Origin of the sequence: Mesorhizobium sp. CA15 (genome assembly GCF_020165215.1) — a bacterium.
Taxonomy (GTDB): Bacteria; Pseudomonadota; Alphaproteobacteria; order Rhizobiales; family Rhizobiaceae; genus Mesorhizobium.
This window is the reverse complement of record NZ_JAIUHQ010000001.1, coordinates 563,681-619,280: the sequence shown is the minus strand read 5'-3', so window position 1 is coordinate 619,280 and position 55,600 is coordinate 563,681. Positions and strand designations below refer to the sequence as shown.

General features: G+C 63.5%; 50 protein-coding genes and 1 tRNA gene (1 of these 51 only partly in view). 23 read left to right on the top strand and 28 right to left on the bottom strand.

The genetic code is table 11. The annotated features are described in order from the left end of the window. Nucleotides 1-11 precede the first annotated feature (11 nt). Nucleotides 12-1,385: a PleD family two-component system response regulator gene (locus LB515_RS02965; protein WP_224601587.1), complete on the top strand. Its 1,374-nt coding sequence runs from the start codon at nucleotides 12-14 to the stop codon at nucleotides 1,383-1,385. 489 nt (nucleotides 1,386-1,874) lie between these two features. Here LB515_RS02965 and rpmG read toward each other — a convergent pair whose 3' ends face one another. From rpmG to topA, 7 genes are all read right to left on the bottom strand, one after another. Next, complete coding sequence (gene rpmG / locus LB515_RS02960; RefSeq protein ID WP_006201775.1) at nucleotides 1,875-2,042, bottom strand: 50S ribosomal protein L33; 168 nt, start codon at nucleotides 2,040-2,042, stop codon at nucleotides 1,875-1,877. A 156-nt stretch (nucleotides 2,043-2,198) separates the two neighbouring features. Then, nucleotides 2,199-2,657 (bottom strand): hypothetical protein, encoded by a 459-nt coding sequence (locus LB515_RS02955; RefSeq protein ID WP_224525423.1) that lies wholly within the window; start codon nucleotides 2,655-2,657, stop codon nucleotides 2,199-2,201. A gap of 237 nt (nucleotides 2,658-2,894) precedes the next feature. Then, nucleotides 2,895-4,070, bottom strand: coding sequence for an MFS transporter (locus LB515_RS02950; RefSeq protein WP_095765107.1), 1,176 nt, complete (start codon nucleotides 4,068-4,070; stop codon nucleotides 2,895-2,897). Between the two features lie 20 nt (nucleotides 4,071-4,090). Next, nucleotides 4,091-4,831: an NUDIX hydrolase gene (locus tag LB515_RS02945; RefSeq protein WP_224706695.1), complete on the bottom strand. Its 741-nt coding sequence runs from the start codon at nucleotides 4,829-4,831 to the stop codon at nucleotides 4,091-4,093. Nucleotides 4,832-4,923: 92 nt separating this feature from the next. Beyond that, entirely contained in the window at nucleotides 4,924-5,367 is a 444-nt protein-coding gene (locus LB515_RS02940) for a DUF983 domain-containing protein (RefSeq protein WP_224706694.1), read from the bottom strand. Then, nucleotides 5,367-7,673 (bottom strand): ribonuclease R, encoded by a 2,307-nt coding sequence (gene rnr, locus LB515_RS02935; protein WP_224706693.1) that lies wholly within the window; start codon nucleotides 7,671-7,673, stop codon nucleotides 5,367-5,369. The genes LB515_RS02940 and rnr overlap by 1 nt, the downstream gene beginning before the upstream one ends. A 6-nt stretch (nucleotides 7,674-7,679) precedes the next feature. Continuing rightward, nucleotides 7,680-10,247: a type I DNA topoisomerase gene (gene topA / locus LB515_RS02930; RefSeq protein WP_224706692.1), complete on the bottom strand. Its 2,568-nt coding sequence runs from the start codon at nucleotides 10,245-10,247 to the stop codon at nucleotides 7,680-7,682. 347 nt (nucleotides 10,248-10,594) lie between these two features. Here topA and LB515_RS02925 point away from each other — a divergent pair, with 347 nt between their 5' ends. Beyond that, nucleotides 10,595-11,341 (top strand): cytochrome c biogenesis CcdA family protein, encoded by a 747-nt coding sequence (locus tag LB515_RS02925; RefSeq protein WP_095765112.1) that lies wholly within the window; start codon nucleotides 10,595-10,597, stop codon nucleotides 11,339-11,341. A gap of 176 nt (nucleotides 11,342-11,517) precedes the next feature. Here LB515_RS02925 and LB515_RS02920 read toward each other — a convergent pair whose 3' ends face one another. After that, nucleotides 11,518-13,416 (bottom strand): adenylate/guanylate cyclase domain-containing protein, encoded by a 1,899-nt coding sequence (locus tag LB515_RS02920; RefSeq protein ID WP_224706691.1) that lies wholly within the window; start codon nucleotides 13,414-13,416, stop codon nucleotides 11,518-11,520. Nucleotides 13,417-13,637: 221 nt separating this feature from the next. On the opposite strand from LB515_RS02920, the gene glmU reads away from it, so the two are divergent. Further along, on the top strand, nucleotides 13,638-15,008 hold the full coding sequence (glmU, locus tag LB515_RS02915; RefSeq protein ID WP_224706690.1) for a bifunctional UDP-N-acetylglucosamine diphosphorylase/glucosamine-1-phosphate N-acetyltransferase GlmU: 1,371 nt from the start codon (nucleotides 13,638-13,640) through the stop codon (nucleotides 15,006-15,008). 4 nt (nucleotides 15,009-15,012) lie between these two features. Here the strand turns inward: glmU and LB515_RS02910 are convergent, their stop codons facing one another. Next, on the bottom strand, nucleotides 15,013-15,387 hold the full coding sequence (locus LB515_RS02910; protein WP_224631855.1) for an ADP-ribosylation/crystallin J1: 375 nt from the start codon (nucleotides 15,385-15,387) through the stop codon (nucleotides 15,013-15,015). A 326-nt stretch (nucleotides 15,388-15,713) separates the two neighbouring features. Here LB515_RS02910 and glmS point away from each other — a divergent pair, with 326 nt between their 5' ends. Next, nucleotides 15,714-17,537 (top strand): glutamine--fructose-6-phosphate transaminase (isomerizing), encoded by a 1,824-nt coding sequence (gene glmS / locus LB515_RS02905; RefSeq protein WP_224706689.1) that lies wholly within the window; start codon nucleotides 15,714-15,716, stop codon nucleotides 17,535-17,537. Nucleotides 17,538-17,723: 186 nt separating this feature from the next. On the opposite strand, the gene LB515_RS02900 is transcribed toward glmS, so the two are convergent. Continuing rightward, nucleotides 17,724-18,011 carry a GIY-YIG nuclease family protein gene (locus LB515_RS02900; RefSeq protein ID WP_224706688.1) on the bottom strand — a complete coding sequence of 96 codons (288 nt, stop codon included), beginning with the start codon at nucleotides 18,009-18,011 and terminating at the stop codon, nucleotides 17,724-17,726. 276 nt (nucleotides 18,012-18,287) lie between these two features. Between LB515_RS02900 and LB515_RS02895 the strand changes: the two genes are divergently transcribed. After that, complete coding sequence (locus tag LB515_RS02895; RefSeq protein ID WP_224706687.1) at nucleotides 18,288-19,040, top strand: DUF502 domain-containing protein; 753 nt, start codon at nucleotides 18,288-18,290, stop codon at nucleotides 19,038-19,040. Here LB515_RS02895 and recG read toward each other — a convergent pair. Next, complete coding sequence (recG, locus tag LB515_RS02890; RefSeq protein ID WP_224706686.1) at nucleotides 18,992-21,100, bottom strand: ATP-dependent DNA helicase RecG; 2,109 nt, start codon at nucleotides 21,098-21,100, stop codon at nucleotides 18,992-18,994. The genes LB515_RS02895 and recG overlap by 49 nt on opposite strands. Before the next feature lie 93 nt (nucleotides 21,101-21,193). On the opposite strand from recG, the gene LB515_RS02885 reads away from it, so the two are divergent. From LB515_RS02885 to LB515_RS02875, 3 genes are all read left to right on the top strand, one after another. Next, a complete protein-coding gene (locus LB515_RS02885; protein WP_224706685.1) occupies nucleotides 21,194-21,481 on the top strand; it encodes a succinate dehydrogenase assembly factor 2 in 288 nt (95 codons plus the stop codon). A 13-nt stretch (nucleotides 21,482-21,494) separates the two neighbouring features. Further along, complete coding sequence (gene mfd, locus LB515_RS02880; protein ID WP_224706684.1) at nucleotides 21,495-24,992, top strand: transcription-repair coupling factor; 3,498 nt, start codon at nucleotides 21,495-21,497, stop codon at nucleotides 24,990-24,992. 212 nt (nucleotides 24,993-25,204) lie between these two features. Further along, nucleotides 25,205-26,578, top strand: a complete 1,374-nt coding sequence (locus LB515_RS02875) for a class II 3-deoxy-7-phosphoheptulonate synthase (protein ID WP_095765121.1) — start codon at nucleotides 25,205-25,207, stop codon at nucleotides 26,576-26,578. A gap of 85 nt (nucleotides 26,579-26,663) precedes the next feature. Here the strand turns inward: LB515_RS02875 and LB515_RS02870 are convergent, their stop codons facing one another. Next, on the bottom strand, nucleotides 26,664-28,244 hold the full coding sequence (locus LB515_RS02870) for a glycosyltransferase family 39 protein (RefSeq protein WP_224706683.1): 1,581 nt from the start codon (nucleotides 28,242-28,244) through the stop codon (nucleotides 26,664-26,666). Between the two features lie 192 nt (nucleotides 28,245-28,436). Here LB515_RS02870 and LB515_RS02865 point away from each other — a divergent pair, with 192 nt between their 5' ends. After that, complete coding sequence (locus tag LB515_RS02865) at nucleotides 28,437-29,141, top strand: hypothetical protein (RefSeq protein WP_140840299.1); 705 nt, start codon at nucleotides 28,437-28,439, stop codon at nucleotides 29,139-29,141. A gap of 150 nt (nucleotides 29,142-29,291) precedes the next feature. On the opposite strand, the gene LB515_RS02860 is transcribed toward LB515_RS02865, so the two are convergent. The 3 genes from LB515_RS02860 to LB515_RS02850 all read right to left on the bottom strand — a co-directional run bounded on the left by LB515_RS02860 (nucleotide 29,292) and on the right by LB515_RS02850 (nucleotide 31,530). Next, the gene (locus LB515_RS02860) at nucleotides 29,292-30,059 is read right to left on the bottom strand and encodes an RES family NAD+ phosphorylase (protein WP_224525458.1); all 768 of its coding nucleotides are present in this window, start codon (nucleotides 30,057-30,059) and stop codon (nucleotides 29,292-29,294) included. After that, nucleotides 30,019-30,396 carry an antitoxin Xre/MbcA/ParS toxin-binding domain-containing protein gene (locus tag LB515_RS02855; RefSeq protein ID WP_027166494.1) on the bottom strand — a complete coding sequence of 126 codons (378 nt, stop codon included), beginning with the start codon at nucleotides 30,394-30,396 and terminating at the stop codon, nucleotides 30,019-30,021. Before LB515_RS02855 ends, LB515_RS02860 begins: the two co-directional genes overlap by 41 nt. A 63-nt stretch (nucleotides 30,397-30,459) precedes the next feature. Further along, on the bottom strand, nucleotides 30,460-31,530 hold the full coding sequence (locus LB515_RS02850) for a GGDEF domain-containing protein (protein WP_224628118.1): 1,071 nt from the start codon (nucleotides 31,528-31,530) through the stop codon (nucleotides 30,460-30,462). A gap of 315 nt (nucleotides 31,531-31,845) precedes the next feature. Between LB515_RS02850 and LB515_RS02845 the strand changes: the two genes are divergently transcribed. Continuing rightward, the gene (locus tag LB515_RS02845; protein ID WP_224628116.1) at nucleotides 31,846-32,262 is read left to right on the top strand and encodes a GFA family protein; all 417 of its coding nucleotides are present in this window, start codon (nucleotides 31,846-31,848) and stop codon (nucleotides 32,260-32,262) included. Nucleotides 32,263-32,340: 78 nt separating this feature from the next. Further along, nucleotides 32,341-32,700 carry a diacylglycerol kinase gene (locus LB515_RS02840; RefSeq protein WP_224628114.1) on the top strand — a complete coding sequence of 120 codons (360 nt, stop codon included), beginning with the start codon at nucleotides 32,341-32,343 and terminating at the stop codon, nucleotides 32,698-32,700. A 14-nt stretch (nucleotides 32,701-32,714) separates the two neighbouring features. On the opposite strand, the gene LB515_RS02835 is transcribed toward LB515_RS02840, so the two are convergent. Beyond that, complete coding sequence (locus LB515_RS02835) at nucleotides 32,715-33,314, bottom strand: DedA family protein (protein WP_140840291.1); 600 nt, start codon at nucleotides 33,312-33,314, stop codon at nucleotides 32,715-32,717. Further along, nucleotides 33,311-33,874, bottom strand: coding sequence for a DUF1003 domain-containing protein (locus LB515_RS02830; RefSeq protein ID WP_224543773.1), 564 nt, complete (start codon nucleotides 33,872-33,874; stop codon nucleotides 33,311-33,313). Before LB515_RS02830 ends, LB515_RS02835 begins: the two co-directional genes overlap by 4 nt. 91 nt (nucleotides 33,875-33,965) lie before the next feature. Between LB515_RS02830 and LB515_RS02825 the strand changes: the two genes are divergently transcribed. From LB515_RS02825 to LB515_RS02805, 5 genes are all read left to right on the top strand, one after another. After that, on the top strand, nucleotides 33,966-34,679 hold the full coding sequence (locus LB515_RS02825) for a DNA-3-methyladenine glycosylase I (protein ID WP_224706768.1): 714 nt from the start codon (nucleotides 33,966-33,968) through the stop codon (nucleotides 34,677-34,679). A gap of 283 nt (nucleotides 34,680-34,962) precedes the next feature. Further along, the gene (locus LB515_RS02820) at nucleotides 34,963-36,642 is read left to right on the top strand and encodes an NAD+ synthase (protein WP_224706682.1); all 1,680 of its coding nucleotides are present in this window, start codon (nucleotides 34,963-34,965) and stop codon (nucleotides 36,640-36,642) included. 20 nt (nucleotides 36,643-36,662) lie between these two features. Further along, nucleotides 36,663-37,070: a GNAT family N-acetyltransferase gene (locus tag LB515_RS02815; RefSeq protein WP_224601522.1), complete on the top strand. Its 408-nt coding sequence runs from the start codon at nucleotides 36,663-36,665 to the stop codon at nucleotides 37,068-37,070. A gap of 373 nt (nucleotides 37,071-37,443) precedes the next feature. Continuing rightward, nucleotides 37,444-39,249, top strand: coding sequence for an ABC transporter ATP-binding protein (locus LB515_RS02810; RefSeq protein ID WP_224706681.1), 1,806 nt, complete (start codon nucleotides 37,444-37,446; stop codon nucleotides 39,247-39,249). Between the two features lie 311 nt (nucleotides 39,250-39,560). Next, nucleotides 39,561-40,718: a hypothetical protein gene (locus LB515_RS02805; protein ID WP_224706680.1), complete on the top strand. Its 1,158-nt coding sequence runs from the start codon at nucleotides 39,561-39,563 to the stop codon at nucleotides 40,716-40,718. A gap of 5 nt (nucleotides 40,719-40,723) precedes the next feature. Here the strand turns inward: LB515_RS02805 and LB515_RS02800 are convergent, their stop codons facing one another. From LB515_RS02800 to LB515_RS02785, 4 genes are all read right to left on the bottom strand, one after another. Next, nucleotides 40,724-41,212, bottom strand: coding sequence for an NUDIX hydrolase (locus tag LB515_RS02800; RefSeq protein WP_224706679.1), 489 nt, complete (start codon nucleotides 41,210-41,212; stop codon nucleotides 40,724-40,726). A gap of 198 nt (nucleotides 41,213-41,410) precedes the next feature. After that, complete coding sequence (gene gpt / locus LB515_RS02795; protein WP_095765134.1) at nucleotides 41,411-41,911, bottom strand: xanthine phosphoribosyltransferase; 501 nt, start codon at nucleotides 41,909-41,911, stop codon at nucleotides 41,411-41,413. A gap of 262 nt (nucleotides 41,912-42,173) precedes the next feature. Beyond that, on the bottom strand, nucleotides 42,174-43,007 hold the full coding sequence (locus tag LB515_RS02790; protein ID WP_224525470.1) for a universal stress protein: 834 nt from the start codon (nucleotides 43,005-43,007) through the stop codon (nucleotides 42,174-42,176). A gap of 80 nt (nucleotides 43,008-43,087) precedes the next feature. Next, complete coding sequence (locus tag LB515_RS02785; RefSeq protein ID WP_224628106.1) at nucleotides 43,088-43,828, bottom strand: competence/damage-inducible protein A; 741 nt, start codon at nucleotides 43,826-43,828, stop codon at nucleotides 43,088-43,090. Between the two features lie 78 nt (nucleotides 43,829-43,906). Between LB515_RS02785 and LB515_RS02780 the strand changes: the two genes are divergently transcribed. Beyond that, complete coding sequence (locus tag LB515_RS02780; RefSeq protein ID WP_224706678.1) at nucleotides 43,907-44,926, top strand: alpha/beta fold hydrolase; 1,020 nt, start codon at nucleotides 43,907-43,909, stop codon at nucleotides 44,924-44,926. Nucleotides 44,927-45,103: 177 nt separating this feature from the next. Next, the gene (locus tag LB515_RS02775; RefSeq protein ID WP_224525477.1) at nucleotides 45,104-45,376 is read left to right on the top strand and encodes a hypothetical protein; all 273 of its coding nucleotides are present in this window, start codon (nucleotides 45,104-45,106) and stop codon (nucleotides 45,374-45,376) included. A 70-nt stretch (nucleotides 45,377-45,446) separates the two neighbouring features. Here LB515_RS02775 and LB515_RS02770 read toward each other — a convergent pair whose 3' ends face one another. The 3 genes from LB515_RS02770 to LB515_RS02760 all read right to left on the bottom strand — a co-directional run bounded on the left by LB515_RS02770 (nucleotide 45,447) and on the right by LB515_RS02760 (nucleotide 47,259). Continuing rightward, on the bottom strand, nucleotides 45,447-45,686 hold the full coding sequence (locus LB515_RS02770) for a DUF2188 domain-containing protein (RefSeq protein ID WP_095765137.1): 240 nt from the start codon (nucleotides 45,684-45,686) through the stop codon (nucleotides 45,447-45,449). Between the two features lie 25 nt (nucleotides 45,687-45,711). Next, the gene (locus tag LB515_RS02765; RefSeq protein WP_095765138.1) at nucleotides 45,712-45,990 is read right to left on the bottom strand and encodes a DUF982 domain-containing protein; all 279 of its coding nucleotides are present in this window, start codon (nucleotides 45,988-45,990) and stop codon (nucleotides 45,712-45,714) included. Between the two features lie 165 nt (nucleotides 45,991-46,155). Further along, nucleotides 46,156-47,259, bottom strand: coding sequence for an NADH:flavin oxidoreductase/NADH oxidase (locus tag LB515_RS02760; protein ID WP_224706677.1), 1,104 nt, complete (start codon nucleotides 47,257-47,259; stop codon nucleotides 46,156-46,158). 173 nt (nucleotides 47,260-47,432) lie between these two features. Here LB515_RS02760 and LB515_RS02755 point away from each other — a divergent pair, with 173 nt between their 5' ends. Continuing rightward, nucleotides 47,433-48,011: an NUDIX domain-containing protein gene (locus LB515_RS02755; RefSeq protein WP_224706676.1), complete on the top strand. Its 579-nt coding sequence runs from the start codon at nucleotides 47,433-47,435 to the stop codon at nucleotides 48,009-48,011. Between the two features lie 86 nt (nucleotides 48,012-48,097). Here the strand turns inward: LB515_RS02755 and LB515_RS02750 are convergent. Next, nucleotides 48,098-48,183 (bottom strand) — tRNA-Leu (locus LB515_RS02750). A 189-nt stretch (nucleotides 48,184-48,372) separates the two neighbouring features. Here LB515_RS02750 and LB515_RS02745 point away from each other — a divergent pair. Then, nucleotides 48,373-48,600 carry a hypothetical protein gene (locus LB515_RS02745; RefSeq protein ID WP_140840270.1) on the top strand — a complete coding sequence of 76 codons (228 nt, stop codon included), beginning with the start codon at nucleotides 48,373-48,375 and terminating at the stop codon, nucleotides 48,598-48,600. A 229-nt stretch (nucleotides 48,601-48,829) separates the two neighbouring features. On the opposite strand, the gene LB515_RS02740 is transcribed toward LB515_RS02745, so the two are convergent. Continuing rightward, nucleotides 48,830-49,495, bottom strand: coding sequence for an outer membrane protein (locus LB515_RS02740; RefSeq protein WP_095765581.1), 666 nt, complete (start codon nucleotides 49,493-49,495; stop codon nucleotides 48,830-48,832). 160 nt (nucleotides 49,496-49,655) lie between these two features. Between LB515_RS02740 and ade the strand changes: the two genes are divergently transcribed. Next, nucleotides 49,656-51,473 carry an adenine deaminase gene (gene ade, locus LB515_RS02735; RefSeq protein ID WP_224706675.1) on the top strand — a complete coding sequence of 606 codons (1,818 nt, stop codon included), beginning with the start codon at nucleotides 49,656-49,658 and terminating at the stop codon, nucleotides 51,471-51,473. Nucleotides 51,474-51,478: 5 nt separating this feature from the next. On the opposite strand, the gene LB515_RS02730 is transcribed toward ade, so the two are convergent. Continuing rightward, on the bottom strand, nucleotides 51,479-52,639 hold the full coding sequence (locus LB515_RS02730) for an alpha/beta hydrolase (RefSeq protein WP_224706674.1): 1,161 nt from the start codon (nucleotides 52,637-52,639) through the stop codon (nucleotides 51,479-51,481). Nucleotides 52,640-52,744: 105 nt separating this feature from the next. After that, the gene (locus LB515_RS02725) at nucleotides 52,745-53,821 is read right to left on the bottom strand and encodes an alpha/beta hydrolase (protein WP_224706767.1); all 1,077 of its coding nucleotides are present in this window, start codon (nucleotides 53,819-53,821) and stop codon (nucleotides 52,745-52,747) included. 231 nt (nucleotides 53,822-54,052) lie between these two features. Between LB515_RS02725 and ilvA the strand changes: the two genes are divergently transcribed. Both ilvA and LB515_RS02715 read left to right on the top strand, forming a co-directional pair. Continuing rightward, nucleotides 54,053-55,309 (top strand): threonine ammonia-lyase IlvA, encoded by a 1,257-nt coding sequence (ilvA, locus tag LB515_RS02720; protein WP_224706673.1) that lies wholly within the window; start codon nucleotides 54,053-54,055, stop codon nucleotides 55,307-55,309. Beyond that, nucleotides 55,306-55,600: the 5' portion of a DUF1697 domain-containing protein gene (locus LB515_RS02715; protein WP_095765144.1), read on the top strand. It continues 257 nt past the right edge of the window; 295 of the gene's 552 nt are visible here — the first part of the coding sequence; its start codon is at nucleotides 55,306-55,308; its stop codon lies beyond the right edge, outside the window. Before ilvA ends, LB515_RS02715 begins: the two co-directional genes overlap by 4 nt.

Here is a 55,600-nt window from a genome sequence, read left to right as displayed (position 1 = left end):
GGAGTTTTGAGATGACCGCGCGGATCCTCGTCGTCGACGATATCCCCGCCAATGTGCGGCTGCTGGAGGTTCGGCTGCTTGCCGAGTATTTCGAGGTGCTGACGGCCAATAACGGCCCGGATGCGATCGAGACCTGCGAGAACGGCAAGGTCGACGTCGTGCTGCTCGACGTGATGATGCCGGACATGGACGGGTTCGAGGTCTGCAAGCGCCTGAAGAGCGATCCGGCGACCTCGCATATCCCTGTCGTGATGATCACCGCGCTCGACCAGGTGTCGGACCGGGTACGCGGCCTCGAGGCGGGTGCTGACGATTTCCTGACCAAGCCCGTCAACGACCTGCAGCTGATGACACGCGTCAAGAGCCTGGTCAGGCTGAAGTCGCTGACCGACGAGCTCAGGCTGCGCGCCTCGACCACGCGCAATATCGGCATCGAGGAACTTCTGAGCCGCGATTTTGCGACCGAAGACTCCAAGCCGCGGGTGCTGCTCATCGACGAGCGCAAAACTTCCGTCGAACGCATCCAGAAGATGCTGCGCAACACCGCCGAGCTCGATGTCGCGACCGACCCGAATGCGGGGTTCTTCCAGGCGGCCGAGACGGCGTATGAATGCGTGCTGATCTCGACTGCCTTCTCCGACTTCGATGCGCTGAGACTCTGCTCGCAGCTGCGTTCGCTCGACCGCACCCGCTTCCTGCCGATCATGCTGCTCGCCGACGAGGGCGAGGAGGGCCGCATCCTGCGTGGTCTGGAACTTGGCATCAATGACTACCTGATCCGGCCGATCGACCAGCATGAGCTGACGGCGCGCCTGCGCACACAGGTGCGGCGCAAGCGCTACAACGATCAGTTGCGCGCCAGCGTCGCCCAAACGATCGAGATGGCGGTCATCGACGGGCTGACCGGGCTGCACAACCGCCGCTACCTCGACAGCCATCTGCAGACACTGTTCGATCGCGCCGTGGCGCGGCGGCGGCCCTTGTCGGTGATGATCACCGATCTCGATCGCTTCAAGTCGATCAACGATACCCATGGCCATGACGGCGGAGACGACGTTCTGCGCGAGTTCGCCCGGCGGCTGCGCAAGAATGTGCGCGGCATCGATCTCGCCTGCCGCTTCGGCGGCGAGGAGTTCGTCGTGGTTATGCCGGACACCGACGGCGCGGTCGCCGAGAAGGTGGCCGAACGCATTCGCGCCGAGATCGCACAGGCAGCTTTTGCCATCGGTGCCGACGGCAAGGCGATCGAGGTCACGGTCAGTGTCGGCGTGTCGTCGCTCCTGAAAGGGACCGACAGCGTCGCCGCGCTGATGAAGCGCGCCGACCTGGCGCTCTATGAGGCCAAAAGCGGCGGCCGCAACAGGGTGGTCGCCAAGGCTGCCTAAAACGCGTCGCGATCTTTCAGACTCCGCACGCGCCTGTCTTTATCCTGAAACCGGTTTCCACTTTCGGGAGACATGCTCGGCATAAAGGCGACGATTCTCCAGCGCTGCAACAGGGTTACGAATTTACCTTAACCCAAGCGATTCGTGAGCGGTGGTTAAGAAATGGTTGATTTTTATGAGGTCTTGCGCAAATCTGCGACGCATAGACAGAAGACGAGGCCGGCGCGAGGGTAGAGTAGCCGGCTCGATCCAAAAATACCCCATGATGCTCAGGTCCGCCGCATCTCCTGGGTCCGTGGGGTCGGCCGGCCGGCGCTGGCACATAGTGGCCTCCTCGTACCGCTGCCAACCGCCGACCGGCCCCCTTTTCTCAAAACCGACATCGGAACCGCCGTGCTTGATCGTGGCACGGCTCCTTTGTCGTCCGGTCCTTCCTAAAACAAAAACGCCGCCCAGAGGGCGGCGTTTCGATTTCTCGGGATAGCCAGATTACTTGATCTTGGTTTCCTTGAACTCGACGTGCTTCTTGGCGACCGGATCGTACTTGCGGAACGAGAGCTTGTCCGTCTTGGTACGGCTGTTCTTGCTGGTGACGTAGAAGAACCCGGTGTCGGCGGTCGACAGAAGTTTGATCTTGATGTTTGCGGCTTTGGCCATGATTTTCGTCCGTTAATGTTCGTGGAGTTTTGGCCGCTGAAGCACGGGGAAAACACCCGGACGCGGGAAACTTGGCGCGACACATAAAGAACGCGCCTGGAAAGTCAAGCCCGAGCGCCTTCTTCGCCTCATTTCGGCATGGCCCGTGTCCACGTCTTAAGCGTTATGCTCGACCAATTGCCCCGCCTTTTTCCAGTCGCCCGTGGTGTTCCACCAGCGGTTGGGATTGGCACGGTCGTCAAGACCCTTGGAACGGCTGGCAAGCAGCGGCTGGATGCGGATGACGGGCTCCTGGTAGGAATGGGCCTGGAAAATCGTCTCGACGACACGGGCGGCGAGTGCCTGGTCGTCGGCGATCTCGAACGACACTTCGACGGTGCCGGGTCGCCGGCGCAGTTCGGTCTCAGCGCCGGCCGCGGCGCCTTCGAGCGGCCGGTAGCGCTCGATGCCTTGCGCCGACTGATAGGCGTTGGCGTCATACTTGCCCATGCGCAGCGGCGTGATCGCCACCACGGCCTCCATGATGCGCTCGACATCGGCGGCCGGCGCTTGGAATGTGACGAGCAGAAGCAGTTCCATCCTGAGGGATCTGGTTTCAAAGCCGCTGTCGACCATCGCAATTCTCCTACCTCGCGCTGGAGACAGGTATAGCAGGGGTGCTGCTGACACGGTGATGTCAGGATGGCCGACGCTTCGGCGGCATTTGCCTAGGGTGTGTTGATATTCAGGTGATGCCAGCCTGCAAATGATGGTTTTCTGCGCTTCCGGTGCTCACGGACCCGAATGTCCGCTCCGCTCCGGTTCTCGAAAGCCATCATTTTCGGCTTGGCCTGACCTGAATCTCAACACACCCTAGAGAATCTTGCGCACCAACCTGACCAGGATCAGAGCCATGTAGGCGGCGAAGAAGAAGGCCAGCGACCAGCCGAAGCCGGACGGGCCGAAGGCGTCCATGCCGATGCCGATCGCCTGCGGACCCAGCACCATGCCGACGCCATAGCAAAGCACGAAGGCAGCATTGGCGGATGCCAGTTCATGGCCGGACAGCTGCGAGCCGAGATGGGCAAGGCCGATCGTGTACATGGCGGCGACGACGCCGCCCCAGACGAACAGGAGGGCCGCCATCAGATGCCAGTTCTGTGCGAAGAACGGCATGAAGACCGTGCCGATGAGCCCGACCGTGGCGCAGGCCAGCAGCAGGTAGCGGCGGTCGGAAACGCGGTCGCTGATCATGCCGATCGGGATCTGCAGAAGCACATTGCCGAGCCCGATCATTGTCAGAAGCAGCGCGGCGTCGGCTTCCGAATAGCCGATACGGCTGCCATAGACGGGGAAGAGCGAGAAACCGCCGGTCTCGACGGCGCCGAAAACAAGCACGGCGAAGGTCGCGGTCGGCACCAGCCAGATGTAGCGCAGGAAGTGGCTGGTTTCGCTGTCGGCGACGATGCTCGGGCTCTCGTTGCGAGCGGCCAGCACCGGAATGGCGGCAAGCGTCACCAGCGCTATGGTGACGCCGAACGGCAGGAAACCCGAACTGCCGAGATGGGCGAACAGCCAGGGTCCGGCGGCAAAGCCGAGTGACAAAACGGTGGCATAGATGCCAAGCACAAGGCCGCGCCGGTTCGGCGGGGCCGAGGTGCTGATCCAGAATTCCGAAAGGATGAACAGCACCGTCAGCGAGATGTGCAGGGCGACGCGAAGCGGAAACCACATCCAGAAATCCGGCGCGAAATGGAAACCGACGAAGGCGAGCGCGCCGATGGCAATCATCAACAGCATGGTCCAGGCGACGCCGAGCCGCATGGCGAGCGGCGTGGCCAAAGGCGCGCCGGCGATCGAGGCGAGGCCGGCGACGGCGGTGTTGAGGCCGATCATCGAAGCCGAATGGCCGCGGCTTTCCAGAATGACGCTGAGCAGCGGCATGCCGAGGCCGATGGCGATGCCGACGACGCTGATCGAGGAGATCGCCGCGACCATCGGCAGCCAGTGTACGCGTTCGTCGCCCTGTTGTTGGGTATCGACCGTCATGAGATCAAAATGCTCTGCTTCTAAAGGACTTCGCGGACGAAGCGGTTGCGGACGAGCCGGAAGAACGGCACGGCGCCCCCCGGCCGCAGCAGTGGATCTTCGGCAAGCCGACTTTCCAGTTCTTCCAGGACCATGCCGGTGATGTCGGGGATGTCGGCCTTGCGGGCATCGGCAAGCGGCAGCCAGACGAGTTCTTCGAGTTCGTTCGTCGGACCGCCGCCGGGCAATTCCACGGCAACGTCGTGGCGCCAGGCGCTGAAAAAACGCGTGTCGAAACGGCGCACGCGATTGGGCGGAGTGATGGCGCGGGCGACGAAGCGGAGCGCGTCCAGCGAGGGGATCACGCCGTGTTCGGCGAAACCCTGCCAGTCGCGCTTTGCGGTCGAGAAGGTACCCTTGCGGCCGATCAGCAGGCCCGCTTCCTCATAGGTCTCGCGAATCGCCGACAGGGCGATTGCGCGGGCCCGCGCCGCGCTGGCACGGCCGGGGCCTGCGGCCAGCTTGCCTTCTTCCTCACCACCCAGAGGGGCAGCGACGGGAACGCGGCTGTCGGCGGGATCGGTGCGGCCGCCGGGGAAGACGAATTTTCCGGGCATGAAGGCGTGCCCGGCATGGCGCCGGCCCATCAGCACCAGAACGTCCTTGCTGCGGCGATCGAGCAGAATGAGGGTCGCCGCATCACGCGGACGCAACGCTCGGCCGCTGCGTACGGCCAGGCCCTTATCGAGCTTGTCGACATCCGCCTTGGTCATTCCTTCCATGCGCTCGACCTAGCGGAAACTTCCTTGATGCGAAAGTGGCTTGCGCGTCGCGGCCTTTGCACCAGGGCCGACCGCGGTGCGGCCTGGCTTAATTAATGGCTCTCGAATTCGTCCTTCTCGTCGCCGAAGCCGTGCATATAAAGCGCCCATTGCAGGCCGATGACAGCTCCCTTGACCGGCTGCAGCAGTGCGACGGCCAGAATAATGGTCAGCGGAACCCAGATCAGCGCGTGCTGCCAGGTCGACAGTGTCGACGCGGCCTCGACGGCCATGAAGCCGCCAACGACGATGTGACCGACGATGACGATGACCAGATAGGCGGGCAGGTCGTCCGCGCGATGGTGGTGCAGCTCCTCGCCGCAGACCTCGCACTTGTCCACGGGCTTCACGAAAGCGCGGAACAGCTTTCCCTTGCCGCAATGCGGGCAGCGGCCGAGTATCCCGCGCTTGATCGCCGTCCACAACGGACGCGCGACGCGGCCCGAATGATGCTCGACGCCGAAAACCTGTTCTTGCACTTGGAAGTTACCTGGCATTATCGTCTCCTGCCGCGCGGACCGACGCGCGATTGCGACGCGCGGGCGCGGCCCTTGGCCTTGTGGAACGACCGCCTCGAGCCGGGCAGGGGCTTCGGGTCGGTCAGCATCTCGAAACGCATCGCACCGGCCATTGGCGCGACCTCGACCAGCCGAACTTCGACACGGTCGGCAAGCTGATAGCCCTTGCCGGTACGTTCCCCGAACAGCGACCGGGCGGTTTCGTCGTAGATATAGTAGTCGCCGCCCAGAGTTGACACCGGAATAAAGCCGTCGGCGCCATACTGCGGCAATTGGACAAAGAGTCCCGCCTTGGTGACGCCGGAGATGCGCGCGTCGAACGTGTCGTTGACGCGCTCGGCGAGATAGGCGGCAATCAGCCGGTCGACCGTATCGCGCTCGGCCGCCATGGCGCGACGCTCGGTCGCCGAGATCAGCGCGGCGACCTCTTCCAGCCGGTCCGCCTCCTGCTGCGCCAGGCCGCCGGGCCCGAGACCAAGCGCCGCGATCAGCCCACGATGCACGATCAGATCGGCGTAGCGGCGGATCGGCGAGGTGAAATGCGCGTAGCGCCTGAGGTTGAGGCCGAAATGGCCGATGTTCTTCGGGGAATACTCCGCTTGGCTCTGCGAGCGCAGCACCACTTCGTTGACCAGCGCCTCGTTGTCGGCGCCGCGCACCCGCTCCAGAATGCCGTTGAACTGGCTGGGCCGCATCTGCGCGCCGCGCGCGAGCGACAGGCTGAGCGTTTGCATGAATTCGCGCAGCGATTCCTGCTTGGCGAGCGACGGCGCGTCATGGATGCGGTAGACGAGGGGCTCTTTCTTGCCCTCCAAGGTCTCGGCCGCCGCGACATTGGCCTGGATCATGAACTCCTCGATGAGCTTATGCGCATCGAGGCGCTCCGGCACGATGACGCGGTCGACCGTGCCGTCGGGCTTCAGCAGGATCTTACGCTCGGGCAGGTCGAGTTCCAGCGGCTGGCGGGAGTCGCGGCCGCGCTTCAGTACGGCATAGGCATCCCAGAGCGGCTTCAGGACGCCGTCGAGGATCGGCCGTGTCTTGTCGTCGGGCGCGCCGTCGATCGCGGCCTGCGCCTGCGGGTAGGCGAGCTTGGCGGCCGACTTCATCATGACGCGGTGGAAGGAATGCCTGAGTTTGCGGCCTTCCGAGGAGAAGGTCATGCGCACGGCGATTGCCGGCCTGTCTTCGCCCTCGCGCAGCGAGCAGAGATCGTTGGAGATGCGTTCAGGAAGCATCGGCACGACGCGGTCCGGAAAATAGACCGAATTGCCGCGCTTCAAAGCTTCGCGGTCGAGCGCTGTTCCATAGCTCACATAGGCCGCGACATCGGCGATCGCCACGGTGATCACAACGCCGCCGGGATTCTTCTCGTCCGTGTCGGGCGTGGCGAAGACCGCGTCGTCATGATCCTTGGCGTCGGCCGGATCGATGGTCACCAGCGGCAGGTCGCGCCAATCCTCTCGGTGATCGAGCGTCGCCGGCTTCACCGCTTCGGCCTCGGCAATCACGTCCACCGGAAAGATATGGGGAATGTCGTGGGCGTGGATGGCGATCATCGAGACGGCCTTCTCGCTGCTCAGCGAGCCCAGCACCGCCAGCACCTTTGCCCGAGGCAGTCCGTAACGGGATGCCCGCGCCGGCTCCACCTCCACCAGATCGCCATTTCTGGCGCCGTTCTGGAATTCCTTGTCGACGATCAGTTCCGGCTGGCGCCGTTCGACCGGCTCGATGCGGAACGTTCCATCCTTCAGCACGCGGAAGACGCCGAGCACTGCGTCGCTGCGCTTCTCGAAGATCTTCATCACCCGCCCGGTATAAGCAGGGCCTGACGGATCGTCGGTCTGGAAAGTCTTGGCAAGCACGCGGTCGCCAATGCCGGGGACCGGGCCTCCGGCGGCGCGCGAGATGCGGATGGCAATGACGGGGGGCGAGCCGGCGCCGGTATATTCGCTCGGATTCGCCAGAAGCACGCCGTCATCGTCGCGGCCAAAAATGTCGAGCACCGCGACATGAGGCACGGCGCCCGCGCGGGTGAGGCGCTTGCGCTCCTTGTTGAGGAGGCCTTCATCCTGCAGGTCTCGCAACAGGTCTTTCAGCCAGATGCGGTCCTCGCCGCGCAGCGCGAAGGCCTTGGCGATCTCGCGCTTGCCGGAGCGATCGGGATTTTCGGCGATGTAGCGCAGAACCTCGTCACGTGACGGACGATAGTCGTCCTTGACCTTGGCCCTGGTGTCGGCGTTGCGCGGATCGCCGTGGCTTCTTCCGGAGATCCTGCGCGCCACGTCCTGCTACCCCTTCTTCGCCGCCCGGCGGAAGGGCTTTTTGCCGCCTCCACCCTTGGCTTCCTTCTCGGCAATCAGGGCGAGCGCTTCTTCCATCGTCACCGATTGCGGATCCTTGCCTTTTGGCAGCGTCGCATTGACCTTGCCGTAGTTGACGTACGGACCATATTTGCCCTCGCGAACGACGATCTTGCCGCCGCCGTCGGGATGATCGCCCAATTCCTTGAGCGCCGCCGGCGTGGCGCCGTTGCGGCCACCCTTGCCCTTCTGCTGCTTCTCGGCGATCACCGAAACGGCGCGGTTCAGGCCGATCGAGAACACGTCCTCGATGCTTTCCAGATTGGCATAGGTGCCGTCATGCAGCACGAACGGGCCGTAGCGTCCGAGGCCAGCCGAGATCATCTTGCCGGTTTCGGGATGTTTTCCCACATCGCGCGGCAGACCCAGCAGCGCCAGCGCCTTCTCGTGGTCGATCGAGTCGGGCGTCCAGCCCTTGGGCAGGCTGGAGCGCTTGGCCTCCTTGCCTTCGCCGCGCTGGATATAGGGGCCGAAACGGCCACTGCGCAGGGTAATTTCCTCGGCGGTATAAGGATCTTTGCCGAGCAGCTTGACGCCGTCCTCGCCATTGCCGTTCTCGCCATTGGGATTGGCGGCGTCGCCGAGCTGGCGGGTGTAGGAGCATTCGGGATAGTTCGAGCAGCCGACAAAGGCGCCGAACTTGCCGAGCTTCAGCGACAGGTTGCCGGTGCCGCATTTCGGACAGATGCGCGGATTGGAACCGTCCTCACGCTCCGGGAAGACCAGCGGCGCGAGTTCTTCATTGAGCGCATCGAGCACGTCGGCGACGCGCAGTTCCTTGATGTCGTCGACGGCGCCGGAGAAATCCTTCCAGAAGTCGCGCAGCACGTCCTTCCAGGCGAGCTTGCCGTCGGAAATCTCGTCGAGCTTCTCCTCGAGCGAAGCGGTAAAGTCATATTCGACGTAACGCTCGAAGAAGCTTTCGAGAAAGGCCGAGAGCAGCCTGCCCTTGGCCTGCGGTACGAGCTTGCGACGGTCGATGGTGACGTAGTCGCGGTCCTCGAGCGTCTTCAGGATCGCGGTGTAGGTCGATGGCCGGCCGATGCCGAGCTCTTCCAGCTTCTTGATCAGCGACGCCTCGGAATAGCGCGGCGGCGGCTCGGTGGTGTGCTGGGTCGCGTTGATCGCCTGGCGGGCAAGCTGCTCGCCGGAGCGGATCTCGGGCAGGCGGCGGCTCTCCTCGTCCTCGGCGTCCTCGTCCTTCTGATCGGTGTAGGCGGCAATGAAGCCGTCGAAGCGGACGACCGAGCCGATCGCGCGCAGCTCCGCGGTGCGGGCGCCGTTGACCGCCTCGATCTCGACCGTGGTGCGTTCGATCTCGGCCGGCTGCATCTGGCTGGCGATGGCGCGCTTCCAGATCAGCTCGTAAAGCCGGGCCTGGTCGGCATCGAGATATTGCCGAACGGAAGCCGGCGTGCGCTTGAAATCGGTCGGGCGGATCGCCTCGTGGGCTTCCTGGGCGTTCTTGGCCTTGGTGGTGTAGAAACGCGGCTTCTCCGGCAGGTATTTGGCGCCGAACTCGCTGACTATGGCGCTGCGGGCAGCCTCGATCGCCTCAGGCGCCATCTGCACGCCGTCGGTTCGCATATAGGTGATGAGGCCGGCGGTCTCGCCGCCGATGTCCATGCCCTCATAGAGCTTTTGCGCGACCTGCATGGTGCGCGTGGCCGAGAAACCGAGGCCTGACGAGGCGGCCTGCTGCAGCGTCGAGGTGGTGAAGGGCGGGCCGGGATTGCGTTTTGTCGGCTTGGCTTCGACCGACAAGGCCTTGAAGGTCGCGCCTTCGAGCATCGCCTTGATGTCGTCGGCCTGCGCCTTGTTGGCGATGTCGAGTTTTTGCAGCTTCTTGCCGGCGAAGGCGGTCAGCCGCGCCTCGAAACTGTCGTTGCGCGGGGTGCCGAGGATAGCGGCGATCTGCCAGTATTCCTCGCGGATGAAGCGCTCGATCTCGGATTCGCGGTCGCAGACCAGGCGCAACGCCACCGACTGGACGCGGCCGGCGGAGCGGGCGCCCGGCAGCTTGCGCCACAGCACCGGCGACAGCGTGAAGCCGACGAGATAATCGAGCGCGCGGCGGGCGAGATAGGCGTCGACCAGCGGCGCGTCGATCTGGCGCGGATGGGCCATCGCATCGAGCACCGAGGCCTTGGTGATGGCGTTGAAGACGACGCGGCTGACTGGCTTGTCCTTCAGCGCGCGCTTCTGCTTCAGGACTTCCAGCACATGCCAGGAAATCGCCTCGCCCTCGCGATCCGGGTCGGTGGCGAGGATCAGCCCGTCGGCATCCTTGACCGCCTTGGCAATGTCGGCGAGGCGCTTGCCGGACGCGGTGTCGACCGACCAGGACATGGCGAAGTCCTCGTCGGGCCGCACCGAGCCGTCCTTGGCCGGCAGATCGCGGACATGGCCGAACGAGGCCAGAACCTTATAGTTCTTGCCCAAATATTTGTTGATTGTCTTCGCCTTGGCCGGCGATTCGACGACGACGACGTCCATGAGGTCTCTTAATCAGCTGTGAGGTGGCGGAAGAACTCCGCGACGCACGACGAAATCCCACTCTTTTCGTCGCTCACATGGCCGTGCTTTTGCCATCGGTCAAGGGGAAGCGGCCAATTTGGGAAGCGGCCGCGGACGATACACTCTTAGAGTGTATGGCAAAGATCACATTTTTTGGGGATGGATGTATGCGCGCCTCGAACCGGGCGGGCGGCTATCGCGCGCTTGTTCGGTCAACGCGTTTGCCTGTTTCTTCCTGCGGCGAAGCGGCGACTTGCCACACAATGGTGATTGGCAGGGGCGTGCCCGCATCGCTATATCGTCGCTAGCACAATCGGACTCATTGGATGGCATTGGACATCGGCTATGTCAGCGCGGTCGGGGCAGGGGCGATCTCTTTCCTGTCGCCATGCGTGCTGCCGCTGGTGCCGCCCTATCTCTGCTACATGGCCGGCGTTTCCGTCGACGATTTCCGCGGCAATCAGAGCGTCACGGCGAAGGAGGGCGCGCGCGGCGCGCTGCTTTATGCTTCCGTGGCCTTCGTGCTCGGCTTTTCCACTGTCTTCGTGGCGCTCGGCGCCGGGGCCTCGACCATCGGGCGGTTGCTGCGCGTCTGGCAGGAGCCACTGGCGATGGCGGCGGGCGTGCTGATCATCATCATGGGCCTGAACTTCCTTGGCATCCTGCGCATTCCGCTTTTGTCGCGCGAGGCGCGCTTCCAGTCGCAGGGCAAGCCGGCCAGCATGATCGCGGCCTATGTCATGGGGCTCGCATTCGCCTTCGGCTGGACGCCTTGCATCGGCCCGGTGCTGGGGCCGATCCTGACTTTGGCCGGCGGGCGCGAGACCGTTGGCGAGGGCGCGCTGCTGCTTGCCGCCTATTCGCTGGGCCTCGGCATCCCGTTCCTGATCGCGGCGCTGTTTTCCGGCGCCTTCATGCGCTTCCTCGGCAAATTCCGCGTCCATCTCGGCCGTGTCGAGAAAGCGATCGGCGCGCTGCTGGTCGTCGCCGGCGTGTTTTTCCTCACTGGCGGCGTGCAGAGCGCGTCCTATTGGCTCTTGGAGAATTTCCCGGTGCTGGGAAGGCTGGGGTAGTTTAGTTGCTGGCAGAGAGTCGAGCTGTGAACCCGTTGTGAGATCAGCATCGAAGGGTCCTGTGCCCTCTATCTCGTGCTCCATAATTTGCTATGGAGACCTGGGGCGACCACTATGTTCAGACAACCCATCGAGTCACCTGCTCCGCCGTCTCACCGGAATTTCCGCCGCGACGATCACTCCGGCACGCCGGAGATGCCCAGCGCCTCGACGTAACGCTCGCCGAACACCTTGTCCTGCCATGGGTTGATCTGTCTCTGCAGGGTGAGCGTGTAGGTCGGGAACGCCTCCATCAGCCGCCGCGCCGCCGCCCGCGCCTCCTCCAGCCGGTTGAGTTTGACCAGCGCCATAATCACCACCCGGTGCGAGGAGCCGTAGTTCGGCATCTCCTGCAGCGCGCGTTCTCCCCATGCCAGCGCTTCCTCGTAGCGCTCGAGCATCAGGTAGCTCATCCCGATGCCCGAGAGCGCGATGCCCTTCTCGGGGTCGACCGGGCTCAGCCGCATTGCCCTGTGAAAGTGCTCGATCGCGACGAGCGGGCGGCCGGAATGTGCGTTGACCCAACCGCAGCTCGTATGGCCCTGCGCCGAATTGGGATTGAGCAGCAGGGATCGTTCGATCGTGGCCAGCGCCATCTCGTATTCCTTCGCGCTGTAGGCGATCACCTGCGCGGCGAAGCGCAGGCTCGTGGGGTCGTCGCGCGCTTCCGCCAGTACCTCGCGCGCCATGCGCGTGGCGACCCGGGTATCCTCGGGCTCGTGCCAGCACTGGCTCACGGATATGCTGCGGATATAGGCGCCGAGTGCCTTCGCCAAGTTGAAGCCGGGGTCGATGCTAAGCGCCTCGTTGGTGAGCCGACGCACGTCGGCAAAGCCTTCGCGCGTCATGCTGTAGAAGCGCGGCAGCGCGCGAAGGTAGAGGTCGTAGGCGCTCATGTAGTCGGTCGGCTTCATGCGCGCCTGCTTGATTTCCTCCAGCCGGATGCTCGGCTCGACAGCGCCGACGACGCTCTCGGTCACCTTGTCCTGCAGGTCGAAGATGTCGCACATATCGCCCTCGAAGCGGTCGGCCCAGACATGGTGTCCGCTGATCGCGTCCACCAACTGCCCACTGATACGCACCCGCGATCCTGCCCTGCGGATGCTGCCTTCCAGCACGTAGCGGACGCCCAGCTCGCGCCCGACCTGGCGCAGGTCCACCGCCCGGCCCTTGTAGGTGAAGGACGAGTTGCGGGCGATCACGAAGAAGGAGTTCACTCGGCTCAATCCCGTGATGATGTCCTCCACCAGCCCGTCGGCGAAGTATTCCTGATCGGGGTCGCCGCTCATGTTGGTGAAAGGCAGAACCGCGATCGAGGGTTTCTCGGGCAGGGGAGGCGGGGCAGCGCTGGCGTCGGACTCGACGCGGTAGGCGCGCACGGGCCGCTCGATGTTCTTGAGGCGCAGCTCGCCGAGCGGCGTGAAGCCGCAGTCGAGCTTGCCCTGAAGGTGGTCGTAGGCGGTGCCCGAGACGACAACGGTGCCGGGATCGGCGACGCTTTCGAGGCGGGCGGCGATGTTGACCCCGTCGCCGTAGAGGTCGCCGTCCTCCTCGCAAACCACGTCGCCGAGATTGACGCCGATGCGGAAGCGAATCCTCTCTTCCTCGGGGGTCTCCGCCTCGCGTTCTGCCAGGGTCCGCTGGATCGCCATCGCCGAGGTCACCGCGTTGACGACGCTCGCGAATTCGCACAGCATGCCGTCGCCGGTGAGCTTGACGATCCGACCCTGATGCTCGGAGACCAGCGGTTCGAGGAGGTCCTTGCGGTAGATCTTCAGCCGCTCGAGCGTGCAGCGCTCGTCGCGCTCCATCAGGCGCGAATAACCGACCACGTCGCAAGCCAGGATCGCAGCGAGGTGGCGCCGCACGGTCATCGCACCGCTCGGCCAAGCGCCTGCACGCGTGCCGCTCCGCGTCCATGTCCCGCCAACTTCCAGACGCGCCACGCGCATGGTATCCATCTCTCCCAGTCTCCGCCCGTCGCCGATGTGGAACGGAAAACGCCGCTCGACCTTGCCTTCACGAGATTTCGCCATCCCGCTTGCGACGCAGCACCCCCAGCAGGCCGGGGATATTTCCTGACCTGTGTAACCGGCTGACGCCACCGTGGCGGTGCTTTTGTATCGGTCATCACACCCGACGTTCGCACTTGGAGACTTGGCTTTGCCGTCTCACCGGAATTTAACCGCATTGGTGCAGCATGGCCTACGCTGTTAATATGCGTTGATTCAAACCTTTTTCATACGGTTGCCCATCCATGAGCCAGAGATCCTGCCTGTCTGTCATCCTTGCCGCCGGCGAAGGCACCCGCATGAAAAGCGCGATGCCCAAGGTGCTGCATGCCATTGCCGGCCTGCCGATGGTGGCTCACGTCGTGAAAGCTGCTGAGGCTGCCGGTGCGACCGGCGTGGCGCTGGTGATCGGCCACGGCGCAGACGAGATGCGCAAGGCGGTGCAGAAATTCGCGCCGAAGGCGGAGACCTTCGTGCAGGAGAAGCGGCTCGGCACCGGGCATGCGGTCCTCGCCGCGCGCGAGGCGATATCAAAGGGCTATGACGATATTCTCGTGATGTTCGGCGACACGCCGCTAATCGATGCGCAGGCGTTGGCCGCAGCGCGGCAGAAGCTGGCGGAGGGTGCGGCCGTCGCGGTGATCGGCTTCCGTCCGCCAAGCCCGACTGGCTACGGCCGGTTGATCGAAAAGGACGGTCATCTCATCGCCATCCGCGAGGAGAAGGACTGCTCGGAGGAAGAGAAAAAGATCGGCTTCTGCAATGCCGGCATGATGGCGGTGGCGGCCAAGCATGCGCTGCGGCTGCTCGACAAGGTCGGTAACAAGAACGCCAAGGGCGAATTTTACCTCACCGACATCGTCGAGATCGCCGGCGCGGAAGGGCTCGACGTGGTGGCGACGGAAGCGAGTTTCGAAAGCGCGCTCGGCATCAATAACCGGACCGAGCTCGCCGAGGCGGAAGCCATATGGCAGACGCGCCGGCGGCGCGAGGCGATGCTGTCCGGGGTCACGCTGATAGCGCCCGAAACCGTCTATTTCTCGCACGACACCGAGATCGGCACCGATACGATCGTCGAGCCGAATGTCTGGTTCGGGCCGGGCGTCAAGATCGCATCGGGCGCCAAGATCCATGCTTTCAGCCATATCGAGGGCGCAACGATCGCCTCAAATTGCGATGTCGGGCCGTTCGCCCGGCTGCGGCCCGGCGCGGATCTTCGAAACAAGGCAAAGGTCGGCAATTTCTGCGAGGTCAAGCAGGCGACGATCGAGGAGGGCGCCAAGGTCAACCACCTGACCTATATCGGCGATGCGCGCGTGGGTGCGGCAGCCAATATCGGCGCCGGCACCATCACCTGCAATTATGATGGCTACTCGAAATTCTTTACCGACATCGGCGAGGGGGCCTTTGTCGGTTCGAATTCCTCGCTGGTGGCGCCGGTCTCGATCGGCAAGGGCGGCTATATCGCCTCCGGCAGCGTGATCACCGAAAGCGTGCCCGACGACGCGCTGGCCTTCGGCCGCGCCCGCCAGAAGACGATTCCCGGCAAGGGCAAGGAGTTGCGCGAGCGCTTTGCTTCCGCCGCCGCGGCGAAGAAGAAGGCTGCGGCGGAATAGCGTTTCAGGTGGTGCTTTCGGTGATTTTGCCGAAAGCAGCCGTTACCACGATCTCGCCGACGATTGCCTTGTTGAATTGAGGCAGGTCTTCGGCGGGTATCCAATATTCGAGATGCGCCCTGCTGCCGGCGTGCTCGACGCGGTAGCCGTCGAGAAAGCTTTTCAGGACCTCAAACCGCGTGACGAAGCCGGAACCGCTCGCCTGCACGTTCCAGTCGCGGGCGATCTGGACAGCATAGGCTTCAGTGAGCACCGGATAGAAAATCGGCTGATCGGGCAGGCGCGGCGGAAATTCGCGCATGCCCAAAGCCTTGATCAGCGTCAACTCCTGCGGTCCAACCGGCCGCCACAGCGTTACGGTATGCGTCGCTTTGCTCATTGGTCGAATAAACTGCCCAATTCGAGCCGAGGCAAGGCCCCAAGGAGCGTTCGCCATACGGGCCTTTGCCAACTGTGGCGTGGCGTTCGTCGTTCGAACGATGACATGCTCCGGCCTCAAATGTTTACATGGTGATGAACACCGCCAAACCGTCTAAGCGACAAGACAAGCGTTTGCGGTAACCGGATTGCAAGGGCGTTCTGAGAATGTCCAATGGTACAAAACCGTTCCCGGTGACATGGAACGAAACGCAAAGTGACTTTTACGGCAGGCCGGCAATCCATAGATAGCGCTGGGTTTTCTGCTGGGAATCGGGGGCAATCGCCATGTGCGGTATCGTTGGAATCGTTGGCCGAAGCCAAGTCGCGCCGCTCATCGTCGATGCGCTGAAGCGGCTTGAATATCGCGGCTACGACTCGGCCGGCGTCGCCACCATCGAAAGGGGCGAGCTCGGCCGCCGCCGCGCTGAGGGCAAGCTGGTCAATCTCGAACGCCGGCTGAAGGACGAGCCGCTGGACGGCACGATCGGCATCGGCCACACACGCTGGGCGACACATGGCGTGCCCAACGAGACCAATGCGCATCCGCATTTTTCCGAAGGCGTCGCCATTGTCCACAACGGCATTATCGAGAATTTCGCCGAGTTGCGCGACGAACTCACCCGCGACGGCTACTCTTTCTCTTCGCAGACCGACACCGAGGTCGTCGCGCATCTGGTGGCGCGCGAGCTCGCCAAGGGGCGGAAGCCGGTGGAAGCCGCGCATGCGGCGCTGAAGCGGCTTTCCGGCGCCTTTGCCCTGGCAATCATGTTCAAGGGCGACGAGGACCTGATCGTCGGCGCCCGCAACGGACCGCCTTTGGCCGTCGGCCATGGCGAGGGCGAGATGTTTTTGGGCTCCGACGCCATTGCGCTGGCGCCTTTCACCAATGCGGTCACCTATCTCGAAGACGGCGACTGGGCGGTCGTGCGTCGCGAAAGCGTGACCATCTACGACATCGACGGCAGACAGGTCGACCGCAAGCGCCAGCAGTCGCTGTCGACCAGCTTCATGGTCGACAAGGGAAACCGCCGCCATTTCATGGAAAAGGAAATCCATGAGCAGCCGGAGGTGATCTCGCACACGCTGGCGCATTACTTGGATTTCGCATCGGGGGTGTCGAAGCCGCTCGACCTGCCCTTCGACTTCGCCAAGATCGGCCGCCTGGCACTTTCGGCCTGCGGCACCGCCTACCTCGCCGGGCTGATCAGCAAATACTGGTTCGAGCGCTATGCACGGCTGCCGATCGACATCGACGTCGCCTCCGAGTTCCGCTACCGCGAGATGCCGCTTTCGGCCAATGACGCGGCGTTCTTCATCTCGCAGTCGGGCGAGACCGCCGACACGCTTGCTTCGCTGCGCTATTGCCGCAAGGCCGGCTTGAAAATCGGCGCTGTCGTCAATGTGCGGGAATCGACCATGGCGCGCGAATCCGACGTCGTGCTGCCGACGCTGGCCGGGCCGGAGATCGGCGTCGCCTCGACCAAGGCTTTTACCTGCCAGCTATCCGTCTTGGCTGCGCTCGCGGTCCGCGCGGGCGTGGCGCGCGGCACGATCTCGCGCGATGAGGAAAAGCAGCTGGTGCGCGAGCTTTCCGAGGCGCCGCGCTACGCCACCCGGGTGCTGAAGCTTGACGAGCAGATCGAGCGCATCTCGCGCGAGCTGTCGCGCTACAAGGACGTGCTCTATCTCGGCCGCGACACCAATTTTCCGCTGGCCATGGAAGGCGCGCTGAAGCTCAAGGAAATCTCCTACATCCACGCCGAAGGCTATGCCGGCGGCGAGCTGAAGCACGGGCCGATCGCGCTGATCGACGAGAACATGCCGGTGATCGTCATTGCGCCGCATGACCGCATCTTCGAAAAGACCGTCTCGAACATGCAGGAAGTGGCGGCGCGTGGCGGCAAGATCATCCTGATCACCGACAAGAAGGGCGCGGCGCAGGCCGGCATCAAGACGATGGAGACGATCATCCTGCCCGAAGTGCCGGAGATCATCTCGCCAATCATCTACGCGCTGCCGATCCAGATGCTGGCCTATTTCACCGCCGTCTTCATGGGCACCGACGTCGACCAGCCGCGCAATCTGGCGAAGTCGGTGACAGTGGAGTAGCACCGTCACTACCGCCGGATTGTGGATTGCGTCATGGGTTCCTCGGTTAGTGACAGTACTTCGAAGTGCGACGGCCAACAGCCTTCTTTCGTCATCCACGGGCGGAGCAGGAGCGAAGCTCCTGCGCAGACCCGAGGATCCATTCCGTGACGTTTGCGGCGGATCAAAGCGGTGCAGAATTAGGCACTACCACCCGATACCGCGGAACAGCTCGAACCACTCGGGATTGGCCTTTTCGATCAGTTCGATCTTCCACTGGCGAGGCCAGCGTTTCAGCGACTTTTCACGCTGGATCGCATCGCGGATGTCGAAATACTCCTCGTACCAGACCAGGCGTTGTACGCCGTAGCGCCCGGTAAAGCGCGAGCCTTCGCCGGACCTGTGCTCCGGCATCCGCCGGCCAAGATCGTTCGTCACAGCAGTGTAGATGGTGCCGCGCTTCTTGCTTGCTGTCATATAGACATAGCCGGTCATGCGTGAACGATAACGAATTGATGGTTAGGGACTATTCTGACGGGTGGCATTTTTTGGCCGGCGTCACGGAATGGATCCTCGGGTCTGCGCGTCCGCTTCGCTCCCGCTCCGCCCGTGGATGACGAGGGAGGGGTGTTGCGGCCAATCGCGAACGGAGCAGCTTCCATTTGGAATGCTGAAAGCCGGTTGATGGAGGGCACCCTTAAAAACTTCGCAGTTCCAAACCGGCTCGCGGTTCACTAATCTCAGCGTTGCAACCTGCGCCGCGGTGAATCCATGTCCGACGCCCTGAAGACCTCTGGCATGACCCGGCTGAGGAATTATTTCCTGACGGGCTTCATCGTCTGCGCGCCGCTGGCGATCACGGTCTATATCGCCTGGTCGCTTATCGGCTGGGTCGATTCCTGGGTAAAACCCTATATTCCAGTCCGCTACAATCCCGATACCTATCTGCCGTTCCCGGTCCCGGGCTTCGGGCTGATCGTGGCGCTGGTGCTGATCACGCTGATCGGTTTCCTGACGGCGAACATCGTCGGCCGCGCCATCGTCAATTTCGGCGAGCGGCTGCTTGGCCGCATGCCGCTGGTGCGTGGCATCTATGGCTCGCTGAAGCAGATTTTCGAGACGGTGCTGTCGAATAAGGGCGACATGTTCCGCCAGGTCGGGTTGGTCGAATATCCGAGAAAGGGCGTCTGGTCGCTGGTCTTCGTCGCCAGCGACAAGGAAACCGAGATCAACCAGAAGCTCGATCAGGAAGGCGATCCGCTGATTGCGGTGTTCATGCCCTGCACGCCCAATCCGACCACCGGTTTCCTGATGTATGTCCACAAATCCGAGATCGTGCCGCTCGACATGTCGATCGAGGACGGCGCCAAGCTGATCGTCTCGGCCGGCATGGTAGCGCCGGAGGTCAAGGCCAAGCTGGTGACGCTGAATGGCGAACCGGTCGAAGGACCGCTCGCCAATCCGCCGCTCGGCGCTCAGCCGGCGCGCAGCAGCCGCACCGCCTCGTCGCGGCCGAACAGGTAAAGCAGCAGCCGCAGCGCCCCGCCGCGTTCGGACTGCAATTCCGGGTCGCGCGACAGGATCAGGCGTGCGTCGTCGCGCGCGGCTTCGAGCAGATCGGCATGGAGTTCGAGGCGCGCCACCTGGAAGCCTGGTGTGCCGGACTGGCGGGTGCCCAGCAACTCACCTTCGCCGCGCAGTTTCAGGTCCTCCTCGGCGATCTTGAAGCCGTCCTCTGTCTCGCGCATCACCGAGAGCCGGCGTTTGGCCGTCTCGCCGAGCGGCTCCTTGTAGAGCAGGACGCAGGATGACGGCTTGTCGCCGCGCCCGACCCGGCCGCGCAACTGGTGCAACTGGGCAAGGCCGAAGCGTTCGGCATGCTCGATCACCATGATCGTGGCGTCGGGCACGTCGACGCCGACCTCGATCACGGTGGTGGCGATGAGGATGCGCGTTTCTCCCTGCTTAAAGGCGCGCATCGCCTCGTCCTTTTCCGCACCCTTCATGCGGCCGTGCACGAGACCGATCCGGTCGCCGAAGAGCGGTTTCAGCGAAGCAAAGCGGTCCTCCGCCGACATCAGCTTGATCTCTTCGGATTCCTCGACCAGCGGGCAGATCCAGTAGATTTTCTGGCCATCGGCGACGGCATCGAGCATGCGTCCGACCAGTTCATCCAGCCGCTCCATCGGCAAGGTGACGGTGCGGATCGGCTGCCGGCCGGCCGGTTTTTCGGTGAGCTTCGAGACGTCCATGTCGCCGAAGGCGGTCAGCACCAGCGTGCGCGGGATGGGCGTTGCCGTCATCACCAGCATATCGGGCGCATCGCCCTTGGCGGTGATGGCGAGGCGCTGATGAACGCCGAAGCGGTGCTGCTCGTCGACGACGGCAAGCACCAAGTCGTGGAACGTCACGCTTTCCTGGAACAGCGCATGCGTGCCGACGACGATGTCGATCGCGCCGCCGGCAAGACCTGCAAGCGTCTCCGTGCGTTCGCGGCCCTTCTCGCGCCCGGTCAGGATAGCGAGGCGCAGGCCGACCTTTTCCGCCAGCGGTGCGATCGTCGCCAGATGCTGGCGCGCCAGGATCTCGGTCGGCGCCATCAGGGCCGCCTGGCCGCCGGCCTCGACCGCGCGCGCCATGGCGAGCAGCGCCACCACCGTCTTGCCGGAGCCGACATCGCCCTGCAGCAGGCGCAGCATGCGTTCGGGATCGGCAAGGTCTGCGTTGATTTCGCCGAGCGCGAATTCCTGGCTGGTGGTGAGCTTGTAGGGAAGGGCAGCTCGTAGCTTCTCGACGATGCGGCCGTCGCCGGTAAGCGGCCGGCCCGAAAGACGGCGAATTCTCGCCCGCACCAGCGCCAACGAAACCTGCCCGGCGAGCAATTCGTCGTAAGCAAGACGGCGCCAGGCCGAGCCTTCGACGGCAACGTCGATCGGGTCCTTCGGATAGTGGATGCGGGCGAGCGCGTCGCCGAAGGACGGGAATGTATGGCGGCGCATGAAGGCGTCGTCCTGCCACTCCGGCAGTTCCGGCAGGCGGCCAAGCGCCTGTCCGATGGCGCGGCGCAGCACCTTTGCCGAGAGGCCGGCGGTGAGCGGATAGACCGGCTCGACCAACGGTAGGCCCTCGGCCTCGTCGATCGGCGCGATGTGGTCGGGATGGACCATCGTCGGGCGGCCGTTGAACCACTCCATGCGGCCCGAGATCACCACACGCTCGCCCTCGGGAAGCATTTTCTGCAAATAGGCGGCATGGGCATGGAAGAAGGTCAGTGCGACCTCGCCGGTGTCGTCATGGGCGTAAACCCTGTACGGCACCGACCTGTTGCCGCGCGGCGGCGGCTGGTGGCGGTCGACGCGCACCTCGAGCGTGACGATCTGGCCCTCGGCCGACAGCGCGATGCCAGGCCGGTTGCGGCGGTCGATGACGGTGTTGGGCAGCACGAACAGAAGGTCGGCCGCGCGCGCAGCGCGATCGCCGAGGTCGGCCGGCACGACACGCTCGATCAGCAATCCGACCTTCGGGCCGACGCCAGCAAGCGAAGTGATCGGAACGAACAAGGGATCGAGGACGGTGGGACGCATCGTGTCAGCTTATGTCGCGACGAGGGCAGCGCAAAGGCTGACACCGCTCTCTATCCACGCTATATGCGCCGCTTTGGACAGGGATGCGGCGCCATGACCGGAACACAGCGATCAAGCGAGGGGTTGGACGCGCGCCGCCGCAAGCTCCTGTTCCGCTCCTGGCATCGCGGCATGCGCGAGATGGACCTGATCCTCGGTTCCTTCGCCGACGCCGAGATCGGCGCCTTGACCGGCGATGAAATCGACCAATATGAGAGACTTCTCGAAATTCCCGACACCGAATTTTTCCCGATGGTCACCGGCGAGCGCCCAGTTTCGCCCGATATCGACTGCGCGGTTCTGCGGAAGATCCTGGCGTCGCGCCGGACCACGACATTTTGAAAAACGCATATCCATGACCCTCATTCCTTCCATTGGCCTGCCCACGGGCCGCGCCGGCCAGTTCGTTGTCGACGGCGTCGCCGACGGCTACGAAGCCTTCGCCCTGGTGCAGACGGCGCAGGAGATCGCGCCCGACAAGCCGGTGCTGTTCGTCGCGCGCGACGGCCAGCGGCTGCCGGCGATCATCGAGGCGCTCGCCTTTGCCGCGCCCGGCCTGCCGGTGCTGGAGCTGCCGGCCTGGGACTGCCTGCCTTACGACCGCGTCTCGCCCGGCGCAGATGCCGCGGCGCGGCGGCTCGACGCGCTTTCGGCCATGATCGCGCTGGCCAAGAAACCGCATCGCGCGGTGATCCTCACCACCGCCAATGCGCTGTTGCAGCGCATCCCGCCGGCCGAGCTGATCGAAGCTCAGACTTTCCACGCCAAGCCGGGAAACCAGATCGACATGAACGCGCTGATCGCGCGGCTGGAGACGTCCGGCTTCGAGCGCGTGCCGACCGTTCGCGGGCTTGGTGAATTCGCGGTGCGCGGCGGCATCCTCGACCTTTTCGCGCCCGGCTGGAGCGAGGCGCTCAGGCTCGACTTCTTCGGCGACACGCTGGAATCGATCCGCGTCTTCGACGTCGCGACGCAGCGCACCACCGGGCAGCGCAAGTCGATGTCGCTGCAAGCGATGAGCGAGGTGGCGCTGACACCGGAAACGATCAGCCGCTTTCGCCGCTCCTATATCGAGGCCTTCGGCGCGCCGTCGCGCGATGACGCGCTCTACGCTGCGGTCAGCGAAGGCCGCCGCTTCGCCGGCATGGAGCACTGGCTGCCGTTCTTCTACGAGCGGCTGGCGACCGTGTTCGACTATCTGCCGGATGCGCCCGTCGTGTTCGACCATCTGGCACATGAGGCCATGGCCGAGCGCCACACGCTGATCCTCGACCACTATGAGGCACGCCGGAAGCAGGCCGACAGCGCGCTCAAGGATGCCGTCCCTTACAAGCCGGTGGCGCCGGATCTGCTGTATCTCTCGCCCGAAAACCTCAAGGCGTCGCTCGGACCGCGCGAGGACATAGACTTCACCGTCTTCGACGCCCCGGACGTCGGTGGCAAAAAAGTCTTCCATGGCGGCTCGCGGCAAGGCCGCAGCTTTGCCGAGGAGCGCGCCGATCCCAACATCAACGTCTTCGACGTCGTCGTGAAGCACATTGCCGACGAGCGCGCGGCGCGTCGCCGCGTCGTCGTCGCCGGCTGGACCGAAGGCTCGCTCGACCGGCTCGGGCAAATTCTCGCGGAGCACCATCTCAGGAATCTGAAACCTGTCGCGACGCTGGCCGAGGTCGAAAAGCTAGAGCCGGGGCAGGCGGGCCTTGCCGTGCTGCCGCTCGAATCCGGCTTTGAGACCGACGATCTGGTCGTCGTCGCCGAGCAGGACATCCTCGGCGACAGGCTCATTCGGCGTTCCAAGCGCAAGAAGAAGGCCTCCGATTTCATAGCCGAAGCCTCGTCGCTGTCGGCAGGCGACATCGTCGTCCATGCCGACCATGGCATAGGCCGCTTCATCGGCTTGCGGACCATCGAAGCGCTCGGCGCGCCGCATGACTGTCTCGAAATTCATTATGCCGGCGACGATCGCCTGTTCCTGCCGGTGGAAAACATCGAGCTTCTGTCGCGCTATGGCTCGGATTCGGCCGAAGCGACGCTCGACAAGCTGGGCGGCGGCGCCTGGCAGGCGCGCAAGGCACGGCTGAAGCGGCGCCTGCTCGACATGGCCGGGCAATTGATCCGCATCGCCGCCGAGCGGCAGATGCGCGCCGCGCCCTCCATGATCCCGGCGGAAGGGCTTTATGGCGAGTTCGCCGCGCGTTTCCCCTATGAGGAGACCGACGACCAGCAGACGGCGATCGATTCCGTCCTGGATGATCTCGGCGCCGGCAAACCGATGGACCGGCTGATCTGCGGCGACGTCGGCTTCGGCAAGACGGAAGTTGCGTTGCGCGCCGCCTTCATCGCGGCCATGGAAGGGTTCCAGGTCGCGGTCGTGGTGCCGACGACGTTGTTGTCGCGGCAGCACTTCAAAACCTTCTCGCAGCGCTTTTCGGGCCTGCCGATCCGCATTGCGCAGGCGTCGCGCCTGGTTGGTTCAAAAGAATTGGCGGAGACCAAGAAGGGCATCGCCGAAGGCACGGTTGACATCGTCGTCGGCACGCACGCGCTGCTCGGCAGCTCGATCTCGTTCAAGCGCCTCGGCCTGCTGATCATCGACGAGGAGCAGCATTTCGGCGTCAAGCACAAGGAGCGGCTGAAGGATCTCAAGTCCGACGTGCATGTGCTGACGCTGTCGGCGACGCCGATCCCGCGCACGCTGCAACTGGCGCTGACCGGCGTTCGCGAGCTCTCGCTGATCGCCACGCCGCCGGTCGACCGCATGGCGGTGCGCACCTTCATCTCGCCCTTCGATCCGCTGGTCATCCGCGAGACACTGCTGCGCGAACGCTATCGCGGCGGGCATTCCTTCTATGTCGTGCCGCGTATTAGCGACCTGGCCGAAATCCATGATTTCCTGAGGGAATCCGTGCCGGAGCTGAAAGTGGCGGTGGCGCATGGCCAGATGCCGCCGGGCGAGCTCGACGACATCATGAACGCTTTCTACGACGGTCAGTACGACGTGCTCCTGTCGACCACCATCGTCGAATCCGGGCTCGATATCCCGACCGCAAACACGCTGATCATCCACCGCGCCGACATGTTCGGTCTGGCGCAGCTCTACCAGTTGCGCGGCCGCGTCGGCCGTTCGAAGGTGCGCGCCTATGCGCTGTTCACGCTGCCGGCGAACCGCAAGCTCACCGATACGGCCGAGCGCAGGCTGAAGGTGCTGCAGTCGCTCGACACACTCGGCGCAGGGTTCCAGCTCGCCAGCCACGACCTCGACATCCGTGGCGCCGGCAATCTTCTGGGCGAAGAGCAGTCCGGCCATATCAAGGAGGTCGGCTTCGAGCTCTACCAGCAGATGCTGGAAGAGGCGGTGGCCGAGGTGAAGGATACCGGCGAGGCGCAGGACGGCGGCTGGTCGCCGCAGATCGCCGTCGGCACCGCGGTGATGATCCCGGAAAGCTATGTGCCCGACCTGCAGCTCCGCATGGCGCTCTACCGACGCCTTGGCGACCTCGAAACCACCGAGGAGATCGACGGTTTCGGCGCCGAGCTGATCGACCGCTTCGGGCCGCTGCCGGAAGAGGTGACGCATCTGTTGAAGATCGTCTTCATCAAGGCGCTCTGCCGCAAGACCAATGTCGAGAAGCTCGATGCAGGCCCGAAGGGCGTCGTCATTCATTTCCGCAAGCGCGAGTTCCCCAATCCGGTCGGGCTGGTCAAGTTCATCGGCGAGCAGGGATCGCTGGCCAAGATCAGGGCCGACCATAGCGTCGTTTTCATCCGCGACTGGCCGAACGCGGAGAAGCGGCTCGCCGGCTCGGCCGTGGTGATGACGCAACTGGCGCGGCTCGTCGACAAGGCCGCGTAACGGCGTCTACATTGGAAGCCGAGCAGCTCAACGCATTCGCCACCACTGAAAAACCCGGCTAGAATAGGCAGTCGGCTTCGTGTAAGGAGCCGCGACCTCGTATCGAGGCTGGAATGGCGGGCAACCACGCTCGCCGGTTTGTTTGACGCAATTCCGGACGGAAAGCCGTTACACTTTCCTGGAGTTGCTCTGGAAGGGCGTTGGGTGCAGCGATGACGAAATGGTCGCCGAATTCGTGGAGAGCAAAGCCGATCAAGCAGGTGCCGGCCTATCCGGACCTTGGGGCTTTGCAGGCCACGGAAGCGCGGCTTGCGACCTATCCGCCGCTGGTCTTTGCCGGCGAGGCGCGCAAGCTGAAGAAGCAGCTGGCGGCCGTGGCAGCCGGCGAAGCCTTCCTGCTCCAGGGCGGTGACTGCGCCGAGAGCTTTGCCGAACATGGCGCCGACAACATCCGCGACTTCTTCCGCGTCTTCCTGCAGATGTCGGTGGTGCTTACCTTCGCCGGCGCGCAGCCGGTGGTGAAGGTCGGCCGCGTCGCCGGCCAGTTCGCCAAGCCACGCTCGTCCGACAACGAGACGAAGGCCGGCGTGACGCTGCCGAGCTACCGCGGCGACATCATCAACGGCATTGAATTCGACGCCTCCTCGCGCATTCCGGATCCGGCGCGCCAGGAGATGGCGTATCGCCAGTCCGCCGCGACGCTCAATCTTCTGCGCGCCTTCGCGCAGGGCGGCTATGCCAGCCTGGAAAACGTGCATCGCTGGATGCTGGGCTTCGTCGCCGACAGCCCGCAGGGAGAAAAATACGAATCGCTCGCCAACCGCATCACCGAGACGATGGATTTCATGCGCGCGGTGGGCATCACGTCCGAAACCAATTTCGCGCTGCGCGAAACGGATTTCTACACCAGCCACGAGGCGCTGCTGCTCGGCTATGAGGAAGCGCTGACGCGAGTCGATTCGACCTCCGGCGACTGGTACGCGACCTCGGGCCACATGATCTGGATCGGCGATCGCACCCGCCAGCCAGATCACGCGCATATCGAATATTGCCGCGGCATCAAGAATCCGCTCGGCCTGAAATGCGGGCCGTCGCTGACACCGGACGGCCTGATGGAATTGATCGACCTGCTCAATCCCGAAAACGAGCCGGGCCGTCTGACGCTGATCGCGCGCTTCGGCTCCGACAAGGTCGCCGAGCATCTGCCGAAGCTGGTGCGGGCAGTTAAGAAGGAAGGCCGCAACGTTGTCTGGTCGTCGGATCCGATGCATGGCAACACGATCGAGGCGGCCGGCTACAAGACGCGGCCGTTCGACCGCATCCTCAAGGAAGTGCAGACCTTCTTCGAAGTTCATCGCGCGGAAGGCACGCATCCGGGCGGCATCCATATAGAGATGACCGGCAAGAACGTCACCGAATGCACCGGCGGCGCCCGCGCCATCACGGCGGAAGACCTGCAGGACCGCTATCACACCCATTGCGACCCGCGCCTCAACGCCGATCAGGCGATCGAGCTCGCCTTCCTGGTCTCGGACCTGCTCAAGAAGAGCCATCCGGTCCAGCACAAGCAGGCCGCTAACGCGTGAACAGAGGCTTGACGCCTATCGTCGGAGGCGCTGGCGGCGATGCCGTCGCCTTTTGACGTCGGGCTGATAAACTTCAAGTCGCGGGTCATTCCGGATCGGGCGGTCCGGGCGGATCGCCCGGGAAACTGGTCCTGCCGGGCGGAATGACGGCAAAGCTGATCTCCAGCGGCGTTGCCTTGAGCGACCAGTCGAACGGCACGGTCTTGACCGGCAGGCCGGCGATCCACGCCTGCTGTTGCGGGGAGAGCCTCCAACCGGTCGGCCACACCAGCAGCAGGCCCTGATCGCGCAGGCGCTGGTCCGTGATCCAGGGGGCAAGGCGCCTGTCGAGCGTCGTGAAAATCGATGGCTGGTCCGCCGCTTCCAACCCGGCAAGCTGAGCCACGCCGTCCTCGCCGCCGACGATGCCCAGTGGTCCTGGTACCGTCTCATGCCAGATCGCTTCGGCCGTCTGCGAGATCGATCGTGCCGGCCAGCACATCGGCTGCAGGCGACCGAGGACGTTGCAACCGGTCCAGCGTGTAATCGCATAGGCGCTCGATACGCCGACCACGCATAGCAGTGCCAGCAGCGTCAGCCGGCGCAACTCGGCCGCGCCCAGGCGCTGTCCCAAGAGTGCAACCGCGAGGGTGCCGACCAAATTGTACATCGTCGCGCCCCAGGACTCGCCGGTGCCGGTAAACAGCGAGGCGGCCATGATCAGGAGCGCCGGCCCCAGGCCCATCCATGCCAGGTAGACAATCGCGCGCCGCTCGGGGGCAGGGCGGACCGGTAAGGGGTCTCGTGCCGGGTCGGGCCGCCGTCGCAGCAGGCCGGAAATAGCAAGAACGGCGGGAAGAGCGGCAAGCCCTGCAAGCTGAACGCCGATATAGTAGAGCCGTGCGCGGTTAGCGAGCACCCAGGCGTTGCGATGCTCCGCATAGGTCAGCGGCAGGAAATCGAGGCGGAAAAGCGCAATTGCCAGCGGCGCCGCGAGGCCCAGAAAAACCGCAAGACCGAGCCATGGCCATGGGGTGGCAAGCCGGCTTCGAGCGCGGGCGTCGTACAAAATCCAGATACCACCGAACACCAGTAGCAGAGCCGTCGAGAACTTTGCGTAGAGCCCGATGCCCGAGACGAGGCCGAGGGCGAGCCACCAGCCTGGACGGCCGTCGCGCGCCGAGCGCCACAGCAACCATGAGATTGCGGCCCAGAACGGCATTTGCGCGTAATCATGGTTGAATTGCGGGGTCGGCCAGCCGAAGAAATAGATCGACGGCATCAAGAGCACGGCGGCGATCGCCCGGGTCGGGCCCATGATGTCGCGCGCGAGAAGGTAGACCAGGACGAAAGTCGTCGAGATCATCAACTGCGACAGCATATATTGCGGCCAGCGGAACGAGCCGGTGAGCAGGTGGCTGATCTCGAGCAGCCAGCAGGGGAGTTGCGGGTGCTTGTAGGTCAGCAGCACCCATTCGCGTCCCCACATGAAACCCTCGACGACGTCGCGCGGCGGCCCAACGTTGACGAGCGCGGGCATGACGGTCCAGCAGGCGATCTGGATCAGGCACAAAAGCGCCAGTAACCGCCATGGATGCCGGACCAGACCGTTCCAGATGGAAGACAGATCGTCTTCCGCCGCAGCCGCGGCGGGCCAGACATGCACGGATTCACTGGTTCTCGACATACGGGCCTAAAATCATACCGATGGATTGCTGAACAGTCCGATAGCAAAAGCTTACGAAAAAGTATTCTTCCGCAACATTGTAAAACCAAGATTGCGATGGAACCCGTCGCCGGCGCTTCGGGCAGGACCGGCCGGCCGATCATTGCCGGAGCCCGTCCGTAGCGCCGCGGTTTTAGCAATACAGGTTCCTCCATGCGCCATCAGCATGCCGTCATCCATCATCGTGGGCTCGATTTCTGGTCGGCGCGCGCCGCGGTTCTCGTCGTCATCTGCCTGCAGCTTCTGGTCATCAACAACCTGTCCTTCGGTCCGCGCTGGCTGGCCCCTACAGTGGAGGCGGCGCTGCTGGCGCCCCTGTCGATCGCGACGGCCTGGACGCAAATGGCGACGCGCAACGCCGTCGACCATGAGCATTGGTACGCGATCGGCCGATTGCGCCTCTATATCCGCCGCGCAGCATTGGTGATGACCGGCGTCATCAGCATCATGAATTGCGGGTCGCTGGTCTTCCTGGTGCGGGCGTTGCTGGAAGGGCATGCCGGGGCCGGCACGACGCTGCTCGTCGACGCGCTCAACATCTGGGTCACCAATGTGATTGTCTTTGCGCTGTGGTTCTGGAGCACCGACCGGGGAGGCCCGCCGACCTGCGGGCTGGTCAAGCGCGCGCAGGCAGACTTCCTGTTTCCGCAAATGACGCTACCCGATCGCGAGATACAGGGCTGGCTGCCGGGCTTCGTCGACTATGTCTTCCTGGCTTTCACCAATGCCACGGCGTTCTCGCCGACCGACACCTTGCCGCTCACGCAGCGCGCGAAGCTCCTGATGATGGCCGAAGCAATGATCTCGCTCCTGACCATCGCGCTGGTGGCGGCGCGTGCGGTGAACATCCTGGCCTAAACCTGTATCGATATTCAGGTGAGGTCGGCCTGCGAATGGCGGCCTCCTGCGCTTCCGGTGCTCACGTACTTGAAGTACGCTCCGCTCGGGTTCTCGGAGGCCACCATTCTCGGCTCTTCCTGACCTGAATCTCGATACAGTTTTCGGAGTTCAGTAGCCGCGCTCCCAGCGCATTCCGGCAAGCCTTGGGTCCGCAAAAGCAGCGCGTGAGAATTCCAGCCTCTTCTCCGGGAATTCGCAGATCGCCTGCAGGCCGAAAGAGCCGATCCGGATGCGCCAGGTCTGCGGCTCCAGCGGCCTGGCCTTGGCAAAGCCCTTGCAGGTCAACAGCGCGATGTTGGCGCCCCTGGGATCGCGCACCGAGCGATAGCGGATCGCCTGCAGCTCGGCTTCGCGCGCGACATCGGCGATCGCCTGGCAGGCGGTGTAGTCGGTGGGCTGCGTCCAGGCCTGTTCGTCGCGATCCAGGGGCGGCCGTGTCAGGTCGATCGCGCGGCCGCATTTTATCGCAGCGGCGAAGGCAGTGTATTCCGCGGCGTCGTTCGGCCATGGCGTCGCCGGCGACTCCGCAAAGAACAGCAAGCGGTAGAAAGCCATTTCCGCCACCGCCGTCAGCACCGTCTCGGCGGCATAATAGACGCCTTTGGTCTTACCGGCGCGGCGAAAACGCGAGCCGTATGGATAAACGGAGCCATAGCGAAAAGGCGTCGACAACAGGTAATGGAGGTGGCGGCACTCCAGCGGGATATGCGGCTTGGTGTCCTCGATGAGATCTTCCAGCAGCGCCTGCTCGTCGAGCGTGTCGATGAGCTTAAGGGTCGAGACGCGGTGCTGCGCCTCGACCATTCGCCAGTACTTGCCTTCGAGCCGGACGGCCTCAGACGAGAGCGCGCCGGGAGTCCAGGTAGGCAATGACATCGACAAGTCCGGCAATCGTCAGGATTTTTTCGAGCGGCGTGCCGTCGAGCGTGGTGTTGGGATTCTTCAGCCACGCCCGGGCGACGGTCTCGTCGCCGCCGACGATGGCGTCGAGCGAGCGGAACAGGCGCACGAACAGCACCGCCAATTCGAACGGCTTGGTGCCGCGTTCAAGCAGGAATTCCTGCCGGCGCATGCGCGAGACCGTTGCTTCCGACACGCCGATGACCAAGGCAAGCGTCCTGGCGGTGATATCGAGCAGGTCGGCCGCGCGCAGCGTGGCCTTGGTAATGACGGCATTTTCGGCCGCCGTCGCGGCCGCGACTGGACGTTGCATAAGCGCACCCTTTCATTTCTGTGGAAAATATAATCCACAAAAATTCGCCTGGAAAGGGGTGTGTCAGTCTTTCTTGTAAAGCAGCCAGCTTTTGCCAGCCCGGCTGACCGTGGCCGAGTGCTTTGTCACACGGTTGCGGCCGCCGACCTTGGAGCGGTAAAGCGCCTGGTCGGCCTTGGTGTAGAGATCCTCGGGGTTTTCCGCCTCCGAGGCCATGCAGATGCCCATCGATACGGTAACGGTGCCGTAGTTCATGCCGGTCTGGCTGCCGGTGAACGGTGTCTGCTCGATTAGCGCGCGGATGCGCTCGGCGATCTCGTATGTGGCTTCCTCGCTGGCGCCTTCGACGATAAGCGCGAACTCCTCGCCGCCGGTTCGCGCGACAAATATGTCGGCACGCACGCTGGACTGGAAGATCTCGGCGATGATCTGCAGGATCCTGTCGCCGACCGGGTGGCCATAGCGATCGTTTATGTCCTTGAAATGATCGATATCGGCAAGGATCAAGGCGTTGAACAATATGCCGCGGTTGCTGTTGTAGATCCGGGTGATCTCCTTGTCGAAGGCGCGGCGGTTCCACAGCTGCGTAAGCGGGTCGGTGTCGGCGAGCCGCTTGTATTCCTCGAGCTTCGACTTGACGCTTTCAAGCTCGGCTGTCTTTTCGCTGAGCGTGCTGGCGATCTGACGGCCATGGTCGATCGTCGAGCTGGTGGCGGCCGACATCGCGCCTGCGATCTTCTGCAGGAGTTCTTGCGAAAGCAGGCTGCGATTGCTCAGGCCGCTCGAGGTCTCGTCGAGGATGCGGCCATACTTCTCGATATGCGAGCGCTCGCTGCGCAACAGCGCGGCGATGTCCTCGAGCTCCTTGGCCATCACCTCACGGGCGTGCTCGACAATGGCGGGGCCGTGGTGCTGCGGGAAGAAGCTCCGTCCGATGCGGTCGAGGTCTTCCTGGGTCGGGCGGTTGCTCAACGAGACGACGGCAAGGCTGAGTTCGCGATTGCTGCTGCTGAGCGCCTCGTAGAAGATTTCATAGTTACGCGGCAGGCCAAGCACGCCGAGCTGTCGCATCGTCGTCACGACGGTGCTGGCGATGTCGGTATTCCTGTCGGTCGGAATGGCTGCCGGCTTCATGTCTGTTCACTGCCCCTTCAGTGCGACCGGAGACCTGCCACCGCCGGCGTTCGCTCACGCGGGGATTTGAATCAGAATTGCGACGGCGCGTCCCCAACACGACCATCGCTTGTGGGAACGATAAATGCAGTCCTGCTAAAGTTTCCTTAATAGCCTGCATTTCCTCATTGTCCTTGCTACCACAGGGTGCAAAGCGGTGCAGGGGTAGCTTCTGAAACGCGTCGCTTCGGTGTCGCATTTGCCGGTGCCCGGTCATCTCAAAACTGGAATTCTATCCGGCAATGAACGGTGCAGACGACGTCGAAGGAGGCCGGAATGGACAATCATAGCGGATCGTGCCTGTGCGGGGCGGTGCGTTTCAGAACGAAGGGCCCGCTACGCGGCGTGATTTATTGCCATTGTTCACAATGCCGCAAGCAGAGCGGCCATTTCTACGCCGCAACCAATGTAGCGGACGCCGACATCGTTATCGAAGGCATGGAAAATCTCACCTGGTATGAGGCATCCGACTTCGCCAAGCGTGGCTTTTGCAAGACATGCGGCTCGGTGCTGTTCTGGAAGCCGAAAGGCGATGCATATGTTTCGGTTATGGCTGGTTCATTCGAGGAACCGAGCGGGCTTCGGGGCGAATGCCACATCTTCGTCGGCGACAAGGGCGATTATTATTCGATCGAGGACGGGTTGCCGCAGTTCGAGAAATCGGCGCCGTCGATAAAGGTCGCGGGCGGATGAATTTTGCAGCGGCTGCCTTATTCCCTTGATCCCACCATTGCGATATCCCCTGCCGGTGACTCGCAAAGGGGCAGAGGAATGCAGCGGCTGATCGATGCTTTCATCAATTCAGTGCGGGCCTTCCGCAAGTTGGCCGCCCACGAAAAGGCGTTCCAGCAGGAATTGCTGTTGCTGGCGCTCGCCTTGCCGGCCGGCTGGTTCATCTCGGTTTCCTGGCGCGGCTATGCCCTGCTGATCGGTGCTGTGCTGCTCCTGATCATGGTCGAAGTGCTCAACACCGGCATCGAGGCGGCCTGCGACGCAATCTCGCGCGAATTCCACATCGACATCCAACTTGCCAAGGACTGCGGTTCGCTGGCCGTGCTGATTTCGATCGTGATCGCCGGCGGCGTCTGGGGCATCGCCATCATCGAACGCCTTGTCGGCGCGCCGATCTGATCCTCGCGGATTGATCAAGATCCTGCCTGGTCTTCCCTGGCGCGTTCGCGCTTCGCGAAGTGATGGCCTACCAACCAGGCGACCACGGCGATAACGATGCCGACGCCGAGGGCGATGAGCAGGCGCTGATGGCGAGCAAACGCCTGGCCCACGATTTCCTCCGCGCCCAGGCCGAAGACATAGCCGATGCCGCTGAACAGGGCCGACCAGACCGCGGACGAGATGGCATTCAGGATGACGAAACGCGGCATGGACACGGTCGACAGGCCGGCGGCGACGCCGCCGACCAGGCGCATGCCGTAGATATAGCGGTTGGTCAGCACGAAAATGTTGGGATGGGTGTTGAGCAGGCGATAGGCTCGGCTGAAGCCCGGACGCCTGCGCAACAGTCTCACATAGCGATGTTCAGCGAAGCTGCGCCCCAGGGTGAAGAAGAACGTGTCGCCGGCGAAGGCGCCGAGGAAGGCGGCAAAGAAAGTCTGCCACAGCACGAAAACATGCTGATGGGCGAAGAAGCCGCCCAGGATCGCCGCGCTTTCGCCTTCGGCCACGCAACCCAGGAAAACCGCGATCAACCCGTATTGCTCGATGAGGCGGTGGATGGTCTCGCTCATTCCGTTGCGGGCCGCGCGGACAGTTTTTCGTCAATGCGCCTGATCTGCTCGGCCATGCGCAGGATTTCGTCACGCATGCCGATGATCTCGCTATGGCGAAGCTCGTCGAGTTTTTCATGCAGGGCCATGATCTCGATCTCGGCCTTCAGATTGACCTCGTAGTCATGGGCGGCGTCGATGCGGTCGCGCTCGGTCTGGCGGTTCTGCGACATCATGATCACCGGCGCCTGGATAGCCGCCAGCATCGACAGAACAAGGTTGAGGAAGATGAAAGGGTAGGGGTCGAAGGCGTCGCGGGTGAGCAGCCAGGCGTTGCCGGCAGTCCAGACAACAAGAAAGGCCAGGAAGCTCAGGATGAAGGACCAGGAGCCGCCGATCCTGGCGATGGTGTCGGCAATACGGTCGCCATAGGTCTCGTGGAAGGCCACGGCCTTGTTGGTGTCGCGGGTGATGGTGGTGCGCTCGAGCGTCGACTGGAGCACGCGGCTCTCGATCGGACCGAAACCGTCCGGCTTTCGCTTGAGCAGACGGTTCGCCATATCTTCGACGATCTTGTTCATTTGTCCTCTCCTTCGGCCGGGCGTCGATAGAGGTAGAGGCTGCCGGGCCGGACGTGAAGTGATAGATTGCGGCGAACAAGCGGGGACAATGATGCTCGATTTCCAGAAAATCCATGCACGGGCGGCAAAGCGCAAGGGCGGAGAGGCCGTGCTGGCGCCGTTGCTTGGCCCCGCGCCCGATAATATGGCGGTGGCAAAGATCCCCGACGACCGCATCCTCTCCACCATGGCCGAGCGCATTTTCGCAGCCGGCTTCGTGTGGCGGGTGATCGAGCAGAAATGGCCAGGTTTCGAGGAAGCGTTCCTCGGCTTCGAGCCGAAGCGGCTTCTGTTCCAGCCGGACGACTTCTGGCACGAGCTTGCATCCGACAGCCGCATCGTGCGCAATCCGCAGAAGATCAAGTCGGTGCGCGACAATGCCGCCTTCGTCGATCGCGTCTCGAAGGAACATGGCAGCTTCGGCAAATTCATCGCCTCCTGGCCCGCGGACGATCAGGTCGGCCTGACCGCGTATCTCGCCAAGCATGGCAGCCGGCTCGGCGGCAACACCGGCCAGTATTTCCTGCGCTGGCTCGAATGGGACACGTTTGTGGTCTCTACCGACATGGCGGCGGCATTGCGCGATGCCGGCCTCGACATCGCCGAAAACCCGACCTCGAAGCGGGACCTCGACAAGATCCAGGCGCAGATCAACCAATGGTCGGCCGAGACCGGCCTGCCGCGCCGCCACATCTCGCGCATCCTAGCGATGTCGATCGGCGAGAACCGCTCGGCAGAGGCGCTGCGCGAATATATGGGCGACTAGGTGGTTGGGATCGATCGACGTCCGTCGATCGATCAGGGAGATAGTCGGCTCTGCCGGCGCCGCCTATTAGTCAGGATACGGTCCTCAATCGATCAAAGACATAATCGGCGCCGCCTAGTAGTCAGGATACGGTCCTCAATCGATCAGGGACATAATCGGCTCCGCCGATTAGTCAGGATACGATCTTCGATCGATCAGGGACATAATCGGCTCCGCCGATTAGTCCTAAGTGGCACAACCAAACGCCATTGCGGGGCGATTTCAGCCACGCTAAATCCGTACCATGACCAAGACCGCTCCCGATATCCTGCGCATTGCCGTCGCCCAGCTCAACCCGACCGTCGGCGACGTCGCCGGCAATCTGGCAAAAGCGCGCGAGGCGAGGGCGGACGCGGCGCGCCAGGGCGCCGATCTGGTGCTCTACACCGAGCTCTTCCTCGCCGGCTATCCGCCGGAAGACCTGGTGCTGAAGCCTTCCTTCCTGAAGGCTTGCGAGAAGGCGGCGCAGGATCTCGCCGAGGACACGGCCGATGGCGGGCCGGGCGTCATCGTCGGCACGCCGCTGAAGCGCCGGACCGGCACGCATAACTCGATCGTCTTCGCCGACGGCGGCAAGATCATCGCCGAGCGCTACAAGCTCGACCTCCCGAATTATGGCGAATTCGACGAGAAGCGCGTCTTCCAGGCCGGGCCGGAACTGCAGGGTCCGGTCAACTTCCGCGGCGTGCGCATCGGCATTCCGATCTGCGAGGACATCTGGGGCGACATCGCCGTGTGCGAGACGCTTGCCGAAAGCGGCGCGGAGATCCTTTTGGTGCCGAACGGCTCGCCCTATTACCGCGCCAAGATCGACGTTCGCCACCAGGTCGTCATCCGGCAGGTCATCGAAACCGGCTTGCCGATGATCTACGCCAACCAGCTCGGCGGCCAGGACGAGCTGATCTTCGACGGTGCCTCATTCGCCATCGGCGCCGACAAGACACTTGGCTTCCAGATGAGTCAGTTCGAGGAGGCGGTCGACGTCACCACCTGGAAAAGGAAGGGAGACAGCTGGGTCTGCTCGGAAGGCCCGATGTCGAAGATCCCCGATCGAGAAGAGGCCGACTATCGCGCCTGCATGCTGGGCCTGCGCGACTACGTCAACAAGAACGGTTTCAAGAACGTCGTGCTCGGCCTCTCCGGCGGCATCGACTCGGCGATCTGCGCGGCTTTGGCCGTCGATGCGCTGGGCGAAGAGCGGTTGCGCACCGTCATGATGCCCTACCGCTATACGTCGAAGGATTCGCTGAAGGACGCCGAGGACTGCGCACGCGCGCTTGGCTGCCGCTATGACATCGTGCCGATCTCCGAGCCGGTCGAAGGCTTCAGGCACGCGCTGACCCAGCTCTTCGAGGGTACCCAGGAAGGTATCACCGAGGAGAACCTGCAGAGCCGCGCCCGCGGCACGATCCTGATGGCAATCTCCAACAAGTTCGGCTCGATGGTGGTCACCACGGGCAACAAGAGCGAGATGTCGGTCGGCTACGCCACGCTCTACGGCGACATGAATGGCGGCTTCAACCCGATCAAGGATCTCTACAAGATGCAGGTCTACGCGCTGTCGCGCTGGCGCAACAACCATGTGCCGCCAGGTGCGCTCGGACCGTCGGGCGAGGTAATCCCGAACAACATCATCGACAAGGCGCCGTCGGCGGAGCTGCGCGAGAACCAGACCGACCAGGATTCGCTGCCGCCCTATCCGGTGCTGGACGACATCCTGGAATGCCTGGTGGAGAACGAGATGAGCGTCGACGACATCGTCGCGCGTGGCCACGACCGGGCGACGGTGACGCGTGTCGAGCATCTGCTCTACATCGCCGAATACAAGCGCCGGCAGGCGGCGCCTGGCGTGAAGATTACCAAGAAGAATTTCGGCCGCGACCGCCGCTACCCGATCACCAACCGGTTCCGGGATCGCGGCTAGTCCGCGAGATTGCGCCGCGCATGCAGGATGTTGAAATCAGTTTCGACCTGTCGCGGATCGATTTCCGGGCAACCTCCGATCTGCTCATGCAAAGCTATTGGGGTGCGTCGCGAACCGACGAGGCCAACCGCCGCGCCTTCGACAACTCGCTCTGCATCGGCGCCTATCTCGATGGCAAGCAGGTCGGATTCGCCCGCGCGATCACCGACTACACGGTCTTTGCCTATCTTGCCGACGTCATCGTCTGGCCGGAGCGTCGTGGGCATGGCATCGGCAAACGGCTTGTGCAGGCACTCTTAGATCATCCCGATATGAAGACGGTTTCTCATTGGAGCCTCACGACCAGCGACGCTCACAGCCTCTACCAGAAGTTCGGGTTCCGGGCGGAAGGGCGCTACATGCGACTGGATCGCTCACCCGCTGCCTGAGGCCTGGCCACAACCCGCCGTTGTTGCAAATTCGTCGCAGTGCTTGGACCAGATGTCGTTTTGGCGACGGGCCGACTTGGCGATCGGCTGATGCCTGCCTATAACAACCTTTCCGCGATTCCCTTCCGGGAGGACCGTATGGCAGGATTTGACATCGTTATGCGAGGCCGCGAGGCCTAGGTCGGCGCTGGCGCTCCGAGGGTTTCTCGGAGAGCCAGACGCGGACCAGGCATCTGCCGCTGCCGGTCGCCGCCTCAGGGCAGGCGGCCTACCATACTGAACCTCCCGCTTTCAGGGTCGCCGCAACGCGCGGACGCGGGTTTTCCAATTCGATTTTTACCGGGACCGGGCTTGTTTGCGCCCGGATGACATCATGGCTCGTTTCAAGATCGACCTGCGCGCAAGCGCCTTTCGCAGCGTGCTTGGCTTTACGTTCAGCCATTGGCGCCACCAGCCATGGCGGCTTTCGCTCATCATGGGCGCCTTCCTGCTCTCGACGCTCGCCGACGTGCTGACACCCTTCTATTCCGGCCGCCTGGTCGATGCCGTCGCCAGCGGCGCCGGAACCGACGCAGTCGCCTGGAATGCGGCGATGACGGCGTTCTCGACCCTGATGGCGCTGGCGCTGGCCGGTGTCGTGCTGCGCAATGTCGCGTTCCTGTGCATCGTCCAGTTGACGCTGAAGATGATGTCGGACATTGCGGCCGATGCCTTCCATCGGGTGCAGCGCTTTTCGACGGACTGGCACGCCAACAGCTTTGCCGGATCGACGGTGCGTAAGATAACGCGCGGCATGTGGGCGCTGGACCTGCTCAACGACACGATCCTGATCGCGCTGCTGCCGTCGGTCGTCATGCTCGTCGGCTCCACGCTGCTGCTCGGCTGGTTCTGGCCGTTGATGGGGGCCGTGGTGGCCGCCGGTTCGGTGCTGTTCATCGCTGTCACGGCGATGCTGTCGCTCGGCTATGTCGCGCCTGCCGCAAGGCTCGCCAACAGCTGGGATACGCGGCTGGGCGGCTCGCTGGCAGACGCGGTGAGCTGCAATGCCGTCGTCAAGGGCTTCGGCGCGGAGGCTCGCGAGGAAGCGCGGCTGGCGCGCGTCGTCGCCAAATGGCGCCTACGCACCGGCCGCACCTGGATGCGCGGCACCGCCAACGGCACCACACAAGGGGTGCTGCTGCTGGCGATGCGGACGGCGGTGATCGGTCTTGCCCTCATGTTGTGGACCTGGGGCCAGGCGAGCGCCGGCGACGTTGCTTTCGTGCTGACCTCGTTTTTCGTGCTGCAGGGATATCTGCGCGACATCGGCACGCATATCCGCAACCTGCAGCGCTCGATCAACGACATGGAGGAACTGGTTGACTTCCAGTCCGAGCCGCTCGGCATCGAGGATCGGCCCGGCGCTCGCCCGATCCGGATCGGCGACGGGCACATCGCCTTCGACAAGGTGACGTTCCACTACGGCACCCACCTTCTGCCGCTCTACCGCGATTTCTCGGTCGATATCGCGGCCGGCGAGCGCATCGGACTGGTCGGGCATTCGGGCTCGGGCAAGACGACCTTCGTCAAGCTGATCCAGCGGCTTTATGATGTGAGTGCCGGGCGGATACTGATCGACGGGCAGGACATCTCGCAGGTCGAGCAGGCTTCGTTGCGCAGCCAGATCGCCATCGTTCAGCAGGAGCCGATCCTGTTCCACCGGTCGCTCGCCGAAAACATCGCCTATGCCAGGCCCGGCGCCAGCCAGGCCGAGATCGAGCATGCGGCCAAACTCGCGAGCGCGCATGATTTCATCACCAGCCTGCCCAAGGGCTATGGAACCCTGGTCGGCGAGCGTGGCGTGAAGTTGTCGGGCGGCGAGCGTCAACGTGTGGCGATCGCCCGCGCCTTCCTGGCCGACGCGCGCATCCTGATCCTGGACGAGGCGACATCGAGCCTTGATTCGGAATCGGAAGTGCTGATTCAGAAGGCGATGGAGCGATTGATGGTCGGGCGCACGACCCTGGTGATCGCGCACCGGCTCTCGACGGTGCGCGCGCTCGACCGGCTGCTGGTCTTCGATCGCGGGCATATTGCCGAGGAAGGTTCGCACGACGAGCTGATCCGGCTGAACGGCGGCATCTACCGGCGGCTGTTCGAGCGTCAGGCGCTCGAGCTGACCAAGGGCCTCGTTGCCTGACGAAAGGATGGCGCCCGGCCTCCGCCGGGCGCCATCAGCCGCAACACGGTTGCAACCGCTCTCCCGTCATGCGGTTAAAGGGGTTCAATATGTTTTTCAAATTACTTTATATATATTGAAATGTTTAGGAAATTCTATTTTAGTTTTTAGGTATTAACGTACATTCAAACAATGATTTTAATGTATTTACAGAAAAGAAAATGAGACATGGCAGAAGAAGGCCTATAGGATTTTTTTGCAGGAAGCCGACCAGGCGGAGATTTCCTTTGAGAAGCACGACCGCCTTTAGCGCTTTCGTATAGGCAATCACGATGAATCTTGTTTCCGCGAGTCCGGGACAGGTGGTTGCGCCACTGGAATCCCAGCATGGCTCGGTTCGGCCTTTAACCGCCGAGGATCTCGAGCAGGTCGCCGCGCTGTTCCTGATGAAGTTTCGCCATCGTCGCCGCCAGCGCGATCGAGCGATCGCGCAGACGGCGGACTATATGAGGGGGCTTTACCTGGACGGGGATGAGAGCAAGGCTCTTGTCCAGATCAACCCGCAGGGCCGCTTGGGTGGCTTCATGGGCGTTCTGAAAGCCCGCTATGAGCTCAATGGAAGAGCACTGAGCGCGGCCATCATCGGTCCCTTCATGACCGACTCCCGCACCGATCACGGTTGGGCCGGCCCGCAATTGCTGCGTGCTCTGCATCAAGGCGAATTCGATCTGTACCTGACCGATTCCGCCAACCGGACATCCTTGGCGTTCGCGCGCCCGATGAAGTATCAGCTGCTGCCGGTGCATTGCCTGGAGTGGACCTGCATTTTCCGGCCGGGCGCCATGGCCGCTGCCGTGCTGCGCCGTAAATGGCCCGGGCTGCCTCGCCTGGCGCTCGATCCTTGCGCGAGAGCGTTCGACGCTCTTGCAGGAAGAAGGTTCGAGCCATCGGCCCAGCATTCGTTATCCCAACGGGTCCACCGGGAGCCGATCGATGCTGCCCAATTTGCGGAGCAACTGCCTGCCCTCATGACCGATTACTCCCTTCGGCCGAGTTGGAAGGGCGAGGAGTTGCCGCGGCTGCTCGCGCTGGCGGCCGAGAAGCGGGCCGACGGGCCACTTCATTTCGGCGGGACTTACGACGAAACGGGCAGGATGCTGGGCTGCTACGCCTTCTACGGCCAGGCCGGCGGCATCGCGAACCTATTGCAAATCCAGGCGTCCGGATCCCACTGGGGAGCGACACTGGACGGCCTCATCGCGGCTGCGCGGGAGACGGGCTGCGTCGGCATCGCCGGGCAGACGCAGAACCGGTTCATGCCGCAACTCTTCGGCCACAAGGACGTCTTCTTCCGCTATGCCGGGGGCACGATGGTCCGCTCGCGCATCGCCGAGGTCATCGAAGCGGTCCGCTCCGGCGACATTTTCATCGGCGGGTTGATGGGCGATCGGTGGACCCGGCTCAGTTCCGACGATTTTGGCCGTGCCTGAGCGGGTCAGGCGAACTTGCGCGGCGCGGCGCAGAAGCCGGCAATGATCTGGCAAAGGTCGGGTTCGTTGACCATCCGGATGGCTTCGTTCGGGCCAACCCATTTGCGCGTCCGCGCGCGCTTCTCTTTCCAGCGATCCGCGACGCGGTCGACATGCAGCGGAAAGACCAGTACCTCGCAAGGCATTTCCTCGCCGGAGGCGAGGACTTTGGCGTAGAAATAGCGGCCGGCTTCAACATGCGATATGGAGCCGCGCAGTCCGGCTTCCTCGCCTGCTTCGCGGGCGGCGGCTTCGCAAAGCGGTTCCCTGGCTTCGGGCCAACCCTTGGGCAGCACCCAGCGACCGGTGTCGCGGCTGGTGATCAGCATGATCTCGACGCCGTTCTCACTCTCGCGCCAAGGCAAGGCGGCAACCTGCAGGCGACAAGGCGCAACGCCGAAGAGCCGCCGGACTCTTTCGGCCATCTGGTTGTGCGTCCTCGGTCTCGTCAACATGGTAAGAAGCTGCCCCAGCCTCCAGAATCGTTTGCCACCTTACGAATCTTACGGCGAATTATGAGCTTTAAAAGTAAAAAACTTCACCACGTCGGAAAATCTCACCAGAAAAAATCAATCCTGCAAAGTAGTCGTGCTCCTTGGCACGACTACACGACCCAAGTTTGAGGCAGATTCTCTGGAAAATAAGATGGCCGTTCAGCCGGCGTGATCGTCCGCGATCGGCTTCTGGTAAGTGAAGCCCATGTCCCACGGGAAGTAGATCCAGGTGTCCTGACTGACCTCAGTGACGAACGTGTCGACCAGCGGACGGCCCTTCGGCTTGGCATAGACCGTCGCGAAATGCGCCTTCGGCATCATCGCGCGCACTATGCCGGCCGTCTTGCCGGTGTCGGTCAGGTCGTCGATGATCAGCACGCCGGCTCCGTCATCGGCGAGCAGCGGAGGCGAAATCTCCTTCAGGACCTGCAGCTGACCCTGGCTGGTGTAGTCATGATAGGAGGCGACGCACACAGTCTCGATGACGCGGATGCCGAGCTCGCGCGCGATGATGGCGGCGGGGACCAGGCCGCCACGCGTGATGCAGACGATCGCCTTCCATTGTCCCTTGTTGGCGCCGGACAGCCGCCAGGAAAGCGCGCGGGCGTCGCGGTGGAACTGGTCCCAGGAGACGGGAAAGGCTTTTTCGGGAAGGGACATGTTCGCGCACTCCGCAAGCGCGCGCCATCAGCGCGCAGAAACAATGGAATGCGGGCGGAATTAGCTGGAAAGCCTTGCTCTTGGCAAGGGACAGCGGATGGACGCCCCCGGATGATGTTTGACCACGGCGGGGAGACGACCCTCGACCTGAATTTCCGACGATCTTCCGCGTGAGACCGGTGGACCTCCGTTTGGAGAGCGTGACTGAGATATCATCGCGGACGGAAAACCGTGTCGCGCTTTTCCCGGAATTGCTCCGGCGTCACCGCGACAGGAAAGCGGCTACATTCGTGCTGCGCAGTACCGTGCGGGTAACGCCGCCGAACAGGAGCTGGCGCAGCCAGGAGTGGCTGTAGGCGCCGAGCACGAGCAGGTCGGTGCCGGATTCGGCCATCCTCGACTGGATGATATCGTCGATTGCCGAGCCATCCGACTTCTGCACCGAGACGCTGACATTGGCGCCGTGGCGCGACAGGGCGGCCGCGATCTCGGCGCCGGCCGCCTCGGGGGATTCGTCCAGGCTCTCGGGCGGATCGATGACGAGAATGTCGGTCTTGTCGGCCTCGGCAATGAAGGGCAGGGCGTCGAAGGCCGCGCGGGCCGCTTCCTTGCTGCCGTTCCAGGCCAGCAACACACGCCTGAAGGTTGTCACCAGCGGGCCGTCATGCGGCACGACCAGCACCGGCCGGCCGGCATCGTAGACCAGCGTGTCGACATCGGCGCTCGGATCGCCGCCGGTGTCACGCTGCGCGGCGATGATCAGATCGGCGGCGCGCACGCTCGATATGCCGGTCAGCGCGCTGTCGCCGGAAAAGCTCTCCAGGCTTCGCCATTCGAAGGAGAGGCCGGATTCCTCGATCCGCTTGAGGAAATAGGCCTGCAATTTGTCGGCGCGCTCCTTGTTCATCTCGGCCGAGACCTGCAGGAATTCGGTGTCGGGAAAGCCCGTGGCCGATGTGTAGGGCACGGGAAGCGCCTCGGCATGGATGCCGACGAGATGGCTCTCGAATCTTTCGGCAAGCGGAAGGGCGCAATCGAGCACGCGCTCGGCGTCCTGTTCGTTCTGCAAAATGGCCACGATCGTCTTGAAGCGCATGGCTGGTCCCTCAATTGTTTACCCCGCGCATCCGCGCGGCAAGGGAACGCCTCAGCGCATTGACTGGTTCCAGCCGCGGATCAGCCTGCCTCGGCCAAGCCCGCCACCATCGCCTCGACGTCCTTGCGCGCGGCCTCGAGCGCTTCCTCGCTGCGGGCGCGGACGACGAGCTCGGTCCAGAACTTGCCGTCGCCATATTTGGGATAGGAGCCGATGATGGTGCCTGGATGCGCCTTCTGGATCTCGGCCAGCGGCCCGCCGATCAGGCCCTCGCCGAAGGGGCAGTGCACCGTGGCCGACAACATTTTGGTGCCTGCCTTGAGCGTCGGCACCACATTGTCGAGCATGGCCTGGAAGATCGACGGCACGCCGGCCATGACATGGACGTTGCCGATGCGGAAGCCCGGCGCGACCGAGACGGGATTGTCGATATGGTCGGCGCCACGCGGCATGCGCGCCATGCGCTTGCGCGCTTCGGTGAACTCGATGCCGCGCCCGGCGTAGCTTGCTTCGAGCAGCGCATAGGCCTTGGCGTCGTATTCGCAAGGCACGCCAAAGGCCTTGGCGATGGAGTCGGCGGTGATGTCGTCATGCGTGGGGCCGATGCCGCCGGTGGTAAAGACGTAGGTATAGCGGGCACGCAGGGCATTCACCGCCGCAACGATCTCGTCCTCCTCATCGGGGACGATGCGCACTTCTTTCAGGTCGATGCCGATCGCCGTCATGATATCGGCGAGATGGCCGATGTTCTTGTCCTTGGTGCGGCCGGAGAGGATTTCGTCGCCGATGACGAGCATGGCGGCGGTGACGATTTCAGGCATGGCGGGCTCCGGCAGCAAAGGTCGCCTGAGATAACGCGGCCCGCGGCCGGCCGCAATGCGAAAGCCGGATCAGTGCTTGTGGCGGCGGCCGTTGCGGATATGGTGCGGTCGGTCGGCTGGGGTGAAAACATGCTGATGTCGTTTGTCCTGTGGTTGCTCGTCGGCTTACTCATCGCGGCGGCGCTTGCCGTGCTGGCCGTGACAGTTGCGACCTGGCGGATTGCGGCAAAGGCCGAAAGACTGGTGCCGGCTTGCGGCAAATTCGTCGAGATCGACGGCAACCGCATCCACTATGTGGAAGAGGGCGACGGCAGGCCGATCGTCTTTGTGCACGGGCTGGGCGCTCAACTCCACCACTTCCGCCAGACGCTGTTCGGCCGCTTCGGTCCTGGCTACCGGCTGATCGCCCTCGACCGGCCGGGGTCGGGCTATTCAGTTCGGGCAACCGGGGCCACCGGCCGGCTGCCCGAGCAGGCTGACATCGTGCGGCGCTTCATCGAGGAATTGCGCCTGGAGCGGCCTTTGGTCGTCGGCCATTCGCTCGGCGGGGCCATCGCGCTTGCGCTGGCGACCGGCCATCCGACAGCGATTTCCGGCATCGCGCTGCTCTCGCCGCTGACGCATCAGGAAGCGAGGGGGCGTCAGGGATTTGACCTGCTCTATGTTCCGTCACGGCTGCTGCGCCGTGTCCTGGCCTATACGGTGGCGATACCGCTCAGCCTCCGTTACGCGCAGCCGACGCTGCAGTTCATTTTCGCGCCGCAAGCGGTTCCGGCAGACTACATGATCGGCGGCGGCGGATGGCTGGGGCTGCGTCCGTCCCACTATTTCGCCACGTCCACCGATGTCGTGGCCGTGGAACGGGATCTTGGCGAAATCGAACGGTCTTACCGCGAAATTGCGATGCCGGCAGGCATTCTGTTCGGCACCGGCGACCAGGTAATCGGCGAGGCGGTCCATGGCCAACCGATGCTGGACAAGATCGACGCCCTCGACTTTGAGCGGATCGAAGGCCTGGGCCACATGCCGCAATTTACGGACCCCGAACGGGTCGTGGCCTTCGTCCAGCGTATCGCCGCGCGCGCTTTCGCGCATTGACCGCAATTGACCTTGGCGGGGGGCTCGCGGCTCTTCACGCGGCGTCACGCAAATGTGTCGGACATTCTGTCCTACCCGGAATTTCCAGGGGAACCTTCGCACCCAACCCAGGGTTTCGTTGGTGTCGCCAGGGCCTTGGCGCCCGTTTTTTTGGCGATCAAGAGAATGGAGAATCCAATGATTACAAGACTCATTGCAGCTTCGGCGCTGGTGCTGGCCATGGGTGGCGCAGCCATGGCGCAGTCATCCGATGACTGGTGGTGGTGGCACCGCGATCATCGTCCCGACACGAGGCAGCAGGTAGATCCCTATACCACTGGCAGCATCAATGGCGGCTCCGGGCTGACCACCTACGGGAATACCGGTGGCATGGGGCCGTGCGCCCACAACACACCCGGTCCGGATGCCAACTCGCAACAGAACGTCAACGATAACTACTGCGGTAAGTAGTGCCGCATAGCCACCAGCGGCCGGTGCGAGGCCTTCCGGCTTCGCCGGTCGCGGGGCGGTTCCAACTCGCTTAGTCGGAGACTTCGGTTTGCGGGCGGTCGCGGCCGTCGGCGAGTTCGTCGTGCCACGTGCCTTCGGCGTCCTCATATTGGATGCCGTCGGTGGTGCCGGCAACCTGCTGTTCGGACGAGGCGATCTCGGCGGCGCGCAGCGCCTCCTGGTGCGTGCGGAAAGTCTCGGAAAATGTCGAGCCGACCTTGTAGGCCCAGCCGCCATCATGCTCGACGATCTTGTAAGTCAGCTTCGCCATGGAATCCTCCGGTTAAGAAGCGTGCTCAGTGCAGCTTTCCGTCGGGCAGCCTGTCTTCGGGAACCAGAACTTCCGATTCCCTGGCTGCCTCGACAAGGGCGCGACGCGCGTCCGCTGTCGAACGATAACCTTCCAGCGCTTTGAGGCAAGTGTCGAGAGCATAACGATGGCGATCGCCGCGATTGAGCGGCCAAACGGTCATCAGGCACTCGGCGGCCTCGCGGGTGCTGCTTATCTGGCGGTATTTGCCGACATGGCCGAGCTCGACCACCACCGGCTTTTCAAAGGGTTTGTTGTCCATCATGGCCGCCAACGTAAAGCGGCCAAATTGGTTACAGTTGTGGCGAGGATCCTGCGCCCAAACGTCTCAGGACCCGGCCGATTTCCGGTTTTGTTTTGACGCAATTCGGACGGAAAGCCACGGCGAAGCCGCCGAGGCTGACCGTGTCACACTTTCCCTGGAATTGCTCTAGCCGGCGGCCTTCATCCAATGCCGCATCGTCGTCACCGAACGTGCCAGCTGCGGCGCGGGATGGATTTCCTCACCGAAGGCGGCGGCAGCGCGCCAGCCCCAGCGCGGGTCGGCGAGGAATGCGCGCGCCAACGCCACCATGTCGGCACGACCGTCGGCGACGATCGCCTCGGCTTGGCTGGGATCGTCGATCAGCCCCACGGCGCGCGTCGGAATGCCGGCGCCGTTGCGCACGGCCTCCGCCAGATGCACCTGGTAGCCGGGACCGGGCGGCACCTGCTGCAGGGGCGAATTGCCGCCGCTGGAGCAGCAGATATAGGCGATGCCCTCGGCCTTCAGCGCTTTGGCCACCTCGATTGCGTCCTCGATGTCGAAACCGCCTTCGACCCATTCCTTAACCGAAAGGCGCGCCCCCAGCATCATGGACGGGACGGCCTTTCTCACCGCCCTGGCGATTTCGAGAGCGAAGCGCATGCGGTTTTCCAGCGACCCGCCCCAACGGTCGGTACGCTGGTTGGAGAGCGGCGAGAGGAACTGGAAGATCAGATAGCCATGCGCGGCGTGCAGTTCGGCAAAGTCGAAGCCGGCCCGTTCGGCGCGCACGGCCGACTGCGCAAAACGTGCAATGAGCTCCAGGATCTCGTCCTCCTCCAACGCATGCGGCACGTTCCAGCCCGTGTCGTAGGCGAGGGCCGACGCAGAAACCGTCTGCCAGGGATCTTCGCCCGGCTGCAGCGGACCGCCGCCTTCCCAGGGTTTGCGGTTGGAGGCCTTGCGGCCGGCATGGGCAAGCTGGACACCGAATTTCGTGGCGGGCGCGGCGACGCGCCTGGCGGCGTCGAGCGTACGCTTCGCGGCCGCCTCGTTGTCGTCCGAATAGAGGCCGAGGCAGCCATGCGAGATGCGCCCGCGCCGCTCGACATCGGTCATCTCGACGGTCACCATGCCGGCGCCCGACATTGCCAAGTTCATCCAGTGATGGAGATGCCAATCGCTGGCCGAGCCGTCCTCGGCCGAATACTGGCACATGGGGGCAACCGCGATGCGGTTGGGGAAGGTGAGGCCGCCGAGGGTGATCGGCTGGAAAAGCGATGACGTCATGTGAAACGGGCTCCTGGAGAGATACCGCTATCTAGGCAGTCGCGACGCGACGCGCCAGACACGAGCCGGTGAGACTCCCCCGCTGGACCAATCGGTTTCGAGGCCAGTCGGTTTCCTGGATTGCCTGCGACACCTTTCACCGCTACGCCTTTGCGACCAATACGGAGGTCGTCATGGAAGATCGCATTCGCATCCGTTCGCAGGAGGTCCTTTCGGACGACTGGGCGGTGCTGAAGAAGACAGTGCTCGACTATCGCCGCCGCGACGGGCGATGGGAGACGCAGACCCGCCAGACCTACGACCGCGGCGACGGCGCGGTGATCCTGCCCTTCGATCCGCAGCGCTCGACCGTCCTCCTGGTGCGTCAATTCCGCTTCCCGGCTTACGCCGTAGGCCACCACGAGCCGCTGATCGAGGCTTGCGCCGGCTTGCTCGACGAGAACGATCCCGAAACCGCCATCCGCAAGGAAGCGGAAGAGGAACTGGGTTATCACCTGAACGATGTCCAGCGGCTGTTTTCGCCGTTCATGAGCCCGGGCAGCGTGACGGAGCGGCTCTGGTTCTTCACCGCGCGCTATTCGCCGGCCGACCGCATTTCCGACGGCGGCGGCGCGCCGGAGGAGGGCGAGGACATCGAGGTTCTGGAAATGCCCTTGGACGAGGCGCTGGCCGGCATCGCCGACGGCCGCATCGTCGACGCCAAGACGATCATCCTGATCCAGCATCTGAAGCTCAATCCGATGAGGGGTTGAGTGCCGTCCTCACCGACGAAGAGTGGCCTGCCACCCGAAGCTCCTCCTTCGCCAAGGCTTCGGAGGACTCTTCGAAGAGCGAAGGGTGGTGCGGACGACGGGAATCGAACCCGTACGATCAGAGATCGAGGGATTTTAAGTCCCTTGCGTCTACCAATTCCGCCACGTCCGCAGGCGTGCCCTTTTCAGATGCCAGATATCAGCCGTCAAGCCATGTTTCGGATCGGCTGCGCTTTATGCCGCCGTCCGGCCCGTTCTCAAGTGCAGATTTAATATTAGCGATATTTAAAATGCCAACTTCTCCGAACTGATCCCATTAGCCTTTATGTGCGAGTCTACGGCCGGCTTTGATGGTGGAACCATGCGTGGGCCAGGCTGGATCAGGGGACTGCGGGAGGAGGAGGCGCAGCAGCTGCGCAGGGAGATCGGTCGGCTCGAACGAGGGCTGATCGAGGCCGCCAATTCGAAGGCCAAATGGAACCTGCACGAGGTCGCCCACACGTTGCGCTGGCAAAAGGCCCGGCTGCGGCGGCTGGAGGAGTGTCTCGAGGCCATGCCTGAAGGAAAGATGGCTTCGGACCGATCCTGACCGTTCAGCCAAGCACGTCCGCTAGGCGGGGCAGGGCGGTGGGAAAGTGGCGCGATCACGCTATTACGGCCTGCCCTGGGAGAGCTAATGTTTGCGCCGTGGCGGATCGATCCGCCGAGGCCGGCGTCTATCAGGCCCCTACCCATTCCCCCGCCCCCTGCGGGCGCCGGCCACCTGAATTTTCAAGACATGCGAGAGGGGGGTGCGCATCGTCGCGGTGCCGCAAACCCTAGAATTTATAGCTGAAATTCACGCCCAGCGTCTGCAGCTTCACGTCCTGGTCGCGATCGGCGAAGGTGTCCGGCGCATCGAAATGCTCCTTGCCGAAATCGTAGTAGCGGTATTGCGCGCCGACGACGACATTGTTGGTGAAGGCATAGTCGACGCCGGCGCCGAGCGTCCAGCCGGTGCTGGTGTGGGTTTGGGCAAAGGCCGTGCCTGCTGCCTGCGAGGTCTCGATGCCAGCGAAAGCGACGCCGCCGATGCCGTAGATCAGCACGCGATCCGTGGCGTAGCCGGCCTTGGCATCGATCGATCCGAACCATTTGATGTCGGTGCCGAATGTGTTTGCCGGGCCGGCCTCGGCGGTGCCGTCGATCGAGGCGTAGTTAAGATCGGCCTCGGCGCCGATCACAGCCTGGTCGAACTGCCAGAGCCCCGCGACATGGCCGCCGACGAAACCGCCGTCGATGTCGGGCTTGACCGAAAACGGACCGCCATCGTTGCCGCTGATGTCGGAGCGGCCCCAGCCATAGCCGGCCTGCAGGCCGGCGTAATAGCCGGTCCAGTCGAAGCCGGCTGCGGTCATCGGCAGATCAGCCCCCAGATCCGCCGCCCAAGCGGAGCCGGACAGCAGGACAAGAAAACCGGCACTGGCAAGCGTCAGTCGACGCATCGATCGCTCCGAAATGGCGGTTTCGAACGACTCCTCGAAGCAGACTAGCCCCATTCGCCGCGAAACGGAATTGCATCTCTGCAACAGTGGTTTACGACCTGACGCTCTGGCTCCGGACGCCGACATTTGCCAAAGTGACCTACGCAGAGGACTCAAGCCCATGACGAACGCCAAGCCGACCAGCGCCGCAAAGCCAAAGCCGTGGACGGAAGTGGCGACACATCTGGTCGACGTCGCGATGGGCCGAAAGCCGGCCGATCTGGTCATCCGCAACGGTCGCTGGGTGAACGTCCATTCGGGCGAGATCATCCCCGGCACCGATATCGCGATCGCAGCCGGCCGCTTCGCCTATTGCGGGCCGAACGCCAGCCATGCCATCGGGCAGGGGACGAAGGTCGTCGAAGCCGGCGGGCGCTATCTGGTGCCCGGCCTTTGCGACGCGCATATGCATGTCGAAAGCGGCATGGTGACGGTGACGGAGTTCTGCCGCGCAGTCATCCCGCACGGCACGACCTCGATGTTCATCGATCCGCACGAGATCGCTAATGTGCTTGGACTGCCGGGCGTGCGCCTGATGCATGACGAGGCGGTCGCGATGCCGATCAACGTGCATGTGCAGATGCCGTCCTGCGTGCCGTCGGCGCCGGGGCTGGAGCATGCCGGCGCCGAATTGACGGTCGCCGACGTCGCCGAGGCCATGACCTGGGAAAATATCATCGGGCTTGGCGAGGTGATGAATTTCCCCGGCGTTGCCGCCAACGATCCGGTGATGTTGGGCGAGATCGCCGAGACGGTCAGGGCCGGCAAGACGGTGGGCGGGCATTATGCATCGCCCGATCTCGGCCTGCCGTTCCACGGCTATGTCGCCGGCGGGGCGGAGGATGACCATGAAGGCACGCGTGCCGAGGATGCGATCGCGCGCGTGCGCCAGGGCATGAAGGCGATGTTGAGGCTGGGCTCGGCCTGGTACGACGTGGCGGCGCAGATCAAGGCGGTGACCGAAGGCGGCATCGACCCGCGCAACTTCATCCTGTGCACCGATGACAGCCATTCCGGCACGCTTGTGCATGAAGGCCATATGGATCGCGTGGTGCGGCATGCCATCAGCCAGGGGCTGAAGCCGGTGACGGCGATCCAGATGGCGACGCTCAACACGGCGCAGCATTTCAGGCTGGAGCGCGAGATCGGCTCCATCGCGCCCGGGCGGCTGGCCGACCTCCTGATCGTTTCGGACCTTGCCCAGATGACCATAGACGAGGTCTATGCCCGCGGCGTCCGGCTGGCCAAGGCCGGCAAGCTCGAGATCGACATCCCCGCCTATGACTATCCGCAATCCGCAAAGAACACGGTCAAGCTCGGCAAGAAGCTCGCGGCGAAGGATTTTGACATTTCCGCGCCGGCGGGCGCCAACGAGGTGCGGGCGCGGGTGATCGGCGTGATCGAGAACCAGGCGCCGACGCGGGCTCTGGAAGCCGATCTGGCGGTCGAGGACGGGTTGGTCGCCATGGATCGCCGCAACGACATCTGCCAGATCGCCCTGGTCGAGCGGCATCGCGGCACGGGCGGCATCACCAACGCCTTCGTCTCCGGCTTCGGCTATGTGAAAGACTGCGCGATGGCGTCCAGCGTGGCGCATGACGCGCACCACATCATCGTCGTCGGCACCAACAAGGGGGATATGGCCTTGGCCGTCAACCGGCTGGGCGAGGTGGGCGGCGGCGTCGTGCTTTATTCCGAGGGCAAGGAACTGGCGCTGGTCGAGATGCCGATCGCCGGCCTGATGTCGGACGAACGCGCCGAGATCGTCGCGGCCAAGGCCGATCAACTGACCGAGGCGATGCGCAAGGTCGGCTGCTCGCTCAACAACGCCTATATGCAGCACTCGCTGCTGGCGCTCGTGGTCATTCCGGAGCTCAGGATCTCGGACGTCGGCCTGGTCGACGTGACGACGTTCCAGAAGGTCGATCTTTTTATCTGAGTCAGCTATCCGCCGGTAGCGATGGTCAAGACCCTGAACGGCGTGGTGATGACGACCTCGGCGACCGAGCCGACCGCCTTGCCGAGGCCTTGGCCGATATCGTTGAGCTGCGTCGGGTCGGGCTCGTCCGACGCAAGCCCGGCCGGTGTGCGCAGCCGGTTGCCCAGCAATTGCACCAGGATCGGGTTATCGGCGAATTTGGCGTGGTTCAGGCCGTCGCCGCCCTTGGCGTGGGTCAGGTCGACGACCGTCACGCCGTAATCGGCAAGATCGGCGGCGTTGCCGTAGTCGCCGACGCGCGGCTTGTCGCCGGAAATGAAGCTCGACAGCTTCAGCGCCCGGTCGTCGCCCGAAAGCAGGATGGCGAAGGGTTTGTCCGGCTTGCCGTAGCGGATCATTTGCTTCTTGAAGACATCGACGTCGATGTCGGGCGAGGCGAGAATGACGTAGCCGAGCTTGCCGCCGAGATCGCGATCGCCGGTGATGGCGAGCTGGCGCAGCGCCTCCATCGTCAGCCAGGTGCCCATCGAATGGGCGATGATGTCGATGCTCTTGACGCGTGTCTTGGCAAGCATCCGCAGCGTCGCCTCGAGATCGTCGCGCGCGGCGGTCGAACTGTCCTTGTCATAGATGTAGCCGGTCGCCTTGGCACTCGATGCCCATGAGAACAGCACCGGCGTTCCGGGATATTTGGTGTCATGCGCTATCTGCGTGACGCGGTAGATGCCGTCGTCAAAACCGTTGTTGAAGCCGTGCACGAACACCAGGGCACGGTCGCCGCGCATGGAAATGTCGGCGCCGACCGCCTTGGCGAATTGCCGCGCGTCGCCGTAGTGGACGACATCGGTGGCGATGAACTGCTTGGCCGGATTGGAGTCTGCCGAGCCCTTGGCGCGCTCGATCGCGCCGACCTGGTGGATCTTCGGCACGGTGACGTCGACGCGGGCGTAGCTGGTGGTCAGCGAACGGTCGCCGTCGAAGACCTGGCGCGGATCCTTGGTCGCCTGCTGGCGGGTGGTGGCGACGAAGATCTCATGCGTGGCGGCGATGTCGGAGGCAGGCGCTGTAACTGTTTTGCGGTTGAGAAGATCATGCGTGGGACCGGCGCAGCCGGCGAGGGCGAGCGTGAAGGCAAGGCCGACAACGATCTTCACATGCGCAGTCACCCGGGGTCCCCCAAGGGCGGCAACATCTCTTGCTACTGCGATAAAGCCAGAGAGCGGCCGGGTCCAGTTCAAAGTCCCTGCGGCGCGGAACCCGCACCGATACGGTTACTGCGCAGCCAGCTGACGGATGCGGTCCGTCACCTCACGATCGCTGGCAAAGCCATCGTCCTCACGCAGCCGCTGTCCGATCATCTGCACCATCATCGGATTGTCGGCGAATTTGGTGTGGTTGAAACTGTCGACGCCCTTGATCTTGGAGAGGTCGACCACCGTGACGCCATAGGAGGCGAGATCTGCGGCATCCCGATAGTCGCCGACGCGCGGTCGCGCGCCGGCGATCAGGCCGGAGAGCCTCAGCGCCCGGTCGTCGTCCGACAGGAGCAGGATGAAGGGCTTGTCCGGCTTGCCGTAGCGGCGCATCTGGCTCTTGAAGACGTCGACATCGATGTCGGGCGAGGCGAGCACAACGTCGCCAAGCTTGCCGCCGAGATCGCGGTCGCCGGTGATGGCAAGCTGGCGCAGCGTCTCCATCGTCACCCAGGTTCCCATCGAATGGGCGACAATGTCGATGCGCCGGGCGCCGGTCTGCGCCAGCATCCGCAACGTCACCTCCAGCTGGTCGCGGGCGGCGGCGGCGCTTTCCTTGTCATAGACATAGTCGGTGGTCTTGGCGCCGGAGGCCCAGGAAAACAGCACCGGCGTGCCCGGATAGCCGGAATCGTGGACGATCTGGGTCAGCCGGTAGACGGCGTCGTCGAAGCCGGTGTTGTAGCCGTGGACGAAAACCATGACGCGGCCGCCGCGGGCGTCGATGTCGGTGTTGAGGGCGCTGGCGAATTTCGGCTGCGTGTCGTAGCCGACGACTTCGGAGGCCATGAAATATTTCGTCGGGTCGTTCGACTTGCCGCGCGAACGGCGCTCGATCTGGCCGGTCTGGTGAATGGGGGGAACGGTGACGTTGACACGCGCATAGTTGAGGGTCGCCGAGCGTTCGCCGTCAAAAACCTTGTTCGGGTCGTCGGAGCGCTTGCGGGTCGTGGCGATGAAGATCGAGTGGTTGCCGGCGATCTCGGTCGCCGTCGTCGGCACGACGACGCTGCCCAGGATTTCCTGCGTCTGCTGGCCCGCGCAGCCTGCTATCAGCAGGGCAAAGGCGATGATCAGAATTGTCTTCAACCGCACGTCGACACTTTCACTGGCATTCCACTCCGGCCACGATTGGCCGTCCACCTCCGCGGAAATCTCCCGGACAGCCGAAGTGCGGCTAAAGTAAGTCGTGTCCAGCGGAAATTGGCTCAGTGTCGGGCGACGGCCATCGCACTGTTGCGCGAAAGCCAAAACGGCGGCAGGAAGATTGCAGGCGCGGGATATGGCTGTCCTGGCGTACCGCCGAGACCAAATGAGGGACTTCTGTTGAACAGCTTCTCTTCTCGCGTCGCCGCTGCCGCCGAGGCGATCCGCGAAATCTTTCCGGAAACGCCGCTGCAGGAGAACGATTACCTGTCCAAGAAGACAGGCGCGCGCATCCTTTTGAAGCGTGAGGATCTGACGCCGGTGCGCTCCTACAAGATCAGGGGCGCGTTCAACTTCTTCCGCAAGGCGCTCGCCGCCGGCAACAATGCCGAGCTGTTCGTTTGCGCCTCGGCAGGCAATCACGCTCAGGGCTTTGCCTTCGTCTGCCGCCATTTCGGCAAGAAGGGCGTCGTGTTCATGCCGGTGACGACGCCGCAGCAGAAGATCGACAAGACGCGGCTGTTCGGCGGCGATTTCGTCGAGATCAGGCTGGTCGGCGACTTCTTCGACGATTGCTACCGCGCCGCCTTCGAATTCACCGAAACCGCCGGCGCGCATATGGTGCCGCCCTTCGACCACAAGGACATTATCGAGGGCCAGGCGACGGTTGCCTACGAGATCGCGGCCCAGATGCCGGGCGAGCGCGTGCCCGACATCGTCATGCTGCCGGTGGGCGGCGGCGGCCTCGCCGCCGGTGTGACCCACTATTTCGCCGACCAGCATCGCGATCCGCGTTTCGTGTTCTGCGAGCCGGCGGGCGCGCCGAGCCTGCGCGAGAGCCTTGCCGGCGGCAAGCGGGTCAAGCTCGCCAAGGTCGACAATTTTGTCGACGGTGCCGCGGTGGCCGAGATCGGACGCGAGCCGTTGCGCCATCTCAAGGACTTCACCGCCGATGCCGTGCGGCTGGTTCCGGAGAACCGGCTCTGCGCCACCATGATCGAGATGCTCAATGTCGAGGGCGTCGTGCTGGAGCCGGCCGGCGCGCTGGCGATCGACGCGCTCAAGGATTTTTCGCGCAAGGAGATCAGGGGCAAGACCATCGTCGCGGTCGTCTCCGGCGGCAATTTCGACTTCGAGCGGCTGCCGGACGTGAAGGAGAGGGCGCTGCGCTTCGAGGGGTTGAAGAAGTATTTCATCATCCGCTTCCCGCAACGGCCGGGCGCGCTGCGCGATTTCCTCGAAATGCTCGGTCCCGACGACGACATCGCCCGCTTCGAGTATTTGAAAAAGTCGGCGCGCAATTTCGGCTCGGTGCTGATCGGCATCGAGACCAAGGACCGGCGCAATTTCGACCTGCTGAAAGCCAATTTCGACGCCGAAGGCGTGCAATATCAGGATATCACCGACAACGAGACGCTGGCGGGGTTCATCATATGAAGGGCCCTGTTTTCGTTGCGCTATTTTCCGGCATCAATGTCGGCGGCAACCGCATCGTCAAAATGGCGGAGCTCAAAGCCTTCTTCGAAAGTCTCGGCTTCAGCGATGTCGCGACTTATGTGCAGAGCGGCAATGTCGTGTTCCGGGCGAAGAAGGGGGACGCGGCGGCGCTGACCAAGGAGATCGAGGCTGCCTTCGAGAAGACGTGGGGTTTTCATTCGCGCATCATGGTGCGCGATGCCGGCTGGTTCGAGCGGCTGGTGAAGGACAATCCCTATCCCGAGGTCGCCG

What these genes read in the sequence shown, in the direction of transcription:
- LB515_RS02965 (WP_224601587.1), top strand. Translation starts at nt 12, where the DNA reads ATGACCGCGCGGATCCTCGTCGTCGACGATATCCCCGCCAATGTGCGG.
- rpmG (WP_006201775.1), bottom strand. Translation starts at nt 2,042, where the DNA reads ATGGCCAAAGCCGCAAACATCAAGATCAAACTTCTGTCGACCGCCGAC.
- LB515_RS02955 (WP_224525423.1), bottom strand. Translation starts at nt 2,657, where the DNA reads ATGGTCGACAGCGGCTTTGAAACCAGATCCCTCAGGATGGAACTGCTT.
- LB515_RS02950 (WP_095765107.1), bottom strand. Translation starts at nt 4,070, where the DNA reads ATGACGGTCGATACCCAACAACAGGGCGACGAACGCGTACACTGGCTG.
- LB515_RS02945 (WP_224706695.1), bottom strand. Translation starts at nt 4,831, where the DNA reads ATGGAAGGAATGACCAAGGCGGATGTCGACAAGCTCGATAAGGGCCTG.
- LB515_RS02940 (WP_224706694.1), bottom strand. Translation starts at nt 5,367, where the DNA reads ATGCCAGGTAACTTCCAAGTGCAAGAACAGGTTTTCGGCGTCGAGCAT.
- topA (WP_224706692.1), bottom strand. Translation starts at nt 10,247, where the DNA reads ATGGACGTCGTCGTCGTCGAATCGCCGGCCAAGGCGAAGACAATCAAC.
- LB515_RS02925 (WP_095765112.1), top strand. Translation starts at nt 10,595, where the DNA reads ATGGCATTGGACATCGGCTATGTCAGCGCGGTCGGGGCAGGGGCGATC.
- LB515_RS02920 (WP_224706691.1), bottom strand. Translation starts at nt 13,416, where the DNA reads ATGGCGAAATCTCGTGAAGGCAAGGTCGAGCGGCGTTTTCCGTTCCAC.
- glmU (WP_224706690.1), top strand. Translation starts at nt 13,638, where the DNA reads ATGAGCCAGAGATCCTGCCTGTCTGTCATCCTTGCCGCCGGCGAAGGC.
- LB515_RS02910 (WP_224631855.1), bottom strand. Translation starts at nt 15,387, where the DNA reads ATGAGCAAAGCGACGCATACCGTAACGCTGTGGCGGCCGGTTGGACCG.
- glmS (WP_224706689.1), top strand. Translation starts at nt 15,714, where the DNA reads ATGTGCGGTATCGTTGGAATCGTTGGCCGAAGCCAAGTCGCGCCGCTC.
- LB515_RS02900 (WP_224706688.1), bottom strand. Translation starts at nt 18,011, where the DNA reads ATGACCGGCTATGTCTATATGACAGCAAGCAAGAAGCGCGGCACCATC.
- LB515_RS02895 (WP_224706687.1), top strand. Translation starts at nt 18,288, where the DNA reads ATGTCCGACGCCCTGAAGACCTCTGGCATGACCCGGCTGAGGAATTAT.
- recG (WP_224706686.1), bottom strand. Translation starts at nt 21,100, where the DNA reads ATGCGTCCCACCGTCCTCGATCCCTTGTTCGTTCCGATCACTTCGCTT.
- LB515_RS02885 (WP_224706685.1), top strand. Translation starts at nt 21,194, where the DNA reads ATGACCGGAACACAGCGATCAAGCGAGGGGTTGGACGCGCGCCGCCGC.
- mfd (WP_224706684.1), top strand. Translation starts at nt 21,495, where the DNA reads ATGACCCTCATTCCTTCCATTGGCCTGCCCACGGGCCGCGCCGGCCAG.
- LB515_RS02875 (WP_095765121.1), top strand. Translation starts at nt 25,205, where the DNA reads ATGACGAAATGGTCGCCGAATTCGTGGAGAGCAAAGCCGATCAAGCAG.
- LB515_RS02870 (WP_224706683.1), bottom strand. Translation starts at nt 28,244, where the DNA reads ATGTCGAGAACCAGTGAATCCGTGCATGTCTGGCCCGCCGCGGCTGCG.
- LB515_RS02865 (WP_140840299.1), top strand. Translation starts at nt 28,437, where the DNA reads ATGCGCCATCAGCATGCCGTCATCCATCATCGTGGGCTCGATTTCTGG.
- LB515_RS02860 (WP_224525458.1), bottom strand. Translation starts at nt 30,059, where the DNA reads ATGTCATTGCCTACCTGGACTCCCGGCGCGCTCTCGTCTGAGGCCGTC.
- LB515_RS02855 (WP_027166494.1), bottom strand. Translation starts at nt 30,396, where the DNA reads ATGCAACGTCCAGTCGCGGCCGCGACGGCGGCCGAAAATGCCGTCATT.
- LB515_RS02850 (WP_224628118.1), bottom strand. Translation starts at nt 31,530, where the DNA reads ATGAAGCCGGCAGCCATTCCGACCGACAGGAATACCGACATCGCCAGC.
- LB515_RS02845 (WP_224628116.1), top strand. Translation starts at nt 31,846, where the DNA reads ATGGACAATCATAGCGGATCGTGCCTGTGCGGGGCGGTGCGTTTCAGA.
- LB515_RS02840 (WP_224628114.1), top strand. Translation starts at nt 32,341, where the DNA reads ATGCAGCGGCTGATCGATGCTTTCATCAATTCAGTGCGGGCCTTCCGC.
- LB515_RS02835 (WP_140840291.1), bottom strand. Translation starts at nt 33,314, where the DNA reads ATGAGCGAGACCATCCACCGCCTCATCGAGCAATACGGGTTGATCGCG.
- LB515_RS02830 (WP_224543773.1), bottom strand. Translation starts at nt 33,874, where the DNA reads ATGAACAAGATCGTCGAAGATATGGCGAACCGTCTGCTCAAGCGAAAG.
- LB515_RS02825 (WP_224706768.1), top strand. Translation starts at nt 33,966, where the DNA reads ATGCTCGATTTCCAGAAAATCCATGCACGGGCGGCAAAGCGCAAGGGC.
- LB515_RS02820 (WP_224706682.1), top strand. Translation starts at nt 34,963, where the DNA reads ATGACCAAGACCGCTCCCGATATCCTGCGCATTGCCGTCGCCCAGCTC.
- LB515_RS02815 (WP_224601522.1), top strand. Translation starts at nt 36,663, where the DNA reads ATGCAGGATGTTGAAATCAGTTTCGACCTGTCGCGGATCGATTTCCGG.
- LB515_RS02810 (WP_224706681.1), top strand. Translation starts at nt 37,444, where the DNA reads ATGGCTCGTTTCAAGATCGACCTGCGCGCAAGCGCCTTTCGCAGCGTG.
- LB515_RS02805 (WP_224706680.1), top strand. Translation starts at nt 39,561, where the DNA reads ATGAATCTTGTTTCCGCGAGTCCGGGACAGGTGGTTGCGCCACTGGAA.
- LB515_RS02800 (WP_224706679.1), bottom strand. Translation starts at nt 41,212, where the DNA reads ATGTTGACGAGACCGAGGACGCACAACCAGATGGCCGAAAGAGTCCGG.
- gpt (WP_095765134.1), bottom strand. Translation starts at nt 41,911, where the DNA reads ATGTCCCTTCCCGAAAAAGCCTTTCCCGTCTCCTGGGACCAGTTCCAC.
- LB515_RS02790 (WP_224525470.1), bottom strand. Translation starts at nt 43,007, where the DNA reads ATGCGCTTCAAGACGATCGTGGCCATTTTGCAGAACGAACAGGACGCC.
- LB515_RS02785 (WP_224628106.1), bottom strand. Translation starts at nt 43,828, where the DNA reads ATGCCTGAAATCGTCACCGCCGCCATGCTCGTCATCGGCGACGAAATC.
- LB515_RS02775 (WP_224525477.1), top strand. Translation starts at nt 45,104, where the DNA reads ATGATTACAAGACTCATTGCAGCTTCGGCGCTGGTGCTGGCCATGGGT.
- LB515_RS02770 (WP_095765137.1), bottom strand. Translation starts at nt 45,686, where the DNA reads ATGGCGAAGCTGACTTACAAGATCGTCGAGCATGATGGCGGCTGGGCC.
- LB515_RS02765 (WP_095765138.1), bottom strand. Translation starts at nt 45,990, where the DNA reads ATGATGGACAACAAACCCTTTGAAAAGCCGGTGGTGGTCGAGCTCGGC.
- LB515_RS02760 (WP_224706677.1), bottom strand. Translation starts at nt 47,259, where the DNA reads ATGACGTCATCGCTTTTCCAGCCGATCACCCTCGGCGGCCTCACCTTC.
- LB515_RS02755 (WP_224706676.1), top strand. Translation starts at nt 47,433, where the DNA reads ATGGAAGATCGCATTCGCATCCGTTCGCAGGAGGTCCTTTCGGACGAC.
- LB515_RS02745 (WP_140840270.1), top strand. Translation starts at nt 48,373, where the DNA reads ATGCGTGGGCCAGGCTGGATCAGGGGACTGCGGGAGGAGGAGGCGCAG.
- LB515_RS02740 (WP_095765581.1), bottom strand. Translation starts at nt 49,495, where the DNA reads ATGCGTCGACTGACGCTTGCCAGTGCCGGTTTTCTTGTCCTGCTGTCC.
- ade (WP_224706675.1), top strand. Translation starts at nt 49,656, where the DNA reads ATGACGAACGCCAAGCCGACCAGCGCCGCAAAGCCAAAGCCGTGGACG.